Annotated in this window: 53 protein-coding genes, 1 tRNA gene and 2 pseudogenes (1 of these 56 cut by a window edge); 22 read left to right on the top strand and 34 right to left on the bottom strand. The window is 59.3% G+C overall.

Features of this window, described 5'->3' with window-relative positions:
* The first annotated feature begins 167 nt into the window (after positions 1-167).
* Together JZY08_RS14380 and JZY08_RS14375 are read left to right on the top strand one after the other, a co-directional pair.
* On the top strand, positions 168-413 hold the full coding sequence (locus JZY08_RS14380) for a transcriptional regulator (protein ID WP_003493166.1): 246 nt from the start codon (positions 168-170) through the stop codon (positions 411-413).
* A gap of 39 nt (positions 414-452) precedes the next feature.
* Positions 453-710 (top strand): hypothetical protein, encoded by a 258-nt coding sequence (locus JZY08_RS14375; RefSeq protein WP_216330501.1) that lies wholly within the window; start codon positions 453-455, stop codon positions 708-710.
* On the opposite strand, the gene JZY08_RS14370 is transcribed toward JZY08_RS14375, so the two are convergent.
* The 8 genes from JZY08_RS14370 to JZY08_RS14335 all read right to left on the bottom strand — a co-directional run bounded on the left by JZY08_RS14370 (position 698) and on the right by JZY08_RS14335 (position 8,092).
* Entirely contained in the window at positions 698-1,687 is a 990-nt protein-coding gene (locus tag JZY08_RS14370; RefSeq protein WP_216330500.1) for an Ldh family oxidoreductase, read from the bottom strand. The two genes, JZY08_RS14375 and JZY08_RS14370, sit on opposite strands and share 13 nt — an antisense overlap.
* Before the next feature lie 189 nt (positions 1,688-1,876).
* A complete protein-coding gene (locus JZY08_RS14365; RefSeq protein ID WP_035241411.1) occupies positions 1,877-2,803 on the bottom strand; it encodes a TonB family protein in 927 nt (308 codons plus the stop codon).
* Positions 2,800-3,300 carry a TonB system transport protein ExbD gene (gene exbD / locus JZY08_RS14360; RefSeq protein WP_216330499.1) on the bottom strand — a complete coding sequence of 167 codons (501 nt, stop codon included), beginning with the start codon at positions 3,298-3,300 and terminating at the stop codon, positions 2,800-2,802. Before exbD ends, JZY08_RS14365 begins: the two co-directional genes overlap by 4 nt.
* 6 nt (positions 3,301-3,306) lie before the next feature.
* Positions 3,307-4,482 (bottom strand): tonB-system energizer ExbB, encoded by a 1,176-nt coding sequence (gene exbB, locus JZY08_RS14355; RefSeq protein ID WP_216330498.1) that lies wholly within the window; start codon positions 4,480-4,482, stop codon positions 3,307-3,309.
* A 193-nt stretch (positions 4,483-4,675) separates the two neighbouring features.
* The gene (gene hutC / locus JZY08_RS14350) at positions 4,676-5,413 is read right to left on the bottom strand and encodes a histidine utilization repressor (protein WP_216330497.1); all 738 of its coding nucleotides are present in this window, start codon (positions 5,411-5,413) and stop codon (positions 4,676-4,678) included.
* A 35-nt stretch (positions 5,414-5,448) separates the two neighbouring features.
* Positions 5,449-6,234: an ABC transporter ATP-binding protein gene (locus tag JZY08_RS14345; RefSeq protein ID WP_216330496.1), complete on the bottom strand. Its 786-nt coding sequence runs from the start codon at positions 6,232-6,234 to the stop codon at positions 5,449-5,451.
* The gene (locus tag JZY08_RS14340; RefSeq protein ID WP_216330495.1) at positions 6,234-7,007 is read right to left on the bottom strand and encodes an ABC transporter permease; all 774 of its coding nucleotides are present in this window, start codon (positions 7,005-7,007) and stop codon (positions 6,234-6,236) included. The genes JZY08_RS14345 and JZY08_RS14340 overlap by 1 nt, the downstream gene beginning before the upstream one ends.
* A gap of 143 nt (positions 7,008-7,150) precedes the next feature.
* Entirely contained in the window at positions 7,151-8,092 is a 942-nt protein-coding gene (locus tag JZY08_RS14335; RefSeq protein ID WP_216330494.1) for an ABC transporter substrate-binding protein, read from the bottom strand.
* A gap of 205 nt (positions 8,093-8,297) precedes the next feature.
* Here JZY08_RS14335 and JZY08_RS14330 point away from each other — a divergent pair, with 205 nt between their 5' ends.
* Positions 8,298-9,005 (top strand): YoaK family protein, encoded by a 708-nt coding sequence (locus tag JZY08_RS14330; RefSeq protein WP_216330493.1) that lies wholly within the window; start codon positions 8,298-8,300, stop codon positions 9,003-9,005.
* 27 nt (positions 9,006-9,032) lie between these two features.
* On the opposite strand, the gene JZY08_RS14325 is transcribed toward JZY08_RS14330, so the two are convergent.
* On the bottom strand, positions 9,033-9,551 hold the full coding sequence (locus JZY08_RS14325; protein ID WP_003493138.1) for a hypothetical protein: 519 nt from the start codon (positions 9,549-9,551) through the stop codon (positions 9,033-9,035).
* A 77-nt stretch (positions 9,552-9,628) separates the two neighbouring features.
* On the opposite strand from JZY08_RS14325, the gene JZY08_RS14320 reads away from it, so the two are divergent.
* A complete protein-coding gene (locus JZY08_RS14320) occupies positions 9,629-10,267 on the top strand; it encodes a trimeric intracellular cation channel family protein (RefSeq protein ID WP_003493136.1) in 639 nt (212 codons plus the stop codon).
* Between the two features lie 86 nt (positions 10,268-10,353).
* On the opposite strand, the gene irrA is transcribed toward JZY08_RS14320, so the two are convergent.
* Positions 10,354-10,773: an iron response transcriptional regulator IrrA gene (irrA, locus tag JZY08_RS14315; protein WP_003493135.1), complete on the bottom strand. Its 420-nt coding sequence runs from the start codon at positions 10,771-10,773 to the stop codon at positions 10,354-10,356.
* Between the two features lie 317 nt (positions 10,774-11,090).
* Here irrA and fabA point away from each other — a divergent pair, with 317 nt between their 5' ends.
* The 5 genes from fabA (at position 11,091) to JZY08_RS14290 (ending at position 15,097) form a co-directional block, all read left to right on the top strand.
* Positions 11,091-11,606, top strand: a complete 516-nt coding sequence (gene fabA / locus JZY08_RS14310) for a 3-hydroxyacyl-[acyl-carrier-protein] dehydratase FabA (RefSeq protein WP_035219583.1) — start codon at positions 11,091-11,093, stop codon at positions 11,604-11,606.
* 76 nt (positions 11,607-11,682) lie between these two features.
* Positions 11,683-12,906 carry a beta-ketoacyl-ACP synthase I gene (gene fabB, locus JZY08_RS14305; RefSeq protein ID WP_216330492.1) on the top strand — a complete coding sequence of 408 codons (1,224 nt, stop codon included), beginning with the start codon at positions 11,683-11,685 and terminating at the stop codon, positions 12,904-12,906.
* Between the two features lie 6 nt (positions 12,907-12,912).
* Positions 12,913-13,719 carry an enoyl-ACP reductase FabI gene (gene fabI, locus JZY08_RS14300; protein WP_003493126.1) on the top strand — a complete coding sequence of 269 codons (807 nt, stop codon included), beginning with the start codon at positions 12,913-12,915 and terminating at the stop codon, positions 13,717-13,719.
* Positions 13,720-13,910: 191 nt separating this feature from the next.
* Positions 13,911-14,507: a TadE/TadG family type IV pilus assembly protein gene (locus tag JZY08_RS14295; protein ID WP_216330491.1), complete on the top strand. Its 597-nt coding sequence runs from the start codon at positions 13,911-13,913 to the stop codon at positions 14,505-14,507.
* A complete protein-coding gene (locus JZY08_RS14290; protein ID WP_216331566.1) occupies positions 14,504-15,097 on the top strand; it encodes a TadE/TadG family type IV pilus assembly protein in 594 nt (197 codons plus the stop codon). The genes JZY08_RS14295 and JZY08_RS14290 overlap by 4 nt, the downstream gene beginning before the upstream one ends.
* Before the next feature lie 43 nt (positions 15,098-15,140).
* On the opposite strand, the gene JZY08_RS14285 is transcribed toward JZY08_RS14290, so the two are convergent.
* The 3 genes from JZY08_RS14285 to JZY08_RS14275 all read right to left on the bottom strand — a co-directional run bounded on the left by JZY08_RS14285 (position 15,141) and on the right by JZY08_RS14275 (position 24,144).
* Complete coding sequence (locus JZY08_RS14285) at positions 15,141-16,907, bottom strand: sulfite reductase subunit alpha (protein ID WP_216330490.1); 1,767 nt, start codon at positions 16,905-16,907, stop codon at positions 15,141-15,143.
* Positions 16,904-22,408 carry a glutamate synthase-related protein gene (locus tag JZY08_RS14280; RefSeq protein ID WP_216330489.1) on the bottom strand — a complete coding sequence of 1,835 codons (5,505 nt, stop codon included), beginning with the start codon at positions 22,406-22,408 and terminating at the stop codon, positions 16,904-16,906. The genes JZY08_RS14285 and JZY08_RS14280 overlap by 4 nt, the downstream gene beginning before the upstream one ends.
* A 407-nt stretch (positions 22,409-22,815) precedes the next feature.
* The gene (locus JZY08_RS14275; RefSeq protein WP_035219599.1) at positions 22,816-24,144 is read right to left on the bottom strand and encodes an MFS transporter; all 1,329 of its coding nucleotides are present in this window, start codon (positions 24,142-24,144) and stop codon (positions 22,816-22,818) included.
* A 305-nt stretch (positions 24,145-24,449) separates the two neighbouring features.
* Between JZY08_RS14275 and cyoA the strand changes: the two genes are divergently transcribed.
* The 9 genes from cyoA (at position 24,450) to JZY08_RS14230 (ending at position 33,261) form a co-directional block, all read left to right on the top strand.
* Complete coding sequence (cyoA, locus tag JZY08_RS14270; RefSeq protein ID WP_035219601.1) at positions 24,450-25,523, top strand: ubiquinol oxidase subunit II; 1,074 nt, start codon at positions 24,450-24,452, stop codon at positions 25,521-25,523.
* A 76-nt stretch (positions 25,524-25,599) separates the two neighbouring features.
* On the top strand, positions 25,600-27,603 hold the full coding sequence (gene cyoB / locus JZY08_RS14265) for a cytochrome o ubiquinol oxidase subunit I (RefSeq protein WP_003493109.1): 2,004 nt from the start codon (positions 25,600-25,602) through the stop codon (positions 27,601-27,603).
* 5 nt (positions 27,604-27,608) lie between these two features.
* Positions 27,609-28,235, top strand: a complete 627-nt coding sequence (cyoC, locus tag JZY08_RS14260) for a cytochrome o ubiquinol oxidase subunit III (RefSeq protein WP_035219604.1) — start codon at positions 27,609-27,611, stop codon at positions 28,233-28,235.
* Positions 28,235-28,627 carry a cytochrome o ubiquinol oxidase subunit IV gene (gene cyoD / locus JZY08_RS14255; RefSeq protein ID WP_003493104.1) on the top strand — a complete coding sequence of 131 codons (393 nt, stop codon included), beginning with the start codon at positions 28,235-28,237 and terminating at the stop codon, positions 28,625-28,627. The genes cyoC and cyoD overlap by 1 nt, the downstream gene beginning before the upstream one ends.
* Positions 28,628-28,796: 169 nt before the next feature.
* Positions 28,797-29,567: an SURF1 family protein gene (locus tag JZY08_RS14250; protein WP_216330488.1), complete on the top strand. Its 771-nt coding sequence runs from the start codon at positions 28,797-28,799 to the stop codon at positions 29,565-29,567.
* A gap of 113 nt (positions 29,568-29,680) precedes the next feature.
* A complete protein-coding gene (locus JZY08_RS14245) occupies positions 29,681-30,901 on the top strand; it encodes a phosphopentomutase (RefSeq protein WP_216330487.1) in 1,221 nt (406 codons plus the stop codon).
* Positions 30,898-31,875, top strand: coding sequence for an adenosine deaminase (locus JZY08_RS14240; RefSeq protein ID WP_216330486.1), 978 nt, complete (start codon positions 30,898-30,900; stop codon positions 31,873-31,875). The genes JZY08_RS14245 and JZY08_RS14240 overlap by 4 nt, the downstream gene beginning before the upstream one ends.
* A 96-nt stretch (positions 31,876-31,971) precedes the next feature.
* A complete protein-coding gene (upp, locus tag JZY08_RS14235; RefSeq protein WP_003493096.1) occupies positions 31,972-32,601 on the top strand; it encodes a uracil phosphoribosyltransferase in 630 nt (209 codons plus the stop codon).
* A 135-nt stretch (positions 32,602-32,736) separates the two neighbouring features.
* Positions 32,737-33,261 (top strand): TIGR02281 family clan AA aspartic protease, encoded by a 525-nt coding sequence (locus tag JZY08_RS14230; RefSeq protein ID WP_216330485.1) that lies wholly within the window; start codon positions 32,737-32,739, stop codon positions 33,259-33,261.
* On the opposite strand, the gene deoA is transcribed toward JZY08_RS14230, so the two are convergent.
* The 10 genes from deoA to JZY08_RS14180 all read right to left on the bottom strand — a co-directional run bounded on the left by deoA (position 33,254) and on the right by JZY08_RS14180 (position 42,510).
* Positions 33,254-34,570 carry a thymidine phosphorylase gene (deoA, locus tag JZY08_RS14225; protein WP_216330484.1) on the bottom strand — a complete coding sequence of 439 codons (1,317 nt, stop codon included), beginning with the start codon at positions 34,568-34,570 and terminating at the stop codon, positions 33,254-33,256. The two genes, JZY08_RS14230 and deoA, sit on opposite strands and share 8 nt — an antisense overlap.
* The gene (gene deoC, locus JZY08_RS14220) at positions 34,567-35,340 is read right to left on the bottom strand and encodes a deoxyribose-phosphate aldolase (protein WP_216330483.1); all 774 of its coding nucleotides are present in this window, start codon (positions 35,338-35,340) and stop codon (positions 34,567-34,569) included. The genes deoA and deoC overlap by 4 nt, the downstream gene beginning before the upstream one ends.
* Positions 35,341-35,342: 2 nt before the next feature.
* Positions 35,343-36,143, bottom strand: a complete 801-nt coding sequence (locus JZY08_RS14215; RefSeq protein WP_003493084.1) for a purine-nucleoside phosphorylase — start codon at positions 36,141-36,143, stop codon at positions 35,343-35,345.
* Complete coding sequence (locus tag JZY08_RS14210; RefSeq protein ID WP_003493081.1) at positions 36,143-36,562, bottom strand: cytidine deaminase; 420 nt, start codon at positions 36,560-36,562, stop codon at positions 36,143-36,145. The genes JZY08_RS14215 and JZY08_RS14210 overlap by 1 nt, the downstream gene beginning before the upstream one ends.
* A gap of 4 nt (positions 36,563-36,566) precedes the next feature.
* Positions 36,567-37,538, bottom strand: a complete 972-nt coding sequence (locus JZY08_RS14205) for an ABC transporter permease (protein WP_003493080.1) — start codon at positions 37,536-37,538, stop codon at positions 36,567-36,569.
* Between the two features lie 6 nt (positions 37,539-37,544).
* Positions 37,545-38,648 (bottom strand): ABC transporter permease, encoded by a 1,104-nt coding sequence (locus JZY08_RS14200; RefSeq protein WP_216330482.1) that lies wholly within the window; start codon positions 38,646-38,648, stop codon positions 37,545-37,547.
* 7 nt (positions 38,649-38,655) lie between these two features.
* Positions 38,656-40,161, bottom strand: a complete 1,506-nt coding sequence (locus tag JZY08_RS14195) for an ABC transporter ATP-binding protein (protein WP_216331565.1) — start codon at positions 40,159-40,161, stop codon at positions 38,656-38,658.
* An 83-nt stretch (positions 40,162-40,244) separates the two neighbouring features.
* Complete coding sequence (locus JZY08_RS14190; protein ID WP_035241384.1) at positions 40,245-41,237, bottom strand: BMP family ABC transporter substrate-binding protein; 993 nt, start codon at positions 41,235-41,237, stop codon at positions 40,245-40,247.
* A gap of 214 nt (positions 41,238-41,451) precedes the next feature.
* A complete protein-coding gene (msrA, locus tag JZY08_RS14185; protein WP_216330481.1) occupies positions 41,452-42,102 on the bottom strand; it encodes a peptide-methionine (S)-S-oxide reductase MsrA in 651 nt (216 codons plus the stop codon).
* 90 nt (positions 42,103-42,192) lie between these two features.
* Positions 42,193-42,510 carry a hypothetical protein gene (locus tag JZY08_RS14180; RefSeq protein WP_216330480.1) on the bottom strand — a complete coding sequence of 106 codons (318 nt, stop codon included), beginning with the start codon at positions 42,508-42,510 and terminating at the stop codon, positions 42,193-42,195.
* 220 nt (positions 42,511-42,730) lie between these two features.
* On the opposite strand from JZY08_RS14180, the gene JZY08_RS14175 reads away from it, so the two are divergent.
* A tRNA-Ser gene (locus JZY08_RS14175) sits at positions 42,731-42,820 on the top strand.
* A 63-nt stretch (positions 42,821-42,883) separates the two neighbouring features.
* On the opposite strand, the gene JZY08_RS14170 is transcribed toward JZY08_RS14175, so the two are convergent.
* Positions 42,884-43,192: an Atu4866 domain-containing protein gene (locus JZY08_RS14170; RefSeq protein ID WP_216330479.1), complete on the bottom strand. Its 309-nt coding sequence runs from the start codon at positions 43,190-43,192 to the stop codon at positions 42,884-42,886.
* An 84-nt stretch (positions 43,193-43,276) separates the two neighbouring features.
* Positions 43,277-43,810 (bottom strand): nuclear transport factor 2 family protein, encoded by a 534-nt coding sequence (locus JZY08_RS14165; protein ID WP_216330478.1) that lies wholly within the window; start codon positions 43,808-43,810, stop codon positions 43,277-43,279.
* A 278-nt stretch (positions 43,811-44,088) separates the two neighbouring features.
* Here JZY08_RS14165 and JZY08_RS14160 point away from each other — a divergent pair, with 278 nt between their 5' ends.
* From JZY08_RS14160 to dnaJ, 3 genes are all read left to right on the top strand, one after another.
* Entirely contained in the window at positions 44,089-44,976 is an 888-nt protein-coding gene (locus tag JZY08_RS14160; RefSeq protein ID WP_003493036.1) for a LysR family transcriptional regulator, read from the top strand.
* Between the two features lie 373 nt (positions 44,977-45,349).
* Entirely contained in the window at positions 45,350-47,254 is a 1,905-nt protein-coding gene (dnaK, locus tag JZY08_RS14155; RefSeq protein ID WP_003493032.1) for a molecular chaperone DnaK, read from the top strand.
* Between the two features lie 90 nt (positions 47,255-47,344).
* The gene (gene dnaJ, locus JZY08_RS14150) at positions 47,345-48,484 is read left to right on the top strand and encodes a molecular chaperone DnaJ (protein WP_003493025.1); all 1,140 of its coding nucleotides are present in this window, start codon (positions 47,345-47,347) and stop codon (positions 48,482-48,484) included.
* A gap of 67 nt (positions 48,485-48,551) precedes the next feature.
* Here dnaJ and JZY08_RS14145 read toward each other — a convergent pair whose 3' ends face one another.
* From JZY08_RS14145 to JZY08_RS14105, 9 genes and pseudogenes are all read right to left on the bottom strand, one after another.
* A complete protein-coding gene (locus JZY08_RS14145) occupies positions 48,552-49,103 on the bottom strand; it encodes a DUF924 family protein (RefSeq protein ID WP_003493022.1) in 552 nt (183 codons plus the stop codon).
* Between the two features lie 13 nt (positions 49,104-49,116).
* Positions 49,117-49,329: a SlyX family protein gene (locus JZY08_RS14140; protein ID WP_003493020.1), complete on the bottom strand. Its 213-nt coding sequence runs from the start codon at positions 49,327-49,329 to the stop codon at positions 49,117-49,119.
* 152 nt (positions 49,330-49,481) lie between these two features.
* Positions 49,482-50,987, bottom strand: coding sequence for a tripartite tricarboxylate transporter permease (locus JZY08_RS14135; RefSeq protein ID WP_003493017.1), 1,506 nt, complete (start codon positions 50,985-50,987; stop codon positions 49,482-49,484).
* A 9-nt stretch (positions 50,988-50,996) separates the two neighbouring features.
* Positions 50,997-51,458: a tripartite tricarboxylate transporter TctB family protein gene (locus JZY08_RS14130; protein ID WP_082183407.1), complete on the bottom strand. Its 462-nt coding sequence runs from the start codon at positions 51,456-51,458 to the stop codon at positions 50,997-50,999.
* A gap of 100 nt (positions 51,459-51,558) precedes the next feature.
* The gene (locus tag JZY08_RS14125; RefSeq protein ID WP_035241945.1) at positions 51,559-52,542 is read right to left on the bottom strand and encodes a tripartite tricarboxylate transporter substrate-binding protein; all 984 of its coding nucleotides are present in this window, start codon (positions 52,540-52,542) and stop codon (positions 51,559-51,561) included.
* A 197-nt stretch (positions 52,543-52,739) separates the two neighbouring features.
* Positions 52,740-53,951 (bottom strand): annotated as a pseudogene (locus JZY08_RS14120) (sigma-54-dependent transcriptional regulator); the annotation flags it as partial.
* 305 nt (positions 53,952-54,256) lie between these two features.
* Positions 54,257-55,423, bottom strand: a complete 1,167-nt coding sequence (locus JZY08_RS14115; protein ID WP_072495381.1) for an IS110 family transposase — start codon at positions 55,421-55,423, stop codon at positions 54,257-54,259.
* 81 nt (positions 55,424-55,504) lie between these two features.
* Positions 55,505-55,639, bottom strand: a pseudogene (locus tag JZY08_RS14110) (sigma-54-dependent Fis family transcriptional regulator); the annotation flags it as partial.
* A protein-coding gene (locus JZY08_RS14105) for a sensor histidine kinase (RefSeq protein WP_216330477.1) crosses the window boundary here: on the bottom strand, positions 55,636-56,684 show its 3' portion. 754 nt of this gene lie beyond the right edge of the window; only the last 1,049 of its 1,803 coding nucleotides appear in the window; its start codon lies beyond the right edge, outside the window; its stop codon occupies positions 55,636-55,638. The gene JZY08_RS14105 and the pseudogene JZY08_RS14110, both read right to left, overlap by 4 nt.

Raw genomic sequence — 56,684 nt, 5'->3', positions numbered from 1 at the left:
GCCGTTTATTGCAGAATTCCTGATGCCTGACGAAACCTCTTGGCCGAGATTGGCGTTCCTGCTCACAAGCAAACGCAGCGGTTTACGAGCCGGTTTAAGGGATCAAAATTTATAATGGACCCTGATCGCGCTCCGGGAAGGTCGATCTCTTTTGAGGCTAAAAGAACATGTCTTCAAAAATGCCGCATGAACATCGCCAAACCCGTGAAATCGTCCTTTCGGATCGTGAACGGCACTATCTGGGGCTTGTGGCGCGGGGCAAACACCCCTCGCATGTCGCCTTGATGACCGGCGCGGATGAAGCCGACGTGAAGGATACGCTGGAGCGGGTGCGCCACAGGCTGGGCGCGGCCAATCTGCTGAATGCCGTCAGCATCGCCCTGCTGCGCGGTCTGATTGAACAGGATGTCTGATCGTCACCCGTAACAATTCGTTCTCCCGGGCAGCTTCGAATGCAAAACCAAGAAAGGCTTTTGCTGACGCTGCTCCAGAAGCTTACGCGAAATCGTCCCCTTCCCGTAAGCCAAAACCGAATGAGCGGCTTTCTGCGTCAGAATCCTTCCCTTTCGATGGAAGGATGGCGGACCAAAAGCGGATCGGAAATGATTTTCGATCCGTATCGGCGCAGGTTTAAAGCAGCCATGAACGGTTTGCCCGGCGGATCATCCGATCCGCCGGGTTTTTATTTTTCGACTCGTCAAAGTGACTGAATTTCGGCGAAAATATCGCTCTCGACGACAATGCCGCTTTCCAGCGCCTGTCGGCGGATACCCTGGCTGCGTCGGCCGGGCAAACGTACATTCTCCTGCTTCTCTATCTCGCCGGCGATAAGCGCCAGCCGCTCGACAAAGCCGGCGCCGCCCGACGACACCGGGTCTATGGCGATGATCGTGTGGCCCAGCGAGGGCGGAGCGCCCTTGTCATCCAGAAGGGAGGAGGCTTCAAATGCGAAGTTTCCGCCGGTCACTGCGGCTGCCATGATCTCCACCATCAGCGCAAGAGCTGCGCCCTTGGCTTCGCCCGCAGGTACCATCGTTCCCTCAATGGCTTCTTCGGGATCGGTCGTCGGCCGGCCGTTTCTATCGAGCGCCCAGTCACCCGGAATGGTTTCACCCTTCTGGCGTGCCGCCATGATCTTTCCACGCGCCACCTTGGACAGAGCCAGATCGATCACCAGCGGATCGGCACCGCCAACCGGGGTGGCGAATGCAATCGGATTGGTGCCATAGAGCGGTTTGCTGCCGCCCCAAGGCGCCATGGATGCCGGCGCATTGGCGAACATCAGCGCCACAAGACCCATGTCCGCAAGACGTTCGACGGTGAGCGCCATGACGCCGGCATGATGGGAGCGATGGATCGCAGCGAGCGCAATGCCCTGCTGCCGAACCATATCAGGCAGTTCCTGCAGGGCGCAGTCGATCGCCGGATAGGCGTAGCCGTGATTGGCATCGATCGACAGAACACCCGGCTTGACGCGCGTCACGACCGGCCGGGCATTGCCATTGACCTTTCCGACCCGCGCCTGGCGGACATAAACGGGGATGCGGCGAAAACCGTGGCCGCTCTGGCCTGCGGCCTCGGATGCGACGAGCGCTTTTGCCACGGAGCGGGCGTTTTGCGGCAGAACGCCGTTGCGCTCAAAGATAGAGGATACGAGATCCTCCGCCTCTGCGATTGAGAATTTCATTCCGGAATGCCTCTGCGTGTTAAGTCGACAAGACCTACACCATCGAAAACATTCGCGAAATGCAATTCAGACCCAAACAGATATCTTCTCGAGACGATCGGCCAAGCATGCACACTCTCGTCAGGAATGCGGCATTTAAGGCCGGAGCTTATTCCAGCAAAACCGCGACTTGGTTTTGCTGGAATCGACCTAGCGGATGCTGATCGGCAAGGTGATTGTCTTGTTTGCGTCCGGCGGCGGCGCGGGCACCGGTGATGCGCTCTGGATCCAGGCCGCGATCTGCTGGTCGATAGAGGAATCACCCGTGGACTGCACCACACTGACCCCGCTGATGGCGCCTGCATCGTTAACCCGGAACCTGACGGTCGCTGTCATCGCGTCGCTGCGAAGCGAACGGGGTTTACGCCGCTGGATATGCGAGCGGACCTTCGATCCCCATTTTGCGGGCGAGGCGGAAGACGACGAGAAGAAACCGGCATTGTTGCGCGATGCCGCGGTTCGGTCGGACTGCTGTGTCTCGGCCTTCGCCGTTTCGCGCAGTTCCGATGCCTGCTGCGGTTTGGGGCGCTGGCGCTCGACCTTCTTCTTGTCTTCCGGTTCTTTCTTCTCCACCTTCTTTTCGACCGGCGGCGGCGGTGGCCGGATGACGGGCAAGGGAACCTCGACATTTTCGAGTTCCGCCATCATCTTTTCCTGCACGGGATCGATCGGCTCCACCGGTTCAGGAATTTCCTGCGGTTCGACGACCTCCTCGACCGGAGGTTCCGGCGGCTGCACGGGTTCCGGCGGCGGCGTTTCCACAACCGGCTCAGGTGGCGGCGGCTCCTCCGGGGTGACTTCCTCCACCGGCTGGCTGTTGTCGCTCTTTACCTCTTCGGCGTCTTCAACATCCTGCGCCGGCGTGGTTTCCTCGGTGTTCACCGCTTCCGGTATCGCCGCCATTTCGATCATGATCGCGGCAGGCGGCGGCCCGCCGGCATCCAGCTCCTCGGGTTCCTGCATCAGGTAATAGGCAAACCCGGCATGAACGCCCAGCATGAGCAGCGCCGCGGCGGACCACAGCGTCACTTCCCCCAGACGGGAATGTCGGGACTGCGGGTAGCCGTTTTCAGTCATGGCGCCGTTCCCGGCGCTGCAGGCTGGCTTACGGGTTGGCCAAAGGGCTGTACCGAACCGGCGGGCTGAGATGTCGCAGCCGCATTTTCCAGACCCACCAGGGCGATCTTCAGATATCCGGCGTCCCTGAGCAGGTTCATGATTTCCATGAAGTGGCCATAGTCGACGGCCTTGTCTGCGCGCAGGAAGATACGCGTATCCTTCTTGCCGCCCGTCTGCCTGTCGATCGAGGCTGCAAGCGCCTCGCGGGAAACGGTATCATTGCCGAGATTGAGAGACAGATCGTCCTTCACCGTCAGATACAGCGGCTCTTCCGGGCGCTCCGCCGGCTTGGCCGTGGATGCGGGAAGATCGACATTCACATCCACCGTCGCCAACGGCGCGGCGACCATGAAGATGATGAGCAGAACCAGCATCACGTCGATAAAAGGTGTGACGTTGATCTCGTGGTTTTCGGAGAGATCGTCTCCGCTATTTTCGCGAATACCGCCAGCCATGACCGATCACCGTCCGACCAATGACACTGCGGGCTTGCTGGTGCTGCCCGGCGGAATACGGCGGAAATCGAGATCGCGGCTGACGAGGCGTTCCACGCCTGCGGCTGCGTCCGCCAGCAGATGGCGGTAGCCGGTAATGGAGCGGGCAAAGACGTTGTAGATCACCACCGCCGGAATAGCGGCAACGAGGCCGATGGCGGTGGCAAGCAGCGCTTCGGCAATGCCGGGAGCCACGACAGCGAGGTTGGTGGTCTGCGATTCCGAAATGCTGATGAAGGAGTTCATGATGCCCCAGACGGTACCAAACAGGCCGACGAAGGGAGCGGTGGAACCGATGGTCGCCAGAACACCCGTTCCGCGCGACATGCGGCGACCGGCATGGGTCTCGATGCGCGACAGGGCCGAAGACACACGCTCCTTGATGCCGCCGCCGTCCGTGTGTTCGATCACCGCATCGGAAAGCTGCATTTCGTGGGTTGCCATACGCAGCATCAAGGCTGCCGGTCCGCCCTTTTTCTCGACAGCCTCGGTCGCCTCGTTCAGGGTTTTTGCCCGGCGGATGACCTTGAGCGTCGCACCGGCGCGCACGCGCGCACCGGCAAGTTCGATCGATTTCGCAACCCACACTGTCCAGGTGACGAGTGATGCGAAGGCAAGACCGATCATCACACCCTTTACGACCCAGTCGGCCGCCATGAACATGCCCCAGGGGGACAGGTTGTGCGGAATGTCCGCACGATGTTCGGCACTCGCAGGCTCGGTGCTTACGGGTTCAATCGGGGTGGAGACTTCGTTCGGCGCGGCCGTAGTGTTCGTTGGCGCGGGCTGTTCAATCTGTGTCGGCTGCGGCGCAACACCTTCAGCCGCCGGCGCGGGGTTAGCTGCGGCAGGCGCAGACTGGGCCGGGGCGGGCTGCGCGGCGGCCGGTTGTTCCGGTGCGGCAGCGGAAGGTGGTGCCGGCTGGATCGCCGGGGCGCTTGGCGTCGCCGGGGCTTCCGCCGGCTGCTGCGCGGGCTGAACCGTTTCCGTTGCGGGGGCTGACTGGGTGTCAGATGCCGACTGAGCAAAAACCGCTCCGGCACTCAAGCCGGCCAGCAAGGCGGCCATCATGGCAAGTGAGATATGCCGTGTTTTGTTTGCCTTGGTGAAGGACGCGGAAGAAGTTGAGGTCGCAGCTGACATAATTTTTATCCCGGATTTCCGTCGATGAACTCATCCGCAGATTGACCGGTTTTACGAAAACCGGGGCCCTAACGGATACCGTCGTGAAAGCTTGACGTTCCGATAATAAACCTGAGTTCTTTTGACAACTATTATATTGTCAAAAGACGACCCGTAAACTCTTCTTTACAAAAAATTGACCGACCTAAGGCCTTCAACTGGTCTGTGAAGGCGAAAATTGCGCCACCAGGGCGTGGCGGTCGCCGGGATAGGTCACGCGGACACGGGTGACATAGTCCGTTCCATGCCAGGTCCGGCGGTCAATGACCAGACACGCCGCACCGGAAGTTATCCCCAGCGCCGCCGCATTTTTGCGGTCGGCGGAAACGGCGCTGATGCGATGTTCGGCGGCACTCCAGGGCACCATTTTCAGCAGCCAAGTTCCCGGCCCGATCTGCGAAAAATCCGTAAATTCCGCATCGGGAACAGAGGTGACATTAATGATGCGTTCCTCAAGGCAAAAAGGAACACCGCCGGCAAAATGCGTGCAGGTAAGTTCCAGAACCCGGGCACCGGCGGCAAGCGCCATGGCCGCGCCGTCTTTTTCACCCGCAGGGCGCAGGCGTCGCTTGTCGAGATGGTAGCTGTAAACCAGGCCGAGCGCCTGCACTTCCCGTTCGATGTCGTGGATTTCCAGCACGGCCGATTGCGCATGGGGCTGGCGAACGAAGGTGCCGAGACGGCGGCGGCGCTCAATCAGGCCACGCTGCACCAATTCGCTGAGAGCCTTGTTCACCGTCATGCGCGAGCAGGCATATTGCCGGGTCATCTCGTGTTCGAAGGGAATACGATACCCCGGCGGCCATTCACCCGACATGATGTGGCGCTCGACATCATTGCGGATGCGTTCGTGCAGCGATTTTTCCTGAAGATCGGCGCCTGTGCTCCTCATCCCGATGCTTCCATCCTCCCGATTCGCTGGATCAACTATCCATGGGCAGCGGCGGCAATCGCCTCGCTGCGGATTTCCTCCGTCAGCTTGGCGCGCAGCTCAGAAAATTCCGGGCTGGCCTTGACGGTGTAGTGGCGCGGATGCGGCAGGTCGACCGGTGTGATCGACTTGATGCGCCCCGGCCTTGCGGACATGGTCACCACACGCGACGCCATGAACACCGCCTCCTCAATGTCATGGGTGACGAAAATGACCGTCTTCTGCTCCCGCTCCCATATTCCGAGCAGCAATTCCTGCATCAGCCCGCGCGTCTGGTTGTCGAGAGCGCCGAAAGGCTCGTCGAGCAGCAGGATTTTCGGGCCGTTCGCCAGGGCGCGGGCAATCGCCGTTCTCTGCTGCATGCCGCCTGACAGTTGTTTCGGCCAATGGTTCTCGAAGCCCCGCAGGCCGACCTTGTCGATATAGCTATCGACGATCTCCCACTTCTCCATCTCGGCCACGCCGCGTTCGCGCAGGCCGAAGGCGACGTTTTCGCGGATCGTCAGCCAGGGAAACAGCGTGTAGGACTGGAACACCATGCCGCGATCCGCCCCCGGTCCCGTAACCGCACTGCCGGATAGCAGGACCTCGCCCGTCGTCGGGCGGTCAAGACCGGCGATAATGCGCAGCAGGGTCGATTTTCCGCATCCCGAAGGGCCGAGAATGGTCACGAAATCATTGCGGGGGATATCCAGATCAGTCGGCTGCAAGGCCAGTGTCGGCTGCCCGCCCTGTACACCCGGAAAGGTGCGGCTGACGCCCTTGATAACGAGTTCGCTCATCAGGCAAGCCTCCAGGCGAAAAGCTTCCGGTTCAGCGATTTGAACGCGAAGTCAGAAATAAGTCCGATAACACCGATGACGATGATGCCGAAGATGATCTGCCCGGTCGCCATCAGCGCCTGGCTGTTGATGATCATATAGCCAATGCCCGAGGAAGCGCCGATCAGCTCCGCAACGATGACGTAGGTCCAGGCCCAGCCGAGAACGAGACGGAGGATTTCAGCAATATCGGGCGCATTGGCGGGAATGAGAACGCGGCGCACCACGCCCCGGTCCTTCGCGCCCAGCGTATAGGCCGCCTCCACCAGATCGCGTCTTGTCCCCGCAACCGCCACGGCCACCATCAGAATGATCTGGAAAACCGCGCCAATGAAGATCACCAGCAATTTCTGCATCTCGCCAATGCCGGCCCATAGAATGAGCAGCGGCACGAAGGCGGAAGCCGGAAGATAGCGCGCAAAAGATACGAAGGGCTCAAGCAGCGCCTCGACAGGCTTGTAAGCCCCCATGGCGATGCCGACCGGCACGGCAACGAGCGATGCCAGCACGAAGCCGCCCACCACGCGCCAGATCGTCATGCCTATATCGCCGGCAAATCCCTGATCGGTCAGCAGATAGATGCCGTCCCTGAGCATGGTGATGGGGTCGGCCAGAAAGGTTGGCGATACGAAACCGCCCAACGTGGCAAAACCCCAGGCGGAGAAAAAAAGCACGAAGAACAGAATGCCGAGAAAAATCCTCGTGCTGTTCTTTATGGGTTGAAGAGGTTGCATCCTGTCGCCTGTCTGGAGAACCGGCGCGGCACTTCTGACGCCGCGCCATCAAAGCGCCGTGCGTCGTCCATGACGCACAAGACGCTGTAACGCTTCTGACCGGCTGCAATGTCCCCGAAGGAAAATGCAGCCGCCTGTTTCTGCTACTTGATGAAGGAGGTGTCCGCGAGTGTCGAAAGATCGGGCTTCGCCTTTATAACGCCGATTTCCAGAAGCAGATCAGCCGATTTTTCGGAGAATGTCTTGAATTCGCCCTCGAAGAATTTCTGGTTGGCGGCCTTGTCCTGCCATTCCAGGAATTTTGCCGAGGCTGCGAATGCCTCTCCTGCCTGCTTCACGTCCGCTCCCATCGTCTCATAGGACTTTTCGGGGTCGGACTTGATGAGGTCGAGAGCCTGGAAATAGCTGTCCGCCAAGGCTTTCGCCGCCTGCGGATTGTCCTTCAGGAAATCCGGTGTGCAGCCGAACGTATCCATGACGGCGGGATAATCCAGCGTCGTGGCGAGGATTTTTCCCTTGTCTGGCGCGGCGCGCACGGTGGATAGATAGGGCTCATAGGTCATGGCCGCATCGTTCTGGCCGGCGACAAATGCCTGCGCGGCCGGTCCCGGCTCAAGGTTGACGACCTTGACGTCCTTCAGGGTGAGGCCGTTTTCCTTGAGTATCCAGGCAAGGAAGAAATAGGGGGACGTGCCCGGTGCGGAAGCGGCAACCGTCTTGCCCTTGAGGTCCGCGACCTTCGAAACGTCACTGCGCACCGCAATGCCATCGGCACCGTGCGACTTGTCCATCTGGAAAATCTGGGTGGATTTCACACCATTGGCATTCCACGCGATCCAGGTTTCGACCGTGGTGGCGGCACACTGGATATCACCGGAAGCAAGCGCCAGATGCCGGCTTGCCTGCGGAATTTTCTTGATATCGACCTTCAGGCCATTTTTTTCGAAAATGCCCGCCTGCTTGGCAAGTGTCAGCGGCGCAAAGCCGGTCCAGCCGGACATGCCAATGGTTACAGATGTTTCTGCATAGGCTGAAGCGGATGAAGCAAGCGCTGCGATTGTGGCGAGAACCCACGTTTTTTTCATGATCGGAACCCCTTTTGATTTATTTTTGTGCGACATTTTTTATCGCTTTATTTGAGGCATCGTAGGCAGGGATTTTCTATTTGTCTAGACAAAATGGAGTGGCTGATAACGCATCGGGAAAGATTGCAAACGGGCATTCCGGCATTCTAGACATAGGATAGCACGGCCCGGCGCATAAGCCGCTGTTTTTCATATCGAGCTTTTCATGACCAGACAAAGACGTCGAAACATCATCAGGGCAAGGCGCACCGGAACCGGCATTGCGCTCGTCGCCGCCATCTCCTTCATTGCCGGGATGACGGATGCGGTGGGTCTTTATATTTCCGGAGATTTCGTCTCCTTCATGACCGGCAACACCACCCGCGCCGCCGTCTCGATGGAAGCGGGCATCTATTCCCATGCGGTAAAACTGCTTTTCGCAATCATTGCCTTCGTGGCGGGCAATGCCGGGGGCATCGTGGTCGCGCATAAATTCGACCGACGCATCTTTGCCGTTCTCATGGGCGTGGGGATGCTGATGGCGATTGCAGCGCTGTTGCGGAACGAGGCCGGTCTCGCACAGTTTTATCTCGTCGTTTTCGCCATGGGCATGGTCAATGCCGCGGTCGAGCATATTGAGGGGCTACCGATCGGCCTTACCTATGTGACCGGTGCTCTTTCCCGCTTCGGCCGCGGCATCGGCCGTTTTCTCCTGGGCGAGCGGAGCCTCGACTGGGGTATTCAAATCGTACCGTGGCTTGGCATGATATGCGGGGCGATCTGCGGCGCGGTGCTGGGTGCCACACTCCAGTCGGATGCCCTGTGGGTGGTGGCGGCAACGGTTTTTGCCGTCGCCATTGCCACCCTCGTCATTCCGCGTTCACTACGCCATCGCTACAATCAAAGAGTCAAAATCAGGCGTATCGTGCCGTGACCGCCCTTGCCGTCACAGGCTGCGCCGTTACTTGCGCGAAATGGTGACGAACTTCGTGCCGCGCACCCTGACCGTCATCAGGCAGGGTTCCTTGTCGGTGCGCTCGCAATAACGCGGGTGCATCTTCAGTACAAAGACCATGTTGCCGAAACGCTTGATGAAATCGTAGCCATATATCCGGGCCGTCGCGATCATCAGATATCCGCCCTCTTTCACCTGGACGTAGAAATTATAGGGGCAACCTTCCTCATCGCAGCTGCGGCCCTTTTCGCCGTCGCAATCCAGAACACCATGATTGACGACAGCATCCATCAGGCCGTCATTGTTGATATCCAGCCTGGTGACGAAATCATCGCCGAAGGCCGCTACCTTGCACTCGTTGCGGAAATGATCCTTTTCATAGATCTCGGGATCGTTCACCAGCTGCTGCTGTGCTGACAGCGCCGCCGGAAACATCAAGAGGACCAGCGCCTGAAGAGCGACAACGATAGCGATTCGCACGGCATTTTCCTTTGCATCCGTTTCGGTTATGGATGTTGCGATCATCCGGGCGGCCAGCCTAGAGTTTAGTGCTTGCGCGACACTGACGCGCCTGCATTCAGTTTTCCGGGGGGAACCTTTTCATGACACTGCTGGGTTTTCTCGATTATGCCGGCGTCGCCGTCTTTGCCGCGACCGGCGCACTGGCAGCTTCACGCAAGCAGCTTGATTTGATCGGCTTCCTGTTTTTCGCGGCAGCGACCGGCATCGGCGGCGGCACGGTGCGCGATCTCGTGCTGGGCAGAGCGCCGGTGTTCTGGGTGGTGAACCCCACTTATATTCTCGTCTGCGTATCGGTCGCGGTTCTGCTCTTCTTCACCGCACATCTTTTCGAATCCCGCTATCGGGTGCTGATCTGGCTCGATGCCATTGGCCTTTCCGCCTATTGCGTCATGGGAGCGGCGAAGGGCCTCGCCGCCAGCGGCTCCGCAACCGTCGCCATCGTCACCGGCGTTCTCACGGCGACGTTCGGCGGTGTACTGCGCGATATTCTCGCCGGCGAACCATCCGTGCTGCTGCGCCCTGAAGTCTATATCACCTGCGCCCTTTTGGGCTCTTCCATCTTCATCGGAACCTATTTCCTCGGTGCGCCGCTTTATGTCGCATCAGGTATTGGCGTGCTGACAGCTTTTGGCGTCCGCTCGGGCGCACTGATCTTCGGATGGACTTTTCCACCCTACAAGGCCAAGCCCGGCAGACGGCCGGAAGATATATTGAAGTGATGTGTCGATAGATGAGCGCAAGGGCGCCTGAAAACAGAAATGGCACCTGCAGGCGCCATTTTCATATCCAGTATCAGACGAAAGCGTCAGCCGCGTTTGCGGCGAAGGCGGATGACAACGTCCACATGGGCGATTTCCATGCCCTCGGGCGCCTCGGGCAAATTGCCGATCTGGAGATTGTTGACGGGAATATCGAGAACCTCGTTCTCTCCCTCAACGAAGAAGTGATGGTGATCGGACACATTGGTGTCAAAATAGGTGCGGGCACCCTCCACGGCGAGAACGCGGATGAGACCGGCCTCGGTGAACTGATGCAGCGTATTGTAAACCGTTGCCAGAGAAACCGGCACGCCAGCGGTAACCGCCTCATCGTGCAGCTCTTCAACCGTCAGGTGGCGATCGCCCTTTGCGAAGAGGAGATCGCCCAGCGCCACGCGCTGGCGCGTGGGGCGCAGCCCCGAGCGCCGCAGCCTCGTTCCGATATCCAGTGTGGCGTCAAATGCCATGCAATCCCATTCCAAGTACAGGGGTGAAACTTGCCAATTGCATTAGCATATATCTTTTGCAGCGAATGCTTTCAATAGTTTCAGCGCCGTCCAGTGCTGCAAATGGCCGCAAACCGGCCATTCCTGCAAATTTCCTCTGGTTCCTGCCGGATGGTTCCTGTATGCGGACGGCATATTGAGGTAATGACTTCTGCAAAGAAGGTTCGAAGACAAAGATATGGGGGCTGAGCGGCCTCTGCCCTTGCAGCGCTTCATTTTGAACCTAACTTGCTCTAGTGAAGTCAATCAACACCAGTAACTGGGGAAGTGAAAGCGGTATGGCAACGAGGCAATCAAGTTACAATTATGAGGAGATCCTGTCCTGCGGTCGCGGCGAATTGTTCGGCCCGGGAAATGCCCAGCTCCCATTGCCCCCCATGCTCATGGTTCACCGCATCACCGAAATTTCCGAAACCGGCGGCGCGTTCGACAAGGGTTTCATCCGCGCCGAATATGATGTGAGCCCCGACGACTGGTATTTTCCCTGCCACTTCCAGGGCAACCCGATCATGCCGGGGTGCCTGGGCCTTGACGGCATGTGGCAGCTGACCGGTTTCTTCCTCGGCTGGCTGGGTGAAGAAGGCCGCGGCATGGCGCTTTCCACCGGCGAAGTCAAATTCAAGGGCATGGTTCGCCCGAACACCAAGCTCCTGCAATACGGTATCGATTTCAAGCGTGTGATGCGCGGCCGTCTGGTGCTTGGAACCGCCGACGGCTGGCTGAAGGCCGACGGAGAAACCATTTATCAGGCGACGGACCTTCGTGTAGGGCTGTCGAAAGAAAAGACCGCCTGAAGCAGACGGAATAAGTCCTGGCAAAAGCCGGGCGGCTTCGGTCGTCCAGCCGAAATCTTAAGAAAAGGTCCCTTTCATGAGACGAGTTGTTGTCACCGGCCTCGGTATTGTTTCTTCCATCGGCGGTGATGCCGCTGAAGTCACCGCATCGCTGCGCGATGCCAAATCCGGCATTTCATTTTCGCCGGATTTCGCCGAACACGGTTTCAAATGCCAGGTCTGGGGCAAACCGTCTCTCGACCCAACGGAACTGGTCGACCGCCGCGCCATGCGCTTCCTGTCGCAGGGCGGTGCCTGGAACCATGTCGCGATGAAGCAGGCGATCGCCGATTCCGGTCTGGAAGAAAGCGACATCAGCGGCAATGAGCGCACCGGCATCATCATGGGCTCTGGTGGTCCCTCCACCCGCACCATCGTTGAAGCCGCCGATATCACGCTGAAGAACAACAGCCCGAAGCGCATCGGACCCTTCGCCGTACCAAAGGCCATGTCCTCGACCGCCTCGGCCACGCTCGCGACCTGGTTCAAGATCCACGGCGTCAACTATTCCATCTCGTCGGCCTGCTCGACCTCGGCGCATTGCATCGGCAACGCCGCCGAAATGATTCAGTGGGGCAAGCAGGACGTGATGTTCGCAGGCGGCCATGAGGATCTGGACTGGTCTATGTCCAACCTCTTCGACGCCATGGGCGCGATGTCGTCTAAATACAACGAAACACCCGGCGTTGCCTCGCGCGCCTATGACGTCAACCGCGACGGTTTCGTGATCGCCGGCGGTGCGGGCGTTCTGGTTCTCGAGGAACTGGAACATGCAAAGGCGCGCGGCGCGAAAATCTACGCCGAGATCGTCGGTTATGGCGCAACCTCAGACGGTTACGACATGGTGGCCCCTTCCGGGGAGGGCGCGATCCGCTGCATGCGTCAGGCCCTTTCCACCGTCAAGGGCGATATCGACTACATCAATACCCACGGCACCTCGACGCCGGTTGGCGACAGCAAGGAAATCGGCGCGATCCGGGAAGTCTTCGGCGACAAGATCCCGCATATCCAGTCGACCAAATCGCTCACCGGCCATTCGCTCGGTGCTGCCGGCGTTCAGGAATCGATCTACGGCCTGCTGATGATGCAGGAACGCTTCATCGGCGAAAGCGCGCATATTTCCGAGCTTGACCCGGAATTTGCAGGCGTTCCGATCGTTCGCAACCGCATCGACAACGCCAAGATCGACACCATCCTTTCCAATTCCTTCGGCTTCGGCGGCACCAACGCCACGCTCGTCTTCCAGCGTCATAACGGATAATTGCCCATGAACGGCATCATGCAGGGTAAACGCGGCCTCATCATGGGCGTCGCAAACAATCACTCGATCGCCTGGGGTATCTCCAAGGCGCTCGCAGCACAGGGCGCGGAACTCGCCTTCACCTATCAGGGAGAGGCACTTGGCAAGCGCGTGAAACCGCTCGCCGCGGAACTCGGGTCCGACTTCATCGTGCCTTGCGATGTCGAGGATATCGCCTCGGTCGACGCGCTGTTTGCGACGATCCGGGAAAAGTGGGGCTCGCTCGATTTCGTTGTTCACGCCATCGGCTTTTCCGACAAGAACGAGTTGAAAGGTTTCTACGCCGATACCACCCGCGAGAATTTCAGCCGCACCATGGTCATCTCCTGTTTCTCGTTCACGGAAATCGCCAAGCGCGCTGCGGAACTGATGACAAATGGCGGATCCATGCTGACGCTGACCTATAACGGTTCGCAGCGTGTCATTCCGAACTACAACGTCATGGGTGTCGCCAAGGCGGCACTTGAGGCGTCCGTTCGCTATCTCGCCGCTGACTACGGTCCGCGCGACATCCGCGTCAACGCCATCTCGGCCGGCCCGGTCCGCACACTGGCAGGTGCAGGCATCTCGGATGCGCGTGCGATCTACGCCTGGAACCAGAAAAATGCGCCGCTGCGGCGGACGGCAGATATCGACGATATCGGCGGATCAGCGCTTTACCTGCTGTCAGGCATGTCGCGCGGGGTTACCGGCGAATGCCATTACGTGGATTGCGGCTACAACATCACCTCGACACCCACCCTTGAGGTTCTGTCGAAAGCGGACGCTGAATAAGCCGCCATTTATCCCTGTTCAATGAAGGCCCGGCAATATGTCGGGCCTTTTGCATTTATAGACTGTGCCACTTTTGTGAATCACTAAAGTATAAAATATCGAGGTAACTGAATGTAAATACCGGCTGGTTATGGTCCGCAACAAATTCAACGGTTGCGCCTGGCGCATATTCTAGAGGTCGAAACCACCACATGCGACTGGCCAGACTGAAGCCATTGCTGGAAAAATTTGGCGTCTCGCGAGACGGGACAGCGGCCATCGAATTCGCGATCCTCGCGATTCCCTATTTCCTCGTCGTTTTTGCGATCATCGAGACCTTCCTCGCCATGATGGCGGAACAGGTCGTCGCCAATGCCACGGAGAACATGGCGCGGCGTCTGCGCACCGGGCAGATCAGCAGTTCAATTTCGAAAGAGGATTTTCGCAAGAGTTTCTGTAATGAAGTTTCAGTGATGATCACCTGCTCGGCAGATGAGATCAAACAGGAACAGAAGCTCTATATCGACCTTCGCTCCTTTACCGCCTTCAAGGATATTCCAACCACGATACCCCTGAAGCCCTACGGCCAATATTACGATCTGGACACCTCGCAATTTGGCTTCAAGCCGGGCGGTCCGGAAACGATCAACATGCTGCGCGTCTATTATCGCTGGCGCGTTATCGCCGACATCATTCGGCCCTACCTCACTAAAATACGCCCGGCTGACGGATCGATGCCCTCGCATTTCCTCATTGTCGCGACCGATGCTTTCATGAACGAGAAATACACCACAAGCGGGGGCTCATAATGGCAGGGTTGGCGTCTGCCGTCACAAACGGCAAACTGCGTTTCATCGCGCTCATTACACGCTTCGTAAAAGATCGCCGCGGCGTGGGTGCTGTGGAATTCGCTATCCTTTTCCCAATATTGCTCGCGCTTTATGTGACGTCCTTCGAGCTCACGCTCGGCTACAATACCTTTAAGCGGTCAAGCAGCGCCGCCGCCACGATCAACGATCTGATCTCGAAAACGGGCTCCGTCGACAAGACCTATCTCAAAAACATGCAGAATGTCGCGGCAGCTGTCTTTGCGCCTTACAGCACCAAAGGTCTGCAGCTGAAAATCAGCGGTATCACCATCGACAAGCAAAAACAGGCGAAAATCGCCTGGTCCTGGAATGAGAAAGATCAGAGGCCTTATGCCGTTGGATCGACGGTAACAGTTCCAACCCGCCTGCTGATAGAGAACAGCTTCCTCATCCACGTCGAGCTTTCCATCCCGCATGAATTGCTGATGTTCATGACCGACATCTCCTCCTCCGGTGTAAAGTCGATCACGATCGGGCGCGATTATTTCTTCAAGCAGCGCGACGCAGAGACCACCTGCTCCAATTGCTGAGGCATTTGGAGCGGGGAGGTGATCCCCCTATCATCGCCTGCGTTTAATAGACATCACGCAGATAGCGCTTTTCGCGCTTCAGCCGGTTTACATAATCGCTTGCCGCTTCCGCCGAGATGCCGGCCTCGTCAATAACGATCCGGTGCAAGGCGTCATCGACATCCTTCGCCATGCGCGTCGCGTCACCGCACACATAGAAATAGCCACCCTCCTCAAGCCATTGGTAGAGCGCCTTGCCGTTCTGCCGCATGCGGGTTTGGACGTAGATCTTTTCCGCCTGATCGCGTGAAAATGCGAGATCGAGACGCGTCAGCACGCCATCGCGGCTCATGTCGCCAAGTTCATCTTCATAGATGAAATCCGACTGCCGGTGCTGATCGCCAAAAAACAGCCAGTTCCTGCCCTTTGCACCGCGCGCCTGCCGTTCCTGCAAAAATGCCCGGAAAGGCGCGATACCCGTGCCCGGTCCCACCATGATCATAGGCGCATCATTATCCTGCGGCACACGAAACGCCTTGTTGGGCGAGACGAAAATCCCGGCATTCTCACCCGCTTCCACCCGGTCCGCGAGATAGGTGGAGCACACGCCACCACGATCGCGGCCTTCGGCGCGATACCGCACGCTGGCGATCGTCAGATGCACGCTGTTTTCCGCAACCAGAGGGCTGGAAGAGATGGAATAGGCGCGATGCTGCAATGGCTTCAGGAACGTCACGAATTCGGCAAGGTCGAATACGGACTTTCCGCCGAGATCAAGCAGGTCGAGAATATCCTTGCTCCAGAGAAAGGCGGAAAGCTGTTCCCTGTCTCCATTCGCAAGGATGTGGCTGAGTTCTTCATGCCCTGCACGCTTGCCAATTTCGGCGACCAGCTCTCGTGAGGGCGTCGAAATCTCGAACATGTTCAGAAGCGCATCGCCGATCGGCCGGCCCAGCCCGGCGACTTCGCTGTCTGTACCAGCCCCGAAGCGTTCGAGCAGCGCACCCACCAACTTTGGGTCGTTGAGGGGAACGACGCCAAGAGCATCGCCCGCCTCGTAATCGAGGCCACTTTCGCCGAGATCAAACTCGTAGTGGCGAATTTCCTTCGACGATGCAGGTCCGGAAAGAAGGCGATTGACGCTTGCCTCAGCCGAGTAGGGGTTCTTGCGGCTCCATCCCTGTTTTGCCCGTGCCGGCGGCTCGGCGACGACAGACATGGCCGCCGCCGCGCTGCCGCCATCGATGGCGCGTGCAAGCGGCAGGGTCTCACCGATCCATGCTGCGGCCGCATCCTCGAAGTCGATATCGCAGTCAATACGCGTCTTCATGCGCTTGCCGCCGAGTTGTTCGAACCGCGTGTCGATGAGCTTGCCCGCCTGGCAGAAGCCGTCATAACCGGTGTCGCCCAGCGCGAGGACGGCGAAATTCATCTCGTCCAGCCGCGGGGCGTTTTCAGCGGCGAGCGACTCCCAAAAAAGCTGGGCATTATCAGGCATTTCGCCTTCGCCATAGGTGGAGGTTACGACGATGACCCGCTTCATGCCGCTGAGACCAGCCATCGAGACATCATCCAGCGCCGTCACTACGGGCTGCATGCCCTGTGCACGGGCCGCAGCAGCGATATCCATCGCCAGCGCTTCGGCATTGCCGGTCTGGGTGCCAACGAGGACATTCAGCACGCTGGCCGCTGCTTTTGGAGCGGCAGCGGCAACCGATGTCTCCAGGCCGATGGCGGTGCGGGAGTGAAGACCGGCCAGAAAACCGGAAAGCCAGGCACGCTGGTCACCGTTAAAGGGTGCGTCCTGTGAAATATAGGGTATCTTCATCATGCTGCCCTGTTGTGGCTGGATGCGGTGGCAAGATCTGGAATGGCGCGCGCTGCGAAAAGCTCTTCGAAGCCCGGCAGACGGCCGATCTTCTCGATGTTTTTCCGGTTCTGCTGAATGATCCAGCCATAGGTGCCGGGGCTGTCCACCGACCAGATGTTGCGGCGCGCCAGCGCCTGCTTGTAATCGTCGAGGCGCTTGGCGGCGATCATCACCGCAATCTGTTCGTCACTATGGTCGGAAAGCGCCTCGCGTGCATATTTCAGCAGCCGCTGCATCAGCGCATAATCTTCCGTGAGGACGAGATTGCGCACGGCTTTTTCGATGGCGGGATCGGAGGGGCCGGATGCCAGCGGCAGCCGTTGCAGGGCGATTGCCTGCGCCATGCTCAACACCGTGTAATTGTTGAGAAGCGCGTACATTTCTTCCGTGTCCGTCTCACTATGACCCGGCACAGTTCCGTTCAAAACGGCTTTGCGGTCGCGATAGGCGAGTTTGAACTTCCGCACCTGATGGGCGGCTAGCGCAGACGCCAGTTCTTCCAGCAGCTCTTTGCGGGGCTTGGCCTTCAGAATTTCGTCGCTGTCCTGATAAAGCAGCAGGGCGCGCGGCATGCCGTAGACGAAATTGTGCTGTTCGCTCTCCCAGTTTTCCAGAAGCCACGCGGCCTTGGCCGAGCCGGTTTCCGACACATGCCAGGTCAAAAGCTGATGAACGGCCTGATTGTGGATTGCGGCCTGTTCGTCCTCACCGGTGATCGAGCCGAGCAGGATCGAATCGTGGCTGACCTTCTTCGGCAGATCGCCATAGGGATCATACTGATAGACGAAACCGCCACTCATGCCGTTGCCGAAACCCTTGCCGAAACTGCCGAGGTTGAGGACCGCACCGTTGGTCATATATTCACAGGCGAAATCGCCCACGCCTTCGACCACGGCGGTGGCACCGGAGTTGCGCACCGCGAAACGGTCACCGGCTTGCCCTTCCACAAAAGTGCGGCCGCCGGTGGCGCCGAACAGCGCGAAATTGCCGACCAGCACGCTGCCACCCGCCTCTTCCGAACCGCCGCCCGGGGAGCGCACGACGATGGTGCCGCCACAGGCGCTTTTGCCGACGCCGTCATTGCACGTGCCGGTATGGACCATGACCATGCCGTCATTGCAGAAAGCGCCGAAAGACTGCCCGGCGGAACCGGACGTATCGATACGCACCGAACCCGCCTCCAGGAACCGGCGGCCACGGCTGTCCCGCTTCACGGCCGGCAGCGCATCCGCCTCTTCATCGGAAAGCTCATGGTTCAGCATACGCTCGATATCGACGGCGAGCTGGCCGCCGACGCTCTTGTTGCAATTGTTGAGGAAACGATTGCCGCCAAGCTCGATGTTCTCGCGCCTGCTGTCGACCAGGGCCGAGCGCACGAGTTCGATGAAGGCATCGTCGAGTGCGAAGTCCTTTTCCATATAAACGGGGCTGTCGATCTTCACCTCTTCGACCACGGCAAGCATTGCCCGGAGGTCAAGCTGGCCGACGCTTGCCGGATGATCGAGGAGATGAAGAAGGTCGGAACGACCACGGGCTTCCCGTAGCGAGGCGACCCCAAGGCCTGCCAGAATCTCACGCGTTTCATGGGCGATGTTCATGAGATATTGCGCCAGCGCTCGCGGATCGCCGTTGAAGGCTTCCTGATTGGTGGTGAGACCGGCCGGGCACTTGATGTTGCAGTTCTTGGCCATGACACATTTCAGCATCATCAGCGCCGTCGTGCCGAACTCGAAACTGTCGCCACCGAGAAGCGCTGATTTCACCACGTCGCTCGCCGTCTGGTGCGCGCCGGAGCAACGCAGCAGCACCTTGGCGCGCAGGCCGGTGGCGCAAAGCGCCTGATGCACCTCGGCAATGCCGATTTCCGCCGCACGGCCGGTATATTTGAGGCTGGTGACGGCCGCCGCACCCGTGCCGCCGGTATTGCCGGCGACATTGATGACATCCGCACCCGCCTTGGCGACGCCGACCGCAATCGTGCCGATGCCTTCCGACGAGACGAGCTTGACGATGACGCGCACGCGCGCTGCCTTGGCGTCATGGATGAGCTGGGCCAGATCCTCGATCGAATAGGTATCGTGATGCGGCGGCGGCGAGACGAGTTCGACACCCGGCGTGCCGCCACGCGCGGCGGCGATTTCCACCGTTACCTTGGGAGACGGCAACTGCCCGCCCTCGCCGGGCTTTGCGCCCTGGCCGATCTTGATCTCTATTTCCTCCAGCATCGGATCGGCAAGATAGCCGGCCCAGACGCCGAAGCGGCCGGAAGCGAACTGCTTGATGCGCGAGGCGCGAATGGTGCCGTAACGGGAAATATGCTCGCCGCCCTCGCCCGAGTTGGACATGCCGCCGACCATGTTGGTACCGTGGGCAACCGCCTCATGGGCGGCGGCCACCAGCGCACCATGGCTCATGGCGCCCGATGCGAGGGTCTTGGTGATCTCGCTCGCCTTCTGAACGGCATCGAGCGGGATGCTTTCCGGCGCGGTGCGGATAAGCGAGAGATAAGCGGAGGCTTCGCCCTTCACCTGAACCATGAGCGCGCCACCTTCCAGCCAGTGGCCGGGAATATCCGCACCGAAACGGTCGAGCAGCGACTGGCCGAGCGCAGCAAGCCGGGCAAGCTCATGACCGTGCGGGCCGGTCAGCTGCAGCCGGAAAGCGCCGTCTCCCGCCTCTTCGCAGCGCAATCCGCGCACCATGAAGCTGTTATTGCCCTGCCGGGAAAAGCGGCCCATTTCCCGGCGGAATTCTTCTGCGGAACCGGCGAAGGTCACATCGGCCGGCAATTCCAGAACATCGCGCAAAGCGGCGGGGCGGCGCGCCCTTTCCTCCGCCATCATGCGGGCGAAGGCGCGGTAACCGGGCGTTACCTCGAATTTGTCGATGGCGTCAGGGGTCAGCCGGTCGAAGCTGTTGTGATAATAGGCCGCATCGTTGAGACCGAAAGCATCCTCCAGCCGGTTGAGCGGCAAAAGACGCAGCATCTCCTCGTTTTCGGTTCCCTTATCGAAACCGATCTTTTCTTCCGTCATGTCCACGAAACCGCGCACCGCCGTCGTGCCATAGGAATGGCCGGCGCCTTCCGCGCGTTCCTTGAAGAGGCCGAGCAGCGGAATGTCGTTTTCGCCCTTCACCGATAGCGCCTTGCGATGCCAGTCGGCCACCGCCTGCGCGATAACGGCGAAGGTGACGCCACCGACCGGGGTCTTCACATTCGGGAAATAGCGCTTCAGCACCGGATCGTTGGTATCGAGGAAATTCGGTTCGAAGAACTCGCCGCCGATATAACTTTCCGCCGTGCACAGCCCGACCTTGCCCATGGTCTTCATCAGCGACTTTTCAGCAGCCTTGGCAAAACGCTTGAACGCCTTGTCGGCATCGGCGGCGAATTTTTCCTCCGCACGGAACTGCACGCCGAGCGGATAGACCGCCGACGCCCCGAAGCCGAGGCCCGCTGCGATGTGATGCGAGGAAGAAAACTGTCCGCTTTCAACGATCAGGGAAACGCGCAGCCGCAGGCCTTCTTCGATCAGCCGCTGGTTGATGGCGGAAACGACCATGATCATCGGTAGAGCCGCGCGGCCTGCCGAGACATGCCGGTCGGTGGTGACGGCGATGCCGCCTTCCTCTGCCGCGAAAGCCACAACCTCATCGCAGAGGTCATCAATTGCCTGCCGTAGGGCCGTTTCATTGGCCTCCGCAACATCGAAGACCGGCGAATAGAGCATTTCAAAACGGCGAAGGGGCGTCTCCGACTGTTCGCGAATACGCAGCATATCGAGATGGGTCAGGATCGGAGAGCGCACGACGATCTGGCGGGCCTTCTTCGCGCCGCTGTTCGGCTTCGCACCGAGGGCGACACGCAACGTCATGCCATCGGCCTCACGAATACTGTCGAGCGGCGGATTGGTAACCTGCGCGAAGCGTTGCGAGAAATACTTCGCCACCCCGCCTTCTTGATCGGAGAGCGCGTTGATGGCATTGCCATAACCCATGGCCGAGATTTTTTCCGCGCCTGATGCCAACATCGGGTCCATCAGGAACTTGAAGCTTTCCTGATTATGCGAATAGGCGACGTAGCGCTGATGCCGTTCCAGATCGCCATTGTAACGAAGGGGCGAGCCCTGCTTTTCCGCCGGCACTTCCGGCAGGTCCTCAAGCATTACGCGTGCTTCAGACAATAGCGACGGATAGTCCCGGCGCGAGGCCAGAAGCTCCAGCGCCTCGACCGTGGAAAAAGCACGACGCTCGGCGTGATCGTAATAAAGCATGCCGCCCGCCTCGATGCGGCCGCGACGGATGACGCTTTCCGCCGGAAACGCGATCTGCCCGGCCTCCGACATGACGCAGAGATAATCTTGCGTCTCGACGGTGCGCAGCGGGCGCAGGCCGAGGCGATCGAGCCGCGCACCGATGATGGTGCCATCGCCGAAGATCAGCGCGGCCGGGCCGTCATTCTTCTCCTCATAAAGCGAGAAATATTCCAGCATCGCTTTCACGGCCGGTGACAGGGTATCGTCGTTTTCCCAGGCTGGCGGCATCATCGAGACGACGGCAGTGACGAGGTCGAGACCGTCTTCCATTACCCGTGCCTGCAGGGTCTGATCCAGACGGCAGCTATCCGACTGGCCCTTCGGCCGGATGATGCTGGCATTCTTCGCCAGCGCCACGGCCGCTTCAGACAGCCGGTTCTTCTTGTCGGTATTGAGTTCGCCATTATGCGCCATCAGGCGGAAGGGCTGCGCCATGGAGGGATGCGGATCGGTATTGGTGGAAAACCGCGTGTGGAAATACATCGTATGCACTTCATGGCGCGGATCGGTAAGGTCACAGAAATAGGGCATGACCTCATGCGAGTTCAGACGCCCTTTCAGAACCTGCGTGCGGGCGCTGAGCGACAGCGGATAAAAGCCGGCAAGTTCCGGCACGGTATAGGCAAGCGCCTCGATGGCCAGCAGCGCCTTGTGGATGCGCCAGTCGAATTCGGCGAGGGTTGCGCATTCGGCAGGAGCCGAGAAAACCCATTGCCGGATCGGCAACTGGTAAGGGATGGCGGCGGGGCGGATCGCCGCGTCATTGACCGGTACATCGCGGGCAAGCAGGACCGAAAACCCCTGCTCCTTGAGGGCGTTTGCGATGATACCGACCGCCTCACCGTGGAACGCGGGATTCTGCGGCAGGAAAAAATTGCCGACGCCGAAGCGACCGGCCTGCAAGCCGGCCTCACCGGTCAATTCCCGAAAGAAGGAGAGCGACAAATCCAGCGACACGCCGGCACCATCGCCGACACCTTCCGCCGACATGCCGCCGCGATGCGGCACGGCACAGAGCGCCTCGTGGCCGCGCTTCAGCACATCATGCGTCTGCACGCCGTCCTTGCGGGTGATGAAACCGACGCCACAGCTGCTTTTTTCAAAAGCCGCATCGTAAAGGCCGAATTTTTGCTCCGTCACGCTCAAGGTTCTCTCCTCTCGTTGCGCATTTCGCGCGGCATCGCCCTCTTTCCCGAAACCCGGCGCGTCAGCCGGCACTCTGCGGGCGGAGCCGCAGGCGACCTGGCTGCTCCTCATTCTTCTGCTTATCGGCGTTTAATGGCGCGAACGGTCGTTTTGCGGCCGTCAAACGGCTTGGCGGCGATGGCCGCTTTTTCGCAAATAATGATCGTCGTCGTTCGCATTGCGTTCCCTGAAGGCCGGCATTTCCGGCAATGAGACACACTGAATTACGTCAGTATTGCTTACATAATATTTCATGAAGGACCGAGTCAAGATTAAAATCGATCCGGCGCAATAAAAAAACAAAAACGCCGCGAAATCCGACAGGATTCCGCGGCGCGATGGCTGCAGAGGTTGTTAAATTGCCCTGCTTACTCCGACGGCATGTCCAGCGTGCGGCTAAACCAAAGCGCGACCAGGGTACAGACCGCACCGGACATCAGGTAAATTCCGACCGCAAACAGTCCGAATTTGGACGAAAATCCAAGTGCGACAAGCGGGGCGAAACCGGCACCGATCAGCCAGGAAATATCCGAGGTGAGCGATGCGCCGGTATAACGGTATTCGCGGCTGAAGCGGGAAGCGAGCGCACCGCCCGCCTGACCGAAGGACAGACCAAGCAGCGAAAAGCCGATCAACACGAAGAGATAGCGGCCGATATCGCCCGAACTCAGAAGGACGGGTGCAACAAGGCTGAACAGACCGATCAGCACTGCTGCGACAGCCAGAAGCTTCCGCCGGCCGATCCTGTCGGCCAGAATCCCTGAAACCACGATCATGCCACCGGCGATGATGGCGCTGACAAACTGCACGAACAGGAAGTCCGAAACACGCTGGGTGGTGTTGAGGGAAACCCAGCTCAGCGGGAAAACCGTGACCAGATGGAAGAGCGCAAAGCTTGCCAGCGGCACGAATGCACCTGTGACCACGACCGGAAACTGCGAGCGCAACATCTTGAACATGGGGCGCGGCTCCAGCTCGTGCTGTTCAAGCATGGCCTGGAATTCCGGCGTCACGATCATGCGCAGGCGGGCAAAGAGCGCGAGAACGTTCAGCGCCAGCGCCACGAAGAAGGGGAAACGCCAGCCCCAGGCGAGGAATTCCGCATTGGAAAGCTGTGTGACGAAAACGATGAAGAACGCGCTGGCGAGACCGAAGCCCATCGCCGCGCCGATCTGCGGCATCATGGCGTACCAGCCGCGTTGCTTCGGCGGTGCATTCATGGCGAGCAATGAGACGAGACCATCCCATGCGCCGCCAAGGCCGAGACCCTGACCGATGCGGAACACCGCCAGAAGACAGGGAGCGAGCACGCCGGCTTCCGCATAGGAGGGAAGAAAGCTGATCGCCATCGTTGAACCACAGAGCGTGAACAGCGCGGCCATCAGCTTGACGGCACGGCCGAACTTTCGGTCGATCTGGAGGAAGATCAGCGAGCCGATCGGCCTTGCGATAAAGGCCAGAGAGAAGACTGCAAAGGAATAAAGCGTAGCCGTCAGCGGGTCGACGAAGGAGAAGAAAACGTGCGGAAAAACGAGCGCGGAGGCAATGGCATAGATAAAGAAGTCGAAAAACTCAGTCATTCTCGCAAGAATGACCGCGATTGTGATGCGATCCGGATCGACCTTGACCGGATCGGTTCCATGACCGTTTGCTTCCGGCGCCTGCCCAAAAGATGGAGCAGCATTGCTATAACTCATAATATTCCTCCTGCGTCATGGACGAACCATTTCCTGTAACGCGCCGGCTCCTCTTCCGTTGCGTTACGATGCGACGGATTGTCACACGCACCCTCCGTAACGTCAATTGAAGTTTGGCAAGAAAGGCTTGCCCGGGAAGCTCGCTATGCGATAATGCACCCGCTCCGTCTTCAAACGCAGCTCTGCCCGCACATGGTGCATCGCGAAGGTTTCGCTGCACCGCGACAATATACCTCATTTCAAAAATGATGTTCGGCAATTAATCGCGGCATAATCCAAACTGTACGAGTCCAAAGAACGTGCGCATGATCAAAAAACTCCCGTCCGCCCTTCTGGCAATCCCGGCACTGTTGCTGCTCAGCGGCTGCAACCTCGTGGTGATGAATCCTTCGGGTGACATCGCCATCCAGCAGCGCGACCTCATCATCACGTCCACGGTTCTGATGCTGCTTATCATCGTTCCGGTCATCGTCCTGACGCTGTTCTTCGCATGGAAGTACCGCGAATCGGCAAAGGCGGAGGATTACGATCCCGAGTGGCATCACTCGACGCGCCTTGAAATGGTGATCTGGTCGGCCCCGGTCGCCATCATCCTGATGCTCGGCACGGTCACCTGGATTTCCACCCACCGTCTCGACCCCTATCGTCCGCTGGAGCGTATCGACGAGAACCGCCAGGTCACCGCCGAGACCAAGCCGATCACGGTCGAAGTGGTGGCCATGGACTGGAAGTGGCTGTTCTTCTATCCCGAACTGGGCATTGGCAGTGTCAATGAATTCGCCGCTCCGGTCGATGTCCCGATCAACTTCAAGATCACCGGCACGACCGCGATGAACTCCTTCTTCGTTCCCGCACTTGCCGGCCAGATCTACGCCATGGGCGGCATGCAGACCAAGCTGCACGCGGTCATCAACAAGGAAGGCGTCTATGACGGCTTCTCGGCCAACTTCTCCGGCCCCGGCTTCTCCCATATGCGCTTCAAGTTCCATGGCCTGAGCCAGCAGGGCTTCGACCAGTGGGTGGCGAAGGCGAAGGAAGGCGGCAAGGGCTTCGGCCGTCAGGAATATCTCGAATTCGCCAAGCCGTCGGAGCGTGAGCCGGTTCAGTATTTCGCCTCCGTCGATCCGGAACTCTACAGCGCCATCCTCAACCGCTGTGTCGAGCCCAACAAGCTCTGCATGCGCGACATGATGCATATCGACGCCAAGGGCGGCGGCGGCAAGGAAGGCATCGACATCGCCAAGGCGCTGAACTCCGTCGTCTGCACGCCGCTTGCGCCCTATGGCGTTGCCAGCGGTCCCCAATCCACTCCGGCTGCGATCGAAGGTCAGACTTTCGAGCCTGCGGCGCTGCCGGAAACGAAACAAGTCGCTGGCTGACGGATACGTCCCGGCATTATGCGGCGCGGCCAATGGCTGCGCCGATCTTATGTCTTAGAATCGCAAGAGGCTAAAAATGATCGTCAATTCCGATCAAACGTCGTTCCTGTTCGGGAAGCTGACATGGGAGTCCATCCCGCTTCACGAGCCCATTCTCGTCGCGACCTTCGCGGCCGTGGCTCTGGGCGGTATCGCCGTCGTCGGCGCCCTCACCTATTTCCGCCTCTGGGGCTACCTCTGGAATGAATGGTTCACGAGCATCGATCACAAGAAGATCGGTATCATGTACATCATCCTGGCGCTGGTCATGCTTTTGCGCGGTTTCGCCGATGCCATCATGATGCGCGTCCAGCAGGCGATCGCCTCCGGCGGATCGGAAGGTTACCTTCCGCCACACCATTACGACCAGATCTTCACGGCCCACGGCGTCATCATGATCTTCTTCATGGCCATGCCGATGATCACCGGCCTGATGAACTTCGTCGTGCCGCTACAGATCGGCGCCCGCGACGTTTCGTTCCCCTTCCTCAACAACTTCTCCTTCTGGATGACCACGGCCGGCGCCGTCATCACCATGATCTCGCTGTTCATCGGTGAATATGCGCAGACCGGCTGGCTTGCCTATCCGCCGCTTTCCGGCATTGACGGCAGTCCGGGTGTGGGCGTGGATTATTACATCTGGGGCCTACAGATCGCCGGTGTGGGAACGACGCTCTCAGGTATCAACCTGATCGTCACGATCATCAAGATGCGCGCACCTGGCATGACCATGATGCGCCTGCCGATCTTCGTCTGGACATCGCTGTGTTCCAACATCCTGATCGTGGCCTCGTTCCCGATCCTGACCGGCACGCTCGCGCTTCTGACCCTCGACCGTTACGTTGGCACCAACTTCTTCACCAACGATCTCGGCGGCAACCCGATGATGTATGTCAACCTCATCTGGATCTGGGGCCATCCCGAAGTTTACATTCTGGTCCTGCCGGCATTCGGCGTCTTCTCGGAAATCGTCTCGACCTTCTCCAACAAGCGCCTTTTCGGTTATGCCTCGATGGTCTACGCCACGGGCGTCATCACCATCCTCGCTTATGTCGTGTGGCTGCACCACTTCTTCACCATGGGTTCCGGCGCAAGCGTGAACGCGTTCTTCGGCATCACCACGATGATCATCTCGATCCCGACGGGTGCCAAGATCTTCAACTGGCTCTTCACCATGTATAAGGGCCGCATCAAGTTCGATGTCCCGATGCTGTGGACGATCGGCTTCATGATCACCTTCGTCATCGGCGGCATGACCGGTGTTCTTCTTGCCGTTCCGCCGGCGGACTTCGTGCTGCACAACTCGCTGTTCCTGATTGCCCACTTCCACAACACCATCATCGGTGGCGTGGTGTTCGGTGTGCTCGCGGGTATCGTCTACTGGTTCCCGAAGGCCTTCGGTTACCGCCTCGATCCTTTCTGGGGCAAACTGTCCTTCTGGTTCTGGTTCATCGGCTTCTATTTCGCCTTCATGCCGCTCTACATTCTCGGCCTGATGGGCGTGACCCGCCGTATCAGCCAGTTCGAGGACAATTCGCTGCAGATCTGGTTCGTGATCGCGGCCTTCGGCGCCTTCCTGATCGCGCTCGGCATCGCCTCCTTCGTCATCCAGCTCATCGTCAGCTTCCTCAAGCGCGATCAGCTCCGCGACGTTACCGGCGATCCCTATCACGGGCGTACGCTGGAATGGTCGACCTCGTCGCCGCCGCCGGCCTACAACTTCGCCTTCACGCCGGTCGTTCATGACGTCGACGCCTGGGCGGATATGAAGAAGCGCGGTTATGTCCGTCCGCTTGAAGGTTACATCCCGATCCATATGCCGAAGAACACCGGTGCGGGCGTGATCATCAGCGCCATCAGCGTGGTGCTCGGCTTTGCGTTGGTGTGGCACATCTGGTGGCTGGCGGCTCTGTCCATGCTCGCCATCATCGCGGTCTCGATCGCCCATACCTTCAACTACAACCGCGAATATTACATTCCGGCTTCCGATGTTTCGACAGTCGAAGCGGAACGTACGAAGCTGCTTGCTGAACAGGCGTAACGAATATGGCTCATGCACCTGCACAAAGCGTCGACGGCGCTGAACCACCGGTCTTCTACCTGAAGGAAGACCATCACCCGGAGAACGGCACCTCGCTGGGCTTCTGGCTCTACCTGATGAGCGACTGCCTCATCTTCGCGACCCTGTTTGCCACCTATGCCGTTGTCGGCCGCAACTATGCGGCCGGTCCTTCGGGTGCGGATCTGTTCGATCTGAAGCTCGTGGCGATCAATACCGGCTTCCTGCTCTTCTCCTCTATCACCTATGGCTTTGCCATGCTGGAAATGGAAAAGAAGAAGGTGAAGTCGACACTGGTGTGGCTTGGCGTGACCGGCCTCTTCGGCCTCGCCTTCCTTGCCGTGGAACTTTACGAGTTCCATCACCTGATCGCGGAAGGCGCAGGCCCGCAGCGTTCGGCCTTCCTCTCCGCCTTCTTCGCGCTGGTCGGCACGCACGGTCTGCACGTTACCTTCGGCATTATCTGGCTCGTCACGCTGATGTTCCAGGTCTCCAAGCACGGTCTGATCGCGGCAAACAAGCGTCGCCTGATGTGCCTTTCGATGTTCTGGCACTTCCTTGACGTCATCTGGATCGGCGTCTTCTCCTTCGTTTATCTCATGGGAGTTCTGTGATGAGTTCCGAAGCACACGCACACCACGACGCGCATGGCGACGACCATCACCATGATGGCGCGAGCCACGGCACCTTCAAGAGCTACATGATCGGCTTCGTCCTGTCGGTTATCCTGACGGCGATCCCCTTCTGGCTGGTCATGGGCGACGTTCTTGAAAACAAGACCCTGCTCGTCATCGCGATCATGGGTCTCGGCGTCATCCAGATCTTCGTGCACATGATCTACTTCCTGCACATGGACACCAGGTCCGAAGGCGGCTGGACCTTCATGGCGCTGATCTTCACCGTCGTGGTGCTCCTGATCACGCTCTCCGGCTCGCTCTGGGTCATGTACAACATGAACAAGAACATGATGCCGCTGCACATCGAAGATGTGAAGAACCTGCCCTGAGCAGCATAAATCAACGGCCTGCCGGTTTTCCGGCGGGCCGGCTAACGCACCAACACATAACCCCATGAATCGTGGTGCGATTTATGGGGTTATTTGCTGGAAGACCGGATGCCTGCGGCCAAAAGCGCTGCCGTGGCAAGCCGCATGGCCTTGCAAGGACTGTGAAACCATGACCGATCCATCGACAACCACCCCGCAAAAGCGCCGTATCCGCCCCGCGGCAATCGTCGTCCTGTTTCTAACCATTGTCCTGACGGGCTCTCTGCTTGCGCTCGGGACATGGCAGGTCAAACGTCTTTCCTGGAAGCTCGACCTGATCGCGCGTATCGAAGCCCGCGCCCATGCCGCCCCCGTCGAAGCCCCTGCTGCTGCCGAATGGCCGGCCCTAACCGATCCCGCTGGCTATGAATATCGCCGTGTAAAACTGTCCGGCACCTTCCTTAATGACAAACAAGTTCAGGTCTATACGGTCAGCGATCTCGGCCCCGGCTACTGGGTGATGACGCCGCTCAGGCGCGAAGACGGTTCAAGCGTCATCGTCAATCGCGGCTTCGTGCCTTCCGACAAACGGGACCCGTCCTCCAGGCGGGAAGGCGAACCCGCCGGAAATGTCGAGATCGTCGGATTGATGCGTGCGCCGGAAACCGGCGGGCTTTTCCTTCGAACCAACGATCCGGCAAATGGGCGCTGGTACTCCCGCAACATCCCGCAGATATCGCAGGCATCCGGCCTTTCCGATGTCGCGCCGTTCTATGTCGATGCCGATGCGACACCCAATCCGGGCGGCTTTCCGGTCGGCGGCAAGACCATGCTCACCTTCCCCAACAACCATCTGTCCTACGCCGTGACCTGGTATATTCTGGCGGCTATGGTGGTTGCGGCCGGCTGGTACGTCCTGCGCAATCTCAACGCGCCGAAATCGAAACGGGACGAGGATTGAGCATCTGGTTTTACCAGATGGTTCATAAAATCACTTCCTTCTTCACGTTTTGCTGATCTATAACGACAGTTCGGTCTGACATTGCCCGTCGGCGCAATTTGTTTCGGTGAGTTATGGCAAGAGCATTTCTTCTCGTTCTGGATTCCTTCGGCGTCGGCGGCGCGCCTGACGCGGAGCGTTATGGCGACCTTGGCGCCGATACGCTCGGCCACATCGCCGAATTCTGCGCGGCGGGTGCAGCAGACAAAGCGGGGCTTCGGTCGGGTCCGCTGAAACTGCCGAACATGTGCTCGCTTGGCCTGCTCGAGATTGCCAGCCAGTCAAGCGGCGACATTCCCGCCGGCATGGAGCGACCGGAGCGTATTTTCGGCCTGCATGGCTCCGCCAGTGAAATCTCCAAGGGTAAGGATACGCCCTCCGGACATTGGGAAATCGCGGGCACGCCCGTCACCTTCGACTGGGGATACTTTCCGACCGAAGGGGACGCCTTTTCTCCGGAACTGGTGGAGGCCATCTGCAAAGAGGCCGATATTCCCGGCATCCTCGGCAATTGCCACGCTTCCGGCACCGAGATCATCGCCAAGTTTGGCGAAGAGCACATCAGGACCGGCAAGCCGATCTGCTACACCTCTTCCGATTCCGTGTTCCAGATCGCTGCACATGAGACCCATTTCGGGCTGCAGCGGCTTATCGCGCTCTGCGAGATAGTGCGCAAACTGCTCGATCCGCTGAATATCGGCCGTGTCATTGCCCGCCCCTTCATCGGCGAGACCGTCGCCACTTTTGAGCGCACCGGTAACCGCCGCGATTTCTCCGTTCCGCCGCCCGAACCGACGTTGCTCGACCGCCTTGTCGAAGCTGGCCGGAAAGTGCACGCGATCGGCAAGATCGGCGATATCTATGCCCATCAGGGTGTTTCGCGCGTCATCAAGGCAAACGGCAACGCCGCCCTGATGGATGCGACGCTGCACGCCATCGACGAGGCCGAAAACGGCGATCTTGTCTTCACCAATTTCGTCGATTTCGACATGCTTTATGGCCACCGCCGCGACGTTGCCGGTTATGCCGCCGCCCTTGAGGCTTTCGACGCACGCATTCCCGAAATCCATCGCAAGATGAAACCGGGAGATATCGCCCTTCTCACCGCCGACCACGGTTGCGACCCCACGTGGCGGGGCACGGACCATACACGCGAGCGAGTGCCGATCATGGCATTCGGACCGGGCATTCGCTCGCGTGACGTCGGCATCCGTTCAAGCTACGCCGATATCGGCGAAAGCATCGCCCACCATCTTGGCATCGAGGCCGGTTCACACGGCAGGAGCTTCATTTGACATCACATTTGCTGAAAGCGGAAATTCACTGCCACATCGAAGGTGCGGCACCGCCCGCCCTCGTTGCGAAACAGGCGGAGAAATACGGCATAGACACCAGCGGCTTCCTGCGTGACGGCCAATATGTCTGGTCGGATTTTGCCGAATTCATCCAGTGTTATGACGCGGTGGCGCAGGTGTTCAAGACGGATGAGGATTATGCGGTCCTGACGGAAACCTATCTGACCGAGCTTGCGCAGGCCAACACCATCTATAGCGAAATTATCATCTCGCCAGACCATGGTGACCGCATCGGGCTCGGCGCAGACGCCTATCTTGCCGGTATCGCCGAAGGCATCCGGGTTGCGAAAGAAAAAACCGGCATCGAAACCCGCATCATCGTAACCGGCGAGCGGCATTTCGGTCCTGAACGGGTGATCGCGGCGGCGGAATATGCGGCCCGCGCCCGGCATCCGCTGGTGACCGGCTTCAACATGGCCGGCGAAGAGCGCATGGGCCGGGTTGCAGACTACGCCCGCGCCTTCGATATTGCCCGCGATGCGGGCCTTGGGCTGACCATCCATGCGGGTGAGGTCTGCGGCCCGGAAAGCGTTGCCGATGCGCTCGATCTCGTCAAGCCGGCGCGGATCGGCCACGGCGTGCGCGCCATCGAAGATGCCGATCTCGTTGCCCGGCTGGTTGAGACGGGAACGGTTCTGGAGGTTTGCCCGGGTTCGAACATCGCTCTTGGCGTCTATCCCGATTTCACCAGCCATCCTTTGAAAAATCTCAGCGATTTAGGGGTACGCGTCTGCATCAATTCCGACGATCCGCCGTTCTTCTTCACCTCACTTGCCCGCGAATATGCGCTGGCCACAGACGCATTCGGCTTCAGTGACGCCGAGATCAACCGCATGACCCGCACCGCGCTGGAATGCGCCTTTGTGGATGACGCAACACGTGAGCGGCTGCTTGCGAGACTCGATCAAGGCTGACTTTGTTGTTGGCAGGGTAAAACCGCGAAGAAGACTTGCGAAAAGCGCTCTTTCGGTGAATGACAGGGGCACAAGATAAAAAGGAAGGCCAGTTTCATGGACGGCGTCACAGTCATCGAACATCCGCTGGTGCGGCACAAACTTACCATCATGCGCAAGAAGGAAACCTCGACGGCCGGCTTCCGCCGCCTGCTCAGGGAAATCTCGACGCTGCTCTGCTATGAAGTGACGCGCGACCTTGAAATGACGATGGAAACCATCGATACGCCGCTCGAAACCATCGAGGCTCCGGTGCTTGAGGGCAAGAAGCTGGTTTTCGCCTCCATCCTGCGCGCCGGAAACGGTCTGCTGGAAGGCATGCTCGAACTCGTTCCTTCTGCGCGTGTTGCCCATATCGGTGTCTATCGCGACCACGATACGCTGGAGGCCGTCGAATATTACTTCAAGGCTCCCGAAAGCCTCGATGCGCGCCTCATCATCGTCGTCGATCCCATGCTGGCGACCGGCAATTCCTCCATCGCTGCAGTTGAAAAACTGAAGGAGCGGGGCGCGAAGAACATCCGCTTCCTGTGTCTGCTGGCCGCACCCGAGGGCATCAAGAATTTCCGTGAAGCACATCCCGATGTGCCGATCTACACCGCCGCGATCGACAAGCAGCTGAACGAAAAGGGCTATATCGTTCCCGGTCTCGGCGATGCGGGCGACCGCATGTACGGCACGAAATAAGACCGTTCATCATCGTTTAACCGTTTGCGCCATTCGCCGCCCCGACAAGCGGCGAATGGCTTTTTCTTTTAAGATTTCAGCATGTTTTACGTCTATCCTGCCCAAGGATAACCCTGCCCTTTCAGGAGCGACGATTTGCTGACGCGCACAATTTTTCTGCTTATCGGCCTTTCGGTCAGCGCCACGCAAATTCCGGCGCTGGTGGAAAAGTTTCAGCCGCGTCCGGCCGCTGAAGCTGAAAAAGCTGAAGTGAAATCCGAAACCGCGAAGCCCGAAACCGTTTCGCTCGGCGGTGGCGTCAATTTGAAGGCGGATGCTCGCGGCCATTTCAACGCCGCCTTCCGCATCAACGGCAAATCTTTCGACGGGCTTGTCGATACCGGCGCCTCCATGGTCGCCATCAACGAGACAATCGCCCGGCGACTGGGTTACGGCGTCAACAGCCTCGACTACAAATATCCGATCTCGACCGCCAACGGCCAGACCATGGCAGCCTATGTAAAGCTCGACCGGGTGGAAATCGGCGCGATCCGCGTTCAGAATGTTGACGCCATGGTGCTGAAGGACAATGCGCTGAGCAACATGCTGATTGGCATGAGCTTCCTGAAACAATTATCGTCTTTCAAGGTATCGGGCGGCGAAATGCGGCTGGTCAGGTAATTCGCTCGATAATGGGCGCGCCGATCTCTGGGGCTCTGTCAGCAATCCCGTAGCAGGACGCTATAGTTTTGACGGCACGCTCGGCTTCGTCCCTGGACGCCGCATGGACGCTGGCGATCGGTTCGCCCTTTTCCACTTTTGTGCCGAGCGCCAGGATATCCGAGATACCGACGGAAGGATCGATCGTGTCCGATGGCTTTCTTCTGCCGCCGCCAAGCTCCACAACGACCATGCCGAGATCGCGCGTTGCACAGGAGGCGAGCCAGCCGCTGCGCGGAGCCGAAACCGGTAGAATGACCGGCGCGGACGGCAGGTAGTGCGACGGATGCTCGACGAAATCCGAGGGCCCACCAAGTGCCGTCACCATTTTCGCAAAGACTTCCATGGCCCGACCGGAGGAAAGAGCGGCCTCAGCCAGCGCCTGACCGTCATCCAGAGTGGCGGCCTTGCCAGCCTGCACCAGCATTTCCGCCGCAAAGGCAAGGACCACTTTTTCCAGACGTGTCCCCGCCTTGCGGCCAGCCAGAAACTCCAGGCAATTGACGATTTCAACCGCATTGCCTGCGGCATCGCCAAGCGGCTGGTTCATGTCGGTTATCAGGGCGGTTGTCGGCAGGCCTGCGCCATTCGCCACATCGACCAGTGCGCGGGCCAGATTACGGGCATCCTCCACGCTCTGCATGAAAGCGCCGTTGCCCACCTTCACATCCAGAACCAGCGTCTGCAGCCCGGCCGCAAGCTTCTTCGACAGGATGGAAGCGGTGATCAGCGGAATGGAATCCACCGTCGCGGTCACGTCGCGAATGGCATAAAGGCGCTTGTCTGCGGGTGCGAGATCGCCCGTCTGGCCGATGATGGCGCAGCCGACCGTCTTCACCGTCCGGCGAAACAGCGTCTCGTCCGGCATGACATTGTAACCGGGGATCGCTTCCAGCTTGTCGAGCGTGCCACCGGTATGGCCAAGGCCCCTGCCGGAAATCATCGGCACGGCGAGACCGCAGGCGGCGACGATTGGAGCGAGCATCAGGGAGACATTGTCGCCGACGCCGCCGGTCGAGTGCTTGTCCGCCACCGGCCTGCCAATATCGCTCCAGGACAGGACGTCGCCGCTGTCGCGCATGGCGAGCGTCAGCGCCACCATCTCGTCACGGCTCATGCCACGAAAAAACACCGCCATGGCAAAGGCAGCAGCCTGGCCTTCCGATATGCCGTCCTTAGAGAGCGCCTCTATGAAAGCGGCAATCTCCTGTGGCTCAAGGGACAGGCCATCGCGTTTGCGGCGGATGATTTCCTGCGGAATCAAGCTCAATACCCGCTGGCGGCCTTGGCCGGCTCGCCACCGGCCAACACGTTCAAGACATCGTCGAGAACACCCGAAGCGCCGAAACGGAAGGTAGACGGCATGGCCCAGTTGGGCGCCATGATGGTTTCCGCCAGCCGCAGATAAAGCGTCGCATCTTCCACCGTGCCGATGCCGCCAGCGGGCTTGAAGCCCACCTTCTGCCTGCTGTCGCGGATCGCCTGCAACATGATGTCGGCGGCTTCCAGCGTGGCGTTGACGGCGACCTTGCCGGTCGAGGTCTTGATGAAATCCGCCCCTTCGGCAATGGCGAGTTCGGAGGCGCGTCGGATCAGGGCCTTGTCCTTCAGCTCACCGGTTTCGAGAATGACCTTGAGCAAAACGGGTGCGACACAGGCCTTGCGCACGGCGGCCACCATCTCGGAAACAGCCGATTCATCGCCTGCTATGAATTTACGATAGGGAATGACCAGATCGATTTCATCGGCACCGTCGCGGATCGCCGCTTCGGTTTCCGCAACCACAGTCGCAACATCCAGATCGCCCGATGGGAAATTAACGACCGTGGCGATACGGATCGCATGGTCTTTTCCGAAAGCGGCGCGTGCCTGCGCGACGAAACGCGGCCAGATGCAGATTGCGGCCGTGTTGCCATATTCGGTGTGCGCCCTCTGGCACAAAGCAGCAATCTGCTCGGGCGTGCAATCTTCCTTGAGATTGGTCAGGTCCAGCAAGGACAATGTGAGGGCAGCCGCTTCGCGCGGACGCTGGAGTTCCATGGTCACGCTCCTCCTGCGATCATTTCCTTTAAGATAGCGGCAAGCCTCTTGCCACCTATGGGAGCCATATCCTTGGTTTCTTCATGGCTCAGCTCCGCGCCGGTCATGCCGGCACCGTAATTGGTAATAACCGATGCGGCGGCAACGCGCATCCCGAAAAAGCGGGCGAGGATGACTTCCGGCACAGTGGACATGCCGACGGCATCGGCACCCAACAGCCGCGCCATGCGGATTTCCGCCGGCGTTTCGAAGCTCGGGCCGGAGAACCACATATAGACGCCACCGAACAGAGGCACCGTCGCGCGGATGGCGGCATTGCGCATGGCGAGCATCAGATCCGGATCGTAAGCCGTGGTCATGCCGACAAAGCGGCGGTCGCTTTCTTCGCCGATCAGCGGGTTCATGCCGGAATAATTGATGTGATCGGTGATCTGCATGACCGAGCCGGGCGGCATATCCTGCCTGACCGAACCTGCCGAATTGGTGAGGATGAGCGACTGCACGCCGAGACCGGCCAGCGCCTCGATGACCGGACGCATGGCGGCCGGATCGCCCTTTTCGTAGAAATGCACCCGGCCGGACAGCATCATGACAGGCTCGCCGCCGAGATAACCCGCAACCAGTTCGCCCGCATGACCGGAAACGCCACCGGCGGGAAAGCCAGGGAGATCTGCGTAGGGCACACGGATCGGATCGCTGACTTCCTCCACCAGCGATCCCAGGCCGGAGCCGAGAACGATGGCGACACGCGGCATCAGGCCGTTCAGGCGTTCCACCAGAATATCGATCAAACCATCCGTCATTAGGGCAGCTCGGTCTTGAAGACGGATGGCAAAAGCTCTTCCATGGTCATGACCTTCTGGACGCCGGTTTCATCGCAGAGATAGATCTTCGTCTCCGGCGAGGCGAATTCGGCGATCTTCTGGCGGCAGCCGCCACAGGGCGTGCAGAGCGGCAGCTTTTCGGCGATAACGGCGACTTCGCTGATCTTCTTTGCCCCGCCCATGATCATGGCGCTGATGGCTGATGGTTCCGCGCACCAGCCCTGCGGGAAGGAGATGTTTTCGATATTCGCGCCCTTGTAGATTTTGCCGTCATCAGCACGGATCGCTGCGCCGACCGGAAATTTCGAATAGGGCGCATAGGCAAAGGCCATAGCCTCCACCGCCGCCTCGAACAGGGCATGGGATTCAGGGTGGGCGGATTTGGGGTCGGAGGACATAAGCTTAACGCTCCTTCGCATAGGCAACGCCACCGGCCTTGGGGGGCTTGGCAACGCCGATGAAACCGGCAAGCAGGATGCAGGTCAGAATATAGGGCATGGCCTGGAAGATCTGCACCGGCACTTCCCCGATACCCGGCACGGATTTGCCCTGCATGAAGTTGGCGAAAGCATCCAGAAAACCGAAGAGCAGGCAGGCGAACATGACCGGCACCGGCTTCCATTTCGCAAAGATCAATGCCGCCAGCGCGATATAACCCTTGCCGGCCGACATGTTGGCGATGAAGGCCGCCGATTGCGCCACCGCGAGATAGGCGCCCGAGAAACCGCAGAGGAAACCGGCAACGATGACCGCGCGGAAACGCATCCATGTGACAGAAATGCCTGCCGTATCGACCGCGCCCGGGTTTTCACCGACCGCGCGCAGGCGAAGGCCGAAGCGAGTGCGATAAAGCACCCACCAGGACAGCGGAACCGCCAGAAAGGCGAGATAGGTAAGGATGTTGTTGCCGGAAATGACATTGGCGTAGAGCGGGCCGATGAAAGGCACTTCGCGCATCGCATCCGCACCGGGCAGGATGATCGGCGCAAAGCGGCCCTCGGAGGGCAATTGCGGCGTGCGGCCGCCCTGCCCGAACCATGCCTGCCCCAGAACCACCGTCAGACCGGCGGCGATGAAGTTGAGCGCCACGCCCGACACGATCTGGTTGCCACGATTGGTGATGACGGCAAAACCGTGAATCAGCGAAAACAGGATGGAAACGGTAATGCCCGCCAGCAGACCCGCCCATGGATCTGCCGTGAGATAGGCGACACAGGCGGATGCGAAGGCTGCCGCCAGCATCTTACCTTCAAGACCGATATCAAACACGCCCGCGCGTTCGGAAAAAAGCCCGGCAAGGGCCGTGAACAGAAGCGGGATGGTGAGGCGAACGGTCGAGCCGAGGATGCTGACCAGCATATCGAAAAAATCCATATCAGCTCACCCCTTTGCCAAACGCTGGTAGATGCGGACGACCGCCGGCCGATACATATATTCGAGAGCGCCGGCGAACAGGATCACCAGACCCTGGATCACCACGATCATCTCGCGGGTAATGTTCGGCATCTCAAAGGAAAGATCAGCGCCGCCCTGATAAAGAATGCCGAACAGCAACGCCGAGAAGATGATGCCGAGCGGGTGGCTTCGCCCCATCAGCGACACGGCGATGCCGACGAAGCCCGCACCACCGACGAATTCCACCTGCAGGCGGGCGGAAGCGCCCATGACCGGGTTCAACGCCATCATGCCCGCCAGACCGCCGGAAATGAGCATGGCGATGATGACGGTGCGCGCATAGGGAATGCCGGCATAAACGGCTGCCGATGGGCTGACGCCGAGCGTGCGCATCTCGTAACCGAGCTTGGTGCGCCAGATCAGCACCCAGACGAGAAAACACATGACCAGCGCGATGAGGAAGGACACGTTGAACGGCGCCGGCCCGAGCTTGAGGCCGAACAGCGCCATCAGCCAGTCCAGCTTCGGCAATTGCCCGCCGGCCAGGAAGGTGCGCGTTTCCGGCGCCATCTTGCCGGGCACGATCAATACATTCACCAGCAGATAGACCATCAAGGCCGCTGCAATGAAGTTGAACATGATGGTGGTGATGACGACGTGGCTGCCGCGTTTTGCCTGCAGCCAGGCCGGAATGAAGGCCCAGGCCGCACCGAAAAGTGCAGCACCGATGACGGCGAAGGGCATCGTTACATACCAGGGCACATAACGGTCGAGCGCGAGCGCCACCAGCGCGGCACCAAGCCCGCCAATATAGGCCTGACCTTCCGAGCCGATATTGAACAGACCGGCATGGAAGGCGACCGCGACGGAGAGGCCGGTGAAGATGAAGCTCGTCGTATAAAACAGCGTGAAGCCGATGGCGTCGCCACGGCCGAGCGCACCTTCGATGAGCAGGCGAAGTGCTGCCAGCGGATTTTCACCGATCGACCAGACGACGAGGCCGGAAATCAGAAAGGCGGTGATGACATTCAGCAACGGCAACAGGCCGTAGCTGATCCAGTTTGGTAGGGGTACGGAAGCGGTACTCATTCATGCCTCATGCGGCGATGCCGGCCATCATCAGGCCCAGCGTCTGTTCTTCGGCTTCCGCCGTTTTCTCTCCAACGACACGCCCGGCGAACATGACCATGATCCGGTCCGAAAGGGAACGGATTTCATCGAGTTCGACCGAAACCAGCAGGATCGCCTTGCCGGCATCGCGCATTTCGATGATGCGACGATGGATGAATTCGATGGCGCCGATATCAACACCGCGCGTCGGCTGGCCGATGATCAGCATCTTGGGGTCACGTTCGATTTCACGGGCGACGACGATCTTCTGCTGGTTGCCGCCGGAAAAATTGGCGGTCTTCAGCTGCGGGTTCGGCGGACGGATATCGTATTTCTCGATTTTTTCGACCGCATCCTTGCGGATCGCCTCGGGGTTCAGGAAAGGCCCTTTGCCGTAACGCTCGTCATGGTGATAGCCGAGGATGGAGTTTTCATATTCCTCGAATTTCAGCACCAGACCCATATGGTGCCGGTCTTCGGGGATATGAGCGAGACCGAGCTTGCGCAGAATGGCCGGATCGGGACGGTCGACCTTCTGCCCGGCCACCCATATCTCTCCCGAATAGGGCTTGCGGATGCCCGCGATCGCTTCGAGAAGTTCGGACTGGCCATTGCCGGCCACACCGGCGATGCCGACGATTTCACCGGCGCGGACATCGAGAGAAACATCATCCACCATGGTGACGCCGCGGCTGTCCTTGACGGTCAGATTGCGGATGGAGAGGAGAACCTCACCCGGCGTCGTTTCGCCCTTTTCCACCCTGAGCAGCACGCGACGGCCGACCATCAGTTCGGCCAGTTCCTCGACGCTGGTTTCGGAGGTCTTGCGGGTCGCCACCATTTCGCCGCGGCGCATGACGGAGACGGAATCCGTGATCGCCATGATCTCGCGCAGCTTGTGGGTGATGAGGATGACGGTCTTGCCCTGGTCGCGCAGGACGCCGAGGATCTTGAAAAGGTGATCGGCCTCCGCGGGTGTGAGAACACCGGTCGGCTCATCGAGGATAAGAATTTCCGCGCCACGATACATGGCTTTGAGGATTTCGACGCGCTGCTGCAGACCGACCGGCAATTCCTCGATCACCGCATCGGGATCGACTTCCAGCCCGTAATCGTCCTCGAGACGCTTCAGCTCCTTGCGCGCCGCCGCCCGGCCCTTGGCGAGCGATGCACCACCTTCCGCGCCCAGCATGACGTTTTCCAGCACGGTGAAATTTTCCACCAGCATGAAATGCTGATGCACCATGCCGATGCCCGCATTGATTGCCGCCTGGCTGTCACGGATGACGATCGGCGCGCCATTCACCCGGATTTCGCCGGCGTCGGCCTGGTAAAAACCGTAGAGGATCGACATCAGCGTTGATTTTCCGGCGCCGTTTTCCCCGATGATGCCGTGGATCGTGCCCTTGGCAACGGTCAGATTGATATTCTTGTTGGCGTGAACGGCACCGAATTTCTTATCGATGCCCACGAGTTCGATTGCTGGGTCCATATTCAAACCGAAACCTCTCCGAAGGCTGGATATGAAAAGGGCGCAAGATGAAAAATCATCATGCGCCCCAGTCACATATCATATCATTTCGGGCAGGAATTGTCCGCCATATAGTCATGAACCTTGACGGTGCCGGCAATGATGTCGGCCTTGGCCTTATCCACGGCGGCGGTCATTTCCGGCGTGATCAGGGCCTTGTTGTTGTCGTCGAGGGCGTAGGCGACGCCGTCTTCCTTGACGCCGAGCGCAACGATGCCGGGGGTGAACTTGTCTTCCTTGGCATCCTTGTAGGCGTTGTAGACGGCCAGATCGACGCGCTTGACCATGGAGGTCAGAACCGAGCCCGGATGCAGGTGGTTCTGGTTGGAATCGACGCCGATCGAGAACTTCTTGTTGTCGGCCGCGGTCTGCAGCACACCGATACCGGTCGCACCGGCTGCCGCGTAGATCACGTCCGCACCCTGGTCGATCTGGTTCTTGGTGAGTTCACCACCGCGCACCGGATCGTTCCAGGCAGCACCCGTGGTGCCGGTCATGTTCTGGAAGACTTCGATCTTGTCGTTGGCAGCCTTCGCGCCCTGGGCATAACCACAGGCGAATTTGCGGATCAGCGGAATATCCATGCCGCCGATGAAGCCGACCTTGCCGGTCTTGGAGGCCATGCCGGCTAGAAGACCAACGAGATAGGAGCCTTCGTGCTCCTTGTAGACGACGGAGCGGACATTCGGCAGCTCGACGACGGAATCGACGATGACGAACTTGGTATCGGGGAATTCGGCTGCGACCTTTTCCATGGCCGAGGTCCAGGCGAAGGACACGGCGACGACCGGATTGAAGCCCTTGCTGGCGAAGTTGCGGATGGCCTGTTCGCCCTGCGTGTCGCTGGTCGGTTCAAAGTCACGGTACTCGATGCCCGTTTCCGCCTTGAACTTTTCAGCGCCGGCCGCAGCGGCTTCATTGAACGACTTGTCGAACTTGCCACCCGTGCCATAGACCAGCGCCGGCTTGATATCTGCCGCGAGCGCGGAAGCCGACATTGCGGCAAGCGCAAAAAGTGTCAGAAGGGATTTTTTCATTGTGCAGCCCTGTTGTTGCAATTGATATTTTAAGGGTCCTCCCGCAAACCCGTTGACCGGGAATGTCTGCGGAACCGCCAGCCGTTTCCCCGGCTGTGCTTGGCTCATATCCTTGCATGGCTCAATGAAAAATTCATCCGGTTTTTTTGACCCGGTGGAAAAACTTTAATCTGGCGTTTTTTTAGTCTTTCCACCGGTACGACGTGCAAAAAATCTAGTCGATATTGCAGCTTATGCCCGTTCCCCTGAGGCCGCAGTAGCCACCCGGGTTCTTGGCAAGATATTGCTGATGATAGTCTTCCGCGTAATAAAATGTTTCAAGCGGTCCGATCTCGGTGGTGATGGCGCTGCCATGACCCGCCGCCTCCAGAGCCTCCTGAAAAGTATCACGCGCCTTCTGCGCCTGCTGCAGCTGGCCTTCCGTGTTGGCATAAATGGCGGAACGATAGGTCGTGCCGACATCGTTGCCCTGTCGCATCCCTTGTGTCGGATCGTGCTCCTCGAAGAATATCTTGAGCAGACCTGACAGCGAGATTACGGCCGGATCGTAGACGACCTTGACCACTTCAGCATGGCCCGTCTGGCCGGTCGTCGTCTCCTGATAGGTGGGATTGGGAGTGAAACCGCCGGCATAACCGACCGCCGTTACCCATACGCCCGGCGTTTTCCAGAACAGCCGCTCGGCACCCCAGAAGCAACCCATGCCGAGATAGATGGTTTCAAAACCATCGGGATAAGGTCCCTTCAGAGGTCGACCATTGACGAAATGGGCTTCCGGCACCGCAAGCGCCTCTTCGCGGCCGGGCAAAGCCGTCTCTTCAGTCGGCATCGTCGTCTTTTTTGAAAGCGTATCGAACAGGAACATTCGGTCCTCCGTGCGGCAAGTTCCGCCGCGTCTCGTGGTTCACATCCGCGGGCGCCAACCCTCCAGGCCTCCAGAGGCAGGCCGACAAAGTCAGGCCGGCAAACGCCTCATCGCCTTGTATCTCCTGTAACCGGCCATCCAGCAAAGCAGGGACAACGCGAGGAAAAAAGCGAATGCGGGCAATGCCGACAGGGCATTTTCAATGAAGCGCCACGCTTCAGGGTGAATATAGTGCGCCAGGGCCGCTTCCACCATGGTGCGCGAAGCAGGAAGAAGATAGTCCCAGACGGACAGGATGCCGGTAATGTTGACCGAGGATGTGGAAACCGAGCGGATCGAATCCAGTACACCCAGGAAAACCGCCGCAACGAGGAAAAGAAAGCTCAAAAACCGCAAAAAAGCTTTCATCAGGGACACCTCGGTTACGGCCCGTCGTTTCGACAGCCACATTTTGACAGATATATTGCATCGATAAAGGCCGGAAAACCGGTTTGCAATCGCATCCGAACGCAGGAAATTGCCGACAATTCAAAAAACTGTCAGATTCGTGTTGATCCCTGCGAATTCATCGGTATATATCGCGCCGTTCCAGTGATTTGCATTCTTCCAAACATGCAGATTTCAAAAAGGACAGGTGGCCGAGTGGTTTAAGGCGCACGCCTGGAACGCGTGTGTGCGTGAAAGCGTACCGTGGGTTCGAATCCCACCCTGTCCGCCATTTCACGCCAGCCGCGAGAGAATGGACCGAACCCTCGTCACGCCAGAGGCGTGCCGCCCCTCCTCATTGACGATATAAGATCATGCCGGCGTGGTGCAGAACGTCGCCGATGAAATCGCTATCCGCGGTGAAGCCGGTGTCGTCCCAATATTCGATGTGCGTGCCAGTGACTTCGTAGCGTCCTTCATAGGCGCGCTCGCGTGTCCCACGCGCTTCGACGTAGCGGCCATTAGGGAGAAGCTCGTGTCGGATACGGTTGTCCTCAGTGACCCAGAGGCCGACATAGGGGTGGTTGGCCTGCAATTCTTTTTCCTCGGCTATCGCGGGTTGGGCCAGAAGCGTTGCGGCGATAAGGGCTGCAAAGCTGCGCATGGTCGAACTCCTCGTTTCATATGTTGGTGGTGACAGTTAAGAGGACGACCGCCGTTACGGCCGTCCTCGGTGGGCCATGACGGCTTAGGGCTGGCGCGGCTCGTTGTTGTCGACGACCTGCTGATAGGCGACCAGGTCCAGGAAGGCCTCGGCCTCGACGACCGAGCCGCCCTCCATCCGAAATATCCAGACAAACTGGTTGCGATAGGGTGCTCCCGACGTCGTGGTGGCCGAGGCGTCGAAACGGATGATGACCCTGTCCCCGACGGCCCAGATATGATGCACTTGCGGTGTCAGCGGGCCTGCTAGACGGCTGACAAGGGGGACGGAGCCCCGTTGCAGGAAATCCTCTACTCCGTTGTAGGTGTCGGCGACCGGGCCGGAACCATGGATCGTCCAGCGGACGTTGGGTGCCAACAGGTCGAAGACATTGCCGCGTCCGGCCGCCCATCCATCAAAGGCGTCGCGAACGGCGGCTTCGTTCCGGGTTTGGGTTTCCGCGGCTGGTGCCGTGGTGGTGCTGGCCTGTGCCGGTACAGTGATAACCGTCAGGGCAAGGGCAATCATCAGACTGCGCGCATCGGTTATGGTGTTTTGGGCAAGTGACACAAAACTCATGGGATGACTCCGTTCTGTTAAGGTTGCTGCGGATCGGCTTCTCGGCCGGGCATCAATTGCCCGATGCGCTCGGCCGGGTGGTGATTTCGTGGTGTCCACTTTCAGCGGCGCGTCGGTGGCGCAGTGGACCGCCCCTCGTCGGCACAACCGGCAGCGTTTCGATGGGGGCGCCGGCGACGATGATCTTTCATGCCGTTTTTCCTGCAAAGAAGATGGACGATTACCGACGGTTCCGGTAGCTATCGACTGCTTTACTGGATGGTTAGCCAGGCTGGACAATGAAGATCGACCTCAATCTCCTGCCGCTTTTCCTCGCTGTCGCGGAGGAGCACAATTTCCGCGCTGCCGCTGATCGTCTCGGTGTGACGCGGTCGGCCGTCAGCCAGGGGATGCGACGGCTTGAGGATGCTTTGGGAACGGCATTGGTGATGCGCACCACGCGTTCCGTGCGCTTGACGGAAGCGGGCGAGCAGCTTTTTGAAGCCGTATCGCGACCGCTCTGCGATCTCGGCACGGCGCTTGAGGATATAGCGACGGAAAACGCACCACGTGGTCTCCTCAGGATTGCAGCAACCTCAATCGCAGAGACGTTTTTGTCAGGTCCGTTCATCGCTTCGTTCGCAGCGGCCTATCCCGGCGTGACCATCGACGTCACTGTCACGGACGAAGAGTTCGACATCGTTGCCGCCGGTTACGACGCAGGCATCAGGCTGGGCGAGGTGATCGAGCAGGACATGATCGCGATCCCCCTCACTCGCGAACAAAGGGAGATGGTCGTCGCGTCCCCCGCATATCTCGCTGCCCACGGCGCACCGGCGCATCCACGCGATCTGGTCCATCATCGGTGCATCGGCTGGCGCCCGGCACCGAACGTCGCGCCCTACCGCTGGGAGTTCGAGGAGAACGGCGTGCCCTTCGACGTTGCTGTCGAGCCACAGATTACCACCAATGATCTGCGTCTGATGCTGCGCGCCGCACTTGCCGGGGGCGGGATCACCTTTGCGTTAGAGGAAACCTTTCTGCCATTTGTGGAAAACGGGAAACTCGTCCCCCTGCTCGAAGACTTCCTGCCGCCCTTTCCCGGCTTTTTCGTGTACTTTCCCCAGCGTCGCAACATGGCGCCAAAGATGCGAGCACTGATCAAGCATGTACAAGATTCGCGGTAGCGCGCTGGTCCAGTGAAAACGATTTTAGAGGATTATGGGGTGGACGTCGTTGCCCGTCCGCCATTTCACGCCATCTCCATCAGCGCCAGAACCAAGATTCGCCAGCGCCCAACCCGGCCGCACCGAACGACGGCGCGGCGTACCGCCAAAGTCGCGTTTTGCCGCTTCCGCAAGCGTTGATGGCTATGCTTCTGCAAAGAAAGGGATTCATCCGCTTTTTTGCTGCGGTTCGCCCGCTCTTGCGCCTTGCAGCAGGAAAAATCGCTCCTTATATACGCCGCATAACTGCAGCGAATACTGCAAATCCAAGTCAAGGAGCTGTCCATGGAATGCCTCACGGGGTTCCGACAGCTCGCTTCAAGGAGAGAAGAGCATGGCAAAAGTAATCGGTATCGACCTTGGCACGACCAATTCCTGCGTCGCAGTGATGGACGGCAAGGACACGAAAGTCATTGAAAACGCGGAAGGCGCGCGCACCACGCCGTCCATGGTGGCATTTTCCGACGATGGCGAACGCCTTGTCGGCCAGCCGGCCAAGCGCCAGGCGGTCACCAACCCGACCAACACCCTGTTTGCGGTCAAGCGCCTCATCGGCCGCCGTTACGAAGACCCGACCGTTGAAAAGGACAAGGCCCTCGTCCCCTTTGAAATCGTCAAGGGCGACAATGGCGACGCATGGGTGAAGGCGCAGGACAAGAATTATTCCCCTTCGCAGATTTCCGCGATGATCCTTCAGAAGATGAAGGAAACGGCTGAATCCTATCTCGGCGAAAAGGTCGAGAAGGCCGTCATCACCGTTCCGGCCTACTTCAACGACGCCCAGCGCCAGGCAACCAAGGATGCCGGCCGCATTGCCGGTCTGGATGTTCTGCGCATCATCAACGAGCCGACCGCGGCAGCCCTCGCTTACGGCCTCGACAAGAAGGACGGCAAGACCATCGCCGTTTACGACCTTGGCGGCGGTACCTTCGATATTTCCGTTCTGGAAATCGGCGACGGCGTCTTCGAAGTGAAGTCCACCAACGGCGATACCTTCCTTGGTGGTGAAGACTTCGATATGCGTCTGGTCGAATATCTGGCCGGCGAGTTCAAGAAGGATCAGGGCATCGACCTGAAGAACGACAAGCTCGCTCTGCAGCGCCTCAAGGAAGCTGCCGAAAAGGCGAAGATCGAACTTTCGTCCTCGCAGCAGACCGAAATCAACCTGCCGTTCATCACGGCGGACGCTTCCGGTCCGAAGCACCTGACGCTGAAGCTGACCCGCGCCAAGTTCGAAAGCCTGGTGGACGATCTGGTGCAGCGCACCGTCGCTCCCTGCAAGGCAGCCCTCAAGGATGCCGGCGTTACCGCTGCCGAGATCGATGAAGTTGTTCTCGTCGGTGGCATGAGCCGCATGCCGAAGGTACAGGAGGTCGTCAAGCAGCTGTTCGGCAAGGAGCCGCACAAGGGCGTGAACCCTGACGAAGTGGTTGCCATGGGCGCCGCCATCCAGGCTGGCGTTCTGCAGGGCGACGTCAAGGACGTTCTGCTGCTCGACGTGACCCCGCTGTCGCTCGGCATCGAAACGCTCGGTGGCGTCTTCACCCGTCTGATCGATCGCAACACGACGATCCCGACAAAGAAGAGCCAGACCTTCTCGACCGCCGAAGACAACCAGTCGGCCGTGACCATCCGCGTTTCGCAGGGCGAGCGCGAAATGGCGCAGGACAACAAGCTGCTCGGCCAGTTCGACCTCGTCGGCCTGCCGCCGTCGCCCCGCGGCGTTCCGCAGATCGAAGTGACCTTCGATATCGATGCCAACGGCATCGTGCAGGTTTCGGCCAAGGACAAGGGCACCGGCAAGGAGCAGCAGATCCGCATCCAGGCCTCCGGTGGTCTTTCCGATGCCGACATCGAAAAGATGGTCAAGGACGCCGAAGCCAATGCCGAGGCCGACAAGAAGCGTCGCGCCGGTGTCGAGGCGAAGAACCAGGCCGAAAGCCTCATTCACTCCACCGAGAAGTCGGTGAAGGAATATGGCGATAAGGTTTCCGAGACGGACCGCAAGGCCATCGAAGACGCCATTGCCAGCCTGAAGACCGCCGTTGAAGCTTCCGAACCGGATGCAGACGACATTCAGGCGAAGACCCAGACCCTCATGGAAGTTTCCATGAAGCTCGGTCAGGCCATCTACGAAGCGCAGCAGGCCGAGGCCGGCGACGCTTCCGCAGAAGGCGGCAAGGACGACGTCGTTGACGCCGACTATGAGGAAATCAAGGACGACAAGAAGTCCGCGTAATCGCGTGACTTCCGGTCTCTTCTTTATATATGCAAGACATCCGGCTGCCGACGTGCAGCCGGAAATCCATTTGCGGGGCTTGTTATCTTAATGGCGAAAGCAGACTTTTACGAAACACTTGGCGTCAGCAAGACCGCGGACGAAAAAGAGCTGAAAAGCGCCTTCCGCAAACTCGCGATGAAATACCATCCGGACAAAAACCCTGATGATGCCGATTCCGAACGGAAATTCAAAGAAATCAACGAAGCCTATGAAACGCTGAAGGACCCGCAGAAGCGCGCGGCCTATGACCGTTTCGGCCACGCCGCGTTTGAAAACGGCGGCATGGGTGGCGGCGGCGGTGGCTTTGGCGGCGGCGGTTTCGCCAATGGCGGCTTCTCCGATATCTTCGAGGATATCTTCGGCGAGATGATGGGCGGCGGGCGGGCGCGCCGCTCTTCCGGCGGGCGTGAACGCGGTGCCGACCTTCGCTACAATATGGAAATCACGCTGGAAGAGGCCTTCACCGGCAAGACAGCGCAGATCAGGGTTCCGACCTCGATCACCTGCGACGTCTGTTCCGGCTCGGGTGCCAAGCCCGGCACGCAGCCCAAGACCTGCGCCACCTGTCAGGGTTCCGGCCGCGTGCGCGCCGCGCAGGGTTTCTTCTCGGTGGAGCGCACCTGCCCGACCTGCCATGGTCGCGGCCAGACGATTTCCGATCCATGCGGCAAGTGCCACGGTCAGGGCCGTGTGACGGAAGAGCGTTCGCTCTCCGTCAACATTCCCTCGGGCATTGAGGATGGCACCCGCATTCGCCTGCAGGGCGAAGGCGAAGCCGGCATGCGTGGTGGCCCGGCGGGCGATCTTTACATCTTCCTGTCCGTGCGTCCGCATGAGTTCTTCCAGCGGGATGGTGCTGATCTTTATTGCACCGTGCCGATCTCCATGACGACGGCGGCACTCGGTGGCACCTTCGATGTCACGACGCTCGACGGCACCAAGTCGCGCGTCACGGTTCCGGAAGGTACCCAGCCGGGCAAGCAGTTCCGCCTGAAGGGCAAGGGCATGCCGGTGCTGCGTTCGGCGCAGACGGGCGACCTTTATATCCAGATTCAGATCGAGACGCCGCAGAAGCTCAGCAAGCGTCAACGTGAGCTTTTGCAGGAGTTCGAGCAGCTCTCCTCCAAGGAGAACAATCCGGAATCGACCGGCTTCTTTGCCCGGATGAAGGAATTCTTCGACGGCTGATGGCCGCCGTTGTTATGAATGATAAACGCCGCCGTCTTTTAGGACAGGCGGCGTTTTTGTTTGGAGATCAGCCGGAAAAACCGCCCTCTTCAAGATATTGCCGTTCCTCCGGCGTCGTTTCCCGCAGCAATATGTCGTTGCGATGGGGAAAACGGCCGAAGCGCTCGACGATATCGCGGTGCTCTTCGGCATGGTGGAGATAAAGCCCGCCAAGCGGCTGGTTGAGGGTGCAGGCACGCTCTTGATCCTTGAGGTCTTCCGCATGCGAAAAGGGTAGATAGAAGAAAACGCGCAAATCCTCACCCACCGCCTGATCATGGCCACGGCGGATCGCCTCATCGGCGAAGAGCCGTGCAAGCGGATCGGTCGCATACATATGCGCTGTGTCGCGAAAGCAGTTGCGCGGGAACTGATCCAGCAGAAGCATCAGCGCGAGGCTGCTTTCCGCGCTCTCCAGCCAGTCATCCAGTTCACGCCTTGCGGCAGCGAAATGGGCATCGCGGAAGCGGTCATGGAAGTGGCTATCGAAGGCAGCGTCCTTGTCGAACCATTTGTCCGGTCCGGCCTTCTTCCAGAAATCCACGATTTCGGTGGAAAGTGCATCTGTGTCTTTTTTCATCGGGTCTTCCCTGTCAGTAATGCGGCGGCCTGGTGATGGATGGCGCTTCCAGCGATTGCTCCTCAAGGCTCAAGAACCTTTCCGTCAGGCGGTCCAGCTTGGCGCGGGTCTGTTCCACCACCTTCCACTGTTCCGCCAGCTGATCGGACAGTTCCTCGATGGCCTTCGCCTGATGGGCGATCGTTTCCTCAAGCGCGATGATCCGTTTTTCGGTTTCCGACGTCATATCGACCTCTCTTTCCCGCCCTTCCTTGGCCCTAAAAGCTCCCAAGTCAACCATACGCCGCTTTCGTGAAGCGGATTCGTCACGATGATCCATTCAACGAAAAACGCCGGCGACGTTTCCATCACCGGCGTCTGAATTTTTCTTGATTTTTCTCAGTCCTCTTCGACGAAGACCTCTTCCCGTTTCTTCTTCACGCTTGGCAGGAAGACGACGATCAGTACGGCCAGAGCAATGAAGAGCAGCGTGGCGCTGATCGGTCGGGTAACGAAAGTCATTGGATCGCCACGCGACAGGATCATGGCGCGCCGCAGGTTTTCCTCCAGCAGCGGGCCTAGAACGAAGCCCAGCAACAGAGGCGCCGGCTCACAGCGCAATTTGACCAGCACGTATCCGATGAAGCCGAAGAAGGCGACGGCATAGAGATCATAGACGTTGGAATTGACGCTGTAGACCCCGATGGCACAGAAGGCCATGATGATGGGGAAAAGCACGTAATAGGGCACCGTCAGCAGCTTCACCCACAGACCGATGAGCGGCAGGTTGAGGATGACGAGCATCAGATTGCCGATCCACATGGAGGCGATGATGCCCCAGAACAGCGCCGGCTGTTCGGTTGCAACGTTGGGACCCGGCACGATGCCCTGAATGATCATCGCACCGATCATCAGCGCCATGACCGGGTTGGCCGGAATGCCAAGCGTCAGAAGCGGGATGAAGGAGGTCTGTGCACCCGCATTGTTGGCGGATTCCGGACCGGCAACACCGGCAACCGCGCCGTGCCCGAATTCTTCCGGGTTCTTGGAGACGCGTTTTTCCACCGTGTAGGATGCGAAGGCAGCAAGGATTGCCCCGCCGCCCGGCAGGATGCCCAGCGCCGAACCAATGGCCGTGCCGCGCAGTACCGGCCCGATCATCGCCTTGAAATCCTCTTTCGTCGGCATCAAGCCGCTGACCTTGGCGATCAGCACCGAGCGCGTGCGCTCATTTTCGAGGTTACGCAGGATTTCGGCGATGCCGAATACGCCGACGGCCACCGCCACGAAGTTCAGGCCATCGGCATATTCACGGATGCCGAGGGTGAAGCGGGGTGTGCCGCTATAGATATCCGTGCCGACCAGGCCGAGCAGCAGGCCGAGCACCACCATGGCAAGCGCCTTGACGATGGAGCCGTGGGCAAGCGCGATGGAAGAGACGAGGCCGACGACCATCAGCGAGAAATATTCCGCCGCGCCGAATTCAAGCGCAATCGCCGTCAAAGGCGGCGCAAAGATCGCCACGAGGAAGGTGGAAACCGTACCGGCGAAAAACGAGCCGATGGCCGCAATCGCAAGTGCTGCCCCTGCCTTGCCCTTGCGGGCCATCTGGTAACCGTCGATGGCGGTGACGGCAGAGGAGGATTCACCCGGCATGTTGATCAGGATCGCCGTGGTGGAGCCGCCATATTGCGCGCCGTAATAAATGCCGGCGAGCATGATGAGCGACGAGACGGGCTCAAGCTGAAAGGTGATCGGCAAGAGCATGGCGATGGTCGCCGTTGCGCCGATGCCCGGCAGCACGCCAATCAATGTCCCGAGCAGCACGCCGATCAGGCAGAAGAACAGGTTTTCCAGGGACGATGCCGTGGCAAAACCGAGTGCGAGATTATTGAACAAATCCATCGCAAGACCTCAAAATTTAAGCCAGGGACCGAACTGCTGGAACGGCAGACCGAGACCATATTCGAAAACCGCCACTGAAAAGACCGTGATGGCTGCGGAGAGCAGGACCGCCATGACCGGGCTCATCTTGTGCGAGGCGAAGGCCGCGATAAGCGCGCTGAAAAACAGCGCCGGAACGAAACCGAGCCCGCGAACCGTGAAGCCGAAAAAGATCGGTGCGGGCAGGATGAAAAAGATCCCCCGCCAGGCGATGCCACCGATGGCGTCGCCCTGAACGCGCGTGGATCGCAGGAAGATGACGCCGCCAAGCAGGATCAGCACGATTGCCAGAACAAGCGGAAAATAACCCGGCCCCATGCGAAAGGCGGTCCCGATCTCCAGCCCGTAAGACTGCAGGGCGAAAAAAACGCCGAGACCGATGAAAATTGCCCCGCAGGCTGCTTCGGCAGGGTCAATGAAAAACGACTTCATGAAAGATGCCCCTCCACTGCGGCCGGTGACACACCGATCCGCGCTTTAAATCGATGGCAAAAAGCCGGCGGCAGAGTGCCGCCGGCCATTCCTTGACCAATCAGTCGGCATATTGGCCAGCGGACTCGATGACCGGCTTCCAGCGCGCGATTTCGCTTTCAAGCTTGGCTTTCAGAGCGGCGGGCGTCGCATCGCTTTCAGAGGAAGGCGTGGTGCCAAGTTCGGCAAAGCGGGCCGCGACGTTCTTGTCCTTCAGCGCGATCTGCAGCGACTTGGAGAGCTTTTCATTGATTTCGGCAGGTGTGCCCTTCGGCGTGTAGATACCGTGCCAGATACCCACCTCGAGCTTTGGCAGGCCCTCTTCGGCGACCGTGGGTACGTTCGGCAACACATCGAGCCGCTTGGCCGAAGTGACGGCATAAGCTTTCACGGTTCCGCCCTGGATCTGCTTGGTCGTGTTGGTGGTCTGGTCGCACATGATATCGACCTGGCCACCGAGCAGATCCGTCATGGCCGGACCGGTGCCCTTATAGGGAACGGTGACGAGCGGTGTCTCGATCGCGCTCATGAACAGCATGCCGCAAAGGTGCGAGGCGGCGCCGATGCCGGCATTGGCGACGGTGACCTTGTCCTTGTTTGCCTTGGCATATTCAATCAGACCCTTGAGATCCTTGGTCTCGAGGTTCTTGCGCGACAGGATGGTCATCGGCACTTCCGTGACGAGACCGACATATTCGAATGCGTTCAGCGTATCGTAAGCGAGCTTGCGATAGAGCGTGGCGCTCGTCGCCATGCCGATATGGTGCAGGAGAACGGTGTAGCCGTCCGGATCCGCCGCCGCCACGCGGCCGGCGCCCAGCGTGCCGCCAGCGCCGCCGACATTTTCAACGATGATCTGCTGGCCGAGATCCTTCGACATGGATTCAGCGACAAGACGCGCAACCGTATCCGTCGGGCCACCGGCGGCAAAGGGCACGACCATGGTGATGTTGCGCTCGGGATAGTTCTGAGCGGATGCGGACAGCGCAAAAAGGGAAACGGCAGCGGCGGCAGCAAGGCCGGTAACTGTCTTCAGTATTTTCATCGATTCCTCCCGGATGAAAATGTTCGCCACTTCAGCCGCGCATACTCCTCTATGGCGGCCGGGGTGAGCTATTTGCGATCCGGGATCAGCGTTCAGCAATGGCGCTCTTGCACTGAGGCCCTGTTTTATCGCTATCACTGATGGCAATGGGTGGATTTCCACCCATGAGGCCTCATACATGGGTGGATTTCCACCCATTACACCTCGGTCATATGCCGGTGCAGTTCGTATTTCTGCATTTTTTCGTAGAGCGTTTTGCGCGAGATACCGAGGCTTTCATAGACGGATTTCAGATTGCCGCCATGGACGGCGATCGCGCGCGCAATCAGGCTCTTTTCATACGCGGCGACCTTTGCGGCAAGTGCTGCCCTGCCATCGTCCGAAAACGGCAGTGACGTTTCGGAAACATCGCTTTCCAGACCGAGCACGAAGCGGTCCGCGGCATTGCGCAATTCCCGCACATTGCCCGGCCACTCACGCAGGGAAATCACCGAAAGCAGATGTTGCGGAACCTCCATGTCTTCCCGTCCGTAGCGGGCGGCGGCCTCCCGCACCAGATGCAGGAAGAGCAGCGGTATGTCGGCGCTGCGTTGCGACAGGGACGGCACGAGAAGCGTCGCCACGTTCAGACGGTAGAGAAGGTCTGCACGGAACCGGCCGGCCGCGACCTCCTGCTCCAGATCCACCTTGCTGGTGGCGATGAAGCGGACATCGAGTTCGACGGTTTCATTGGAGCCAAGACGGGTAATAACCCTTTCCTGCAACACACGCAGGAACCGGCCCTGCAGTTCGAAGGGCATGGAGCCGATCTCGTCCAGCAGGATGGTGCCGCCACGGGCATGCTCGAACTTGCCGTAGCGTGGGCGCAGCGCACCCGGAAAAGCGCCTGCCTCATGTCCGAACAGCTCGCTTTCGATCAGCGTTTGCGGCAGGGCGGCACAATTGATCGCCACGAAGGGCCGGTTGGCTCTGGCGCTGATATCGTGAAGCGCCCGTGCCACCACCTCCTTGCCGGCACCGGTATCGCCGACGATGAGGGTATCGGCATCCGTCGCGCCGATGGCGCGGATGCGGTAACGCAGATCGACCATGATCTGGGTTCTGCCGGGCAGGCGCGTCTCTAGATCGTCATGCTTGCCCGCCACCGCCTTCAGGCGGCGGTTTTCCAGCACCAGCGCCCGCCGGTCATTGGCCCTTTTGATGATGCCGGCGAGATATTGCGGAGTGAAGGGCTTTTCGATGAAGTCATAGGCGCCGTTGCGCATGGCGTTGACAGCCAGCTGCACATCGCCATGACCCGTCATCAGGATGACAGGTATTTCCGGATCAAGCTCCCGCACCTTCTGCAGCAGCGTCATGCCATCCATGCCGGGCATCCTGATATCGCTGACCACGACGCCATCGAAGCTCACATGAGGATTTCGTCGTCAAGATCAATCATCGTTTCATAGCGTGCCCCTTCGATTTCGTATCGAACCCATGGTCTGAGCCACCTTGCTTGACGCGGCACGTTTCCTTCACCGGTTCAAACTCACATACGGTCGCCGTTTTGTCCGGCAGCACCATTATCCCGCTTGCGTAGCGGCAAGGCTCAGGAGAACGGGACCAATCTAAAGCGCGGCATTTGAAGCCCGACTTCGAGGCGGTTCGCTCACCTGGATCCGCCAGGAGTGATCAGTCCTGGAAGATTGTGTGTTCGGCAATTTTTTGGTTGTCAGGCGGTCTTCATGACAGCCCCCTCGATGAGAACACCCGCAGTGACAAATTTCCACAGTGCGATAAGGAGTTTGCGCGCCAAGGCAACTATCGCGGCTTTCTTTAAGCGTCCACCATTCGACTGAACCCGATCCACAAACCAACGGCTGAGCGCTGATGCTGGCTGATTGCGTAGCCACAGCCACGATAGTTGGATCATCGTAGTGCGCAGCCGAGGGTTCCCTGCCTTTGAGACACCCTGCTCGTGGTCGATGGTCCCGCTCATCCATGGGGTTGGTGTCAAACCGGCATAGGCGGCAATCTGCCGCCTATTATCAAAATGCCGGGACAGGGCTTCGGTCCAAAGAACGGCGGCAAATTCAGCGCCAACACCCTTCAAGGACAGCAGCATCGCTGCGGGCGAGGTTGCCTCAACCGCTGGCTGGTCCTCCATCGATAGAAGAGAATTACGCTCGCTCTCCACTGCAGCGATCTGCTCTAGCAGCAACTCGAGACGGTCGAGTTCCCGATTGATTTGAGCCTTCAAGTGTTTCGGTAACTCACGCCCATCTCCAGTCTGAAGCTCCTCCAGCCGCTGACGGCGATCTTTACGGAGCGGCTGATAGCCGCTGACGCCTTGAGTAAAGAGTAGCCCCTTCACGCGATTGACATGCCTGACCCGCTCAGCAATCAAAACTTTGCGTTCCCGGCAAATCCGACGCCGATCTTCGTCACTCGGATCTGGCGCTCTGACCATCGCACATACGCGTGGCTCGCCGCGCTTGAACGCGAGCAATGTGCGCGTCAGAGCCTCTCCATCGATCTTGTCGGTCTTAGCACGCCGACGTCGACGGGAAGTCGCGATCGAAGCTGCGTCGACGACGTAACTCTCGATGCCGTGAGCCTCCAGCACGCGGTGTATCCAGAAGCCGTCCAATCCTGCCTCCTGGATCGTTACGATGGGAAATAATTTCCCTGTTCTCAATCGCGCCTTCTGCTGTAGCTGCTCAAATCGTTCCAGCAACTCGGCTACATTGCCACCGGCCACTACATGCTTCGACATCTTCTCGCCGCTGCCTGGCGACAACGAAGTGATCAACCAGGTCGATCGGCTCAGTTCCAATGACACAAAAATTGCGCCAAGATCGATGCGGACAGCGGTCGGTTGAATGGATGCAGGTTCCATAAACTGCTCCTCCTGAGCGAGTGTTTAGATGCAACCTCACTCTGCCAGAGCGGCGGCCGCTGTTCACTCCTCATGGGATCTATAGCCGATGAGTTCCAGCGCATGTTCGGCGCTCGCCAGCATGGTCACCGCAAAACCGGAAAGCTCCAGCGCCTGCGCGGTGGAAAAGCGCAGCTCCTCCTCGTCATCGATCAACAGAACGCGCGACATGGTCATTCCGCCGCCGCCTCCATACGATAGGTGGCTGCCGGCAATTCGATCTCGAATTCCGCCCCGCCGTCTTCATGGTTTCTGACACGCAGCTGGCCGCCAAAGTCCTTGATGATGTTATAGGTGATGGAAAGGCCGAGACCGAGGCCACGCCCCACGCCTTTTGTGGTGAAAAAGGGATCGAAGATGCGCTCCGAAATTGCCGGTGGAACGCCGGGGCCACGGTCGCGGATGAAAATCGACACCGTCTGACCGTTCAGCACGGCTTTCAAAGCGATGCGGCGGTCTTCGCGCCCTTCCACCGCATCGGCGGCATTGGAGATGATGTTGACCAGCACCTGCTGCAGCCGCACCGGCCCGGCTTTCACCGCAAGCGGTACCGGACCGAGATCGACATCCAGCACCGCATCGGCTGCCTTCAGCCGCGCGCCGACGATCTCGAGCGTATCGCGAACGACCGTGTCCAAGCTTACAGATGCCATTTTTTCATTGGGTTTGCGGGCGAAATTCCTCAGGTGTTTGCTGATGGACGCCATGCGGTCGATGAGGCCCGAGATACGCCTGAGGTTCTCCGTTACCTCCTCCAGACGCCCCCGCTCCACCAGAAGCGAAGCGTTTTCGGCATAGTTCTTGGCGGCGGCCAGAGGCTGGTTGAACTCATGTGACAGCGCCGCCGACATCTGGCCAAGTGCCGCAAGCTTGCCCGCCTGCACCAGATCGTTCTGCATTCTGCGCAATTGTTTCTCCGTCTGACGGCGCTCGGCGATTTCGTGCTCGATCTCCTGGTTCACCCGCGCCAGATCGGCGGTGCGCTCCTCCACCCGGCGTTCCAGTTCCGCCTGCGCCTCCGCCTGGTGGGTCAGTCGCTCACGAAGACGCCGCCGTCTTTGCAGCATGGCCGCGATCAAGGCGGCGGCAAGACACAGGCAGAGAATGATGGCGATCATTGCCGTCTTGACCTGTGTTCTGAGCGAGCCCGTATCCATCAGCACGCTGACGGTCCAGCCCGCATCCGGCATCGGCTGCGACAGGACGAGATATTCCCTCTCAC

This window comes from Rhizobium sp. X9, assembly GCF_018873185.1.
GTDB classification, from domain to species: Bacteria; Pseudomonadota; Alphaproteobacteria; order Rhizobiales; family Rhizobiaceae; genus Agrobacterium; species Agrobacterium oryzihabitans.
The sequence above is the reverse complement of the archived record's forward strand: the minus strand, read 5'-3'. Positions and strand labels throughout refer to the sequence as shown.

Bases quoted from the DNA above. Each gene is read 5' to 3' on its own strand.
- dnaJ (WP_003493025.1), top strand. From the start codon at position 47,345: ATGGCGAAAGCAGACTTTTACGAAACACTTGGCGTCAGCAAGACCGCG.
- irrA (WP_003493135.1), bottom strand. From the start codon at position 10,773: ATGGCATTTGACGCCACACTGGATATCGGAACGAGGCTGCGGCGCTCG.
- JZY08_RS14170 (WP_216330479.1), bottom strand. From the start codon at position 43,192: ATGCGCAGCTTTGCAGCCCTTATCGCCGCAACGCTTCTGGCCCAACCC.
- JZY08_RS14370 (WP_216330500.1), bottom strand. From the start codon at position 1,687: ATGAAATTCTCAATCGCAGAGGCGGAGGATCTCGTATCCTCTATCTTT.
- JZY08_RS14115 (WP_072495381.1), bottom strand. From the start codon at position 55,423: ATGGAACCTGCATCCATTCAACCGACCGCTGTCCGCATCGATCTTGGC.
- JZY08_RS14140 (WP_003493020.1), bottom strand. From the start codon at position 49,329: ATGACGTCGGAAACCGAAAAACGGATCATCGCGCTTGAGGAAACGATC.
- JZY08_RS14285 (WP_216330490.1), bottom strand. From the start codon at position 16,907: ATGATGAAGATACCCTATATTTCACAGGACGCACCCTTTAACGGTGAC.
- JZY08_RS14250 (WP_216330488.1), top strand. From the start codon at position 28,797: ATGACCGATCCATCGACAACCACCCCGCAAAAGCGCCGTATCCGCCCC.
- JZY08_RS14160 (WP_003493036.1), top strand. From the start codon at position 44,089: ATGAAGATCGACCTCAATCTCCTGCCGCTTTTCCTCGCTGTCGCGGAG.
- JZY08_RS14210 (WP_003493081.1), bottom strand. From the start codon at position 36,562: ATGTCCTCCGACCCCAAATCCGCCCACCCTGAATCCCATGCCCTGTTC.
- JZY08_RS14320 (WP_003493136.1), top strand. From the start codon at position 9,629: ATGACACTGCTGGGTTTTCTCGATTATGCCGGCGTCGCCGTCTTTGCC.
- exbD (WP_216330499.1), bottom strand. From the start codon at position 3,300: ATGGCTGGCGGTATTCGCGAAAATAGCGGAGACGATCTCTCCGAAAAC.
- JZY08_RS14375 (WP_216330501.1), top strand. From the start codon at position 453: ATGCAAAACCAAGAAAGGCTTTTGCTGACGCTGCTCCAGAAGCTTACG.
- JZY08_RS14135 (WP_003493017.1), bottom strand. From the start codon at position 50,987: ATGGATTTGTTCAATAATCTCGCACTCGGTTTTGCCACGGCATCGTCC.
- JZY08_RS14205 (WP_003493080.1), bottom strand. From the start codon at position 37,538: ATGGATTTTTTCGATATGCTGGTCAGCATCCTCGGCTCGACCGTTCGC.
- JZY08_RS14125 (WP_035241945.1), bottom strand. From the start codon at position 52,542: ATGAAAATACTGAAGACAGTTACCGGCCTTGCTGCCGCCGCTGCCGTT.
- dnaK (WP_003493032.1), top strand. From the start codon at position 45,350: ATGGCAAAAGTAATCGGTATCGACCTTGGCACGACCAATTCCTGCGTC.
- fabI (WP_003493126.1), top strand. From the start codon at position 12,913: ATGAACGGCATCATGCAGGGTAAACGCGGCCTCATCATGGGCGTCGCA.
- JZY08_RS14345 (WP_216330496.1), bottom strand. From the start codon at position 6,234: ATGAGCGAACTCGTTATCAAGGGCGTCAGCCGCACCTTTCCGGGTGTA.
- JZY08_RS14275 (WP_035219599.1), bottom strand. From the start codon at position 24,144: ATGAGTTATAGCAATGCTGCTCCATCTTTTGGGCAGGCGCCGGAAGCA.
- JZY08_RS14340 (WP_216330495.1), bottom strand. From the start codon at position 7,007: ATGCAACCTCTTCAACCCATAAAGAACAGCACGAGGATTTTTCTCGGC.
- upp (WP_003493096.1), top strand. From the start codon at position 31,972: ATGGACGGCGTCACAGTCATCGAACATCCGCTGGTGCGGCACAAACTT.
- msrA (WP_216330481.1), bottom strand. From the start codon at position 42,102: ATGTTCCTGTTCGATACGCTTTCAAAAAAGACGACGATGCCGACTGAA.
- fabA (WP_035219583.1), top strand. From the start codon at position 11,091: ATGGCAACGAGGCAATCAAGTTACAATTATGAGGAGATCCTGTCCTGC.
- JZY08_RS14295 (WP_216330491.1), top strand. From the start codon at position 13,911: ATGCGACTGGCCAGACTGAAGCCATTGCTGGAAAAATTTGGCGTCTCG.
- JZY08_RS14335 (WP_216330494.1), bottom strand. From the start codon at position 8,092: ATGAAAAAAACGTGGGTTCTCGCCACAATCGCAGCGCTTGCTTCATCC.
- JZY08_RS14130 (WP_082183407.1), bottom strand. From the start codon at position 51,458: ATGAAGTCGTTTTTCATTGACCCTGCCGAAGCAGCCTGCGGGGCAATT.
- JZY08_RS14330 (WP_216330493.1), top strand. From the start codon at position 8,298: ATGACCAGACAAAGACGTCGAAACATCATCAGGGCAAGGCGCACCGGA.
- fabB (WP_216330492.1), top strand. From the start codon at position 11,683: ATGAGACGAGTTGTTGTCACCGGCCTCGGTATTGTTTCTTCCATCGGC.
- JZY08_RS14195 (WP_216331565.1), bottom strand. From the start codon at position 40,161: ATGGACCCAGCAATCGAACTCGTGGGCATCGATAAGAAATTCGGTGCC.
- JZY08_RS14165 (WP_216330478.1), bottom strand. From the start codon at position 43,810: ATGAGTTTTGTGTCACTTGCCCAAAACACCATAACCGATGCGCGCAGT.
- hutC (WP_216330497.1), bottom strand. From the start codon at position 5,413: ATGAGGAGCACAGGCGCCGATCTTCAGGAAAAATCGCTGCACGAACGC.
- JZY08_RS14325 (WP_003493138.1), bottom strand. From the start codon at position 9,551: ATGATCGCAACATCCATAACCGAAACGGATGCAAAGGAAAATGCCGTG.
- JZY08_RS14215 (WP_003493084.1), bottom strand. From the start codon at position 36,143: ATGACGGATGGTTTGATCGATATTCTGGTGGAACGCCTGAACGGCCTG.
- JZY08_RS14245 (WP_216330487.1), top strand. From the start codon at position 29,681: ATGGCAAGAGCATTTCTTCTCGTTCTGGATTCCTTCGGCGTCGGCGGC.
- JZY08_RS14380 (WP_003493166.1), top strand. From the start codon at position 168: ATGTCTTCAAAAATGCCGCATGAACATCGCCAAACCCGTGAAATCGTC.
- JZY08_RS14145 (WP_003493022.1), bottom strand. From the start codon at position 49,103: ATGAAAAAAGACACAGATGCACTTTCCACCGAAATCGTGGATTTCTGG.
- JZY08_RS14200 (WP_216330482.1), bottom strand. From the start codon at position 38,648: ATGAGTACCGCTTCCGTACCCCTACCAAACTGGATCAGCTACGGCCTG.
- JZY08_RS14365 (WP_035241411.1), bottom strand. From the start codon at position 2,803: ATGACTGAAAACGGCTACCCGCAGTCCCGACATTCCCGTCTGGGGGAA.
- JZY08_RS14180 (WP_216330480.1), bottom strand. From the start codon at position 42,510: ATGAAAGCTTTTTTGCGGTTTTTGAGCTTTCTTTTCCTCGTTGCGGCG.
- cyoB (WP_003493109.1), top strand. From the start codon at position 25,600: ATGATCGTCAATTCCGATCAAACGTCGTTCCTGTTCGGGAAGCTGACA.
- JZY08_RS14190 (WP_035241384.1), bottom strand. From the start codon at position 41,237: ATGAAAAAATCCCTTCTGACACTTTTTGCGCTTGCCGCAATGTCGGCT.
- exbB (WP_216330498.1), bottom strand. From the start codon at position 4,482: ATGTCAGCTGCGACCTCAACTTCTTCCGCGTCCTTCACCAAGGCAAAC.
- cyoA (WP_035219601.1), top strand. From the start codon at position 24,450: ATGATCAAAAAACTCCCGTCCGCCCTTCTGGCAATCCCGGCACTGTTG.
- cyoD (WP_003493104.1), top strand. From the start codon at position 28,235: ATGAGTTCCGAAGCACACGCACACCACGACGCGCATGGCGACGACCAT.
- cyoC (WP_035219604.1), top strand. From the start codon at position 27,609: ATGGCTCATGCACCTGCACAAAGCGTCGACGGCGCTGAACCACCGGTC.
- deoC (WP_216330483.1), bottom strand. From the start codon at position 35,340: ATGGAACTCCAGCGTCCGCGCGAAGCGGCTGCCCTCACATTGTCCTTG.